This is a genomic window from Kitasatospora sp. NPDC059648 (assembly GCF_042734825.1).
Lineage (GTDB): Bacteria > Actinomycetota > Actinomycetes > Streptomycetales > Streptomycetaceae > Kitasatospora.
Window position 1 is genome coordinate 53986 of record NZ_JBHWDU010000019.1, and the last position, 54759, is coordinate 108744.

The following is a 54759-nucleotide window of genomic DNA, read 5'->3' on the forward strand; positions in this document are numbered from 1 at the left end:
CACCATGCAGTACCCCACCCCGTCCCGCGGCCAGTCCGCCACGAACCCCGCCAACTGCTCCCGCGCCTGCGTGATGTCGCGCTGCGGCCCGTCGGGGTTGTACCGGTTGGTCTCCGGATCCCCGTGGATCGCGAACATCGCCTCGGCATCGCTCTCCTGCGGCCGCGTCAACACCAGCCGCTCGGACACGGCGACGATCGTGCGCCCGGTGACAACGGCCTGCTCAGCGGTGGTCATGCTGCTTCCCCCGACCTCGTACGTAATGGATCGTTTGCACGATAGACCATTACCGCGACGCCCGCCCGCCCAATTCCCCGCCCCTACGGGATCGGCTCACCCCGATCGCCTTCCCCCCTGCGGTGAGGAGCCGCTTCCAGGCTTCGCCGCTGTCGGGGACGAGCTTCTGGATGCCGTCCCAACTCCCCCGGGACCAGGCGAGGTTAGCCGTGGCAGGTCGTCACCGTCTCGCCGGGTGCCACCCAGCGGGCCCGACCGAACCCCGGCTCGTCCTTCGGGGCGCCCGCGGTCGGCAGCCGCGGTTCGGTGCCGACGGTGAAGGTGGCCGAGGACTTCGGGTCCGCGGTCGAGCGGATGCGGCAGGCCCACGAGGAGCCGGGTGGCGGTCGTCGCGGTCTCCTGCCGACGCGCCCTGCGTGGTGCCGGTCGTGCGGGGTGCGGTCGGGTTCGTTGCTGCCTCATGGCGGTGGGGCGTGGTGGGCGAGGTCTTGTTACCAGCGGGTCGCTTCCCTATCATCGCGAGTGTTACAGCTTTACTGTCAAACCCCGAAGGGTTCTGCAGCCAGTGGGTGACACGAGCAGTCCGGCGGGCCGGGCGGGTGGTCCGGGGCCGTTGGCGGGTGTGCGGGTGGTGGAACTCGCGGGGATCGGGCCGGGGCCGTTCGCGGCGATGCTGTTGGGCGATCTCGGAGCGGACGTGGTGCGGGTGGACCGGCCGGAGCCGTCGCCGCTCGGAACGGATCCGGCGTACGACCTCAGCAACCGGAACAAGCGGTCGGTGCTGGTCGACCTCAAGTCGCCCGAGGGGCCGGGGCAGGTGCTGGAGCTGGTCGAGCGGGCCGACCTGCTGATCGAGGGCTACCGGCCGGGAGTGGCGGAGCGGCTCGGGGTCGGGCCCGAGGCGTGTCTGGCGCGCAATCCGGCACTGGTGTACGGGCGGATGACCGGGTGGGGGCAGTACGGGCCGCGGGCGGCCACCGCCGGGCACGACCTCGGCTACGCGGCGGTGGCCGGGGTGCTCGGGATGGTCGCCTCGCCCGGAGGGGTCGACGCGCCGCCCGGGATCCCGGCGAACCTGCTCGGCGACTACGCGGGCGGCTCGCTCTACCTGGTCGTCGGGCTGCTGGCCGGCCTGCACCACGCCCGGTCCACCGGCGTCGGACAGGTGGTCGACGCGGCGATCGTGGACGGTGCGGCGCACCTCGGCAGCATGCTGTGGGGGCTGCTCGCGGCCGGTCACTGGCAGGACCGCCGGGGCGTCAACCTGCTCGACGGCGGCGCCCCGTTCTACGCCGTCTACCGGGCGGCCGACGGCGGGCACCTCGCGGTGGGCGCCCTGGAGCCCCGGTTCTACGCCGAGTTCGCGCGGCTGCTGGAGCTCGGCCCGGACGCGCCCGGCCAGTACGAGCCCGCCCGCTGGCCCGAGCTGCGTGCCCTGATCGCCGCCCGTTTCGCCACCCGGACCAGGGCCGAGTGGGAGGCCGTCTTCGCCGGCTCCGACGCCTGCGTGGAACCCGTGCTGACGATGCGCCAGGCTGCGGGCGAGGAGCACCTGCTGGCGCGCGGGACGTACGTCGAGGCGGACGGCATGACCCAGCCGGCCCCCGCCCCGCGCTTCTCCGTCACCCCGGGCGCGCTGCGCCGCCCGCCGGCCCGGCCGGGCGCGGACACCGCGGAGGTGGCCCGGCACTGGGCCGTCCCGTCCCTGGACTCCGCGGCCGTCGGCACGGAACCATTCGACTCCGCAGCAGAGCAAGGAGAGTAGCGTTGCAGCGCGAGATCTTCACCGAGCAGCACGAGGACTTCCGGGCCACCGTGAAGGCCTTCCTCGCCAAGGAGGTGCTGCCGCACTACGACCGCTGGGAGAAGGCCGGCATCGTCGACCGCTCCGCCTGGCTGGCGGCCGGCCGGCAGGGCCTGCTCGGCATCGCGGTGCCCGAGGAGTACGGCGGTGGCGGCACCCCGGACTTCCGCTACGCCGCCGTGCTGGCCGAGGAGTTCGCCCGGGCCGGTGCCTCCGGGCTGGCGATCGGACTGCACAACGACATCATCGGCCCGTACCTCACCTCGCTCGCCACCGAGGAGCAGAAGCGCCGCTGGCTGCCCGGTTTCTGCAGCGGCGAGCTGATCACCGCGATCGCGATGACCGAGCCCGGCACCGGCTCCGACCTGCAGGGCATCCGCACCCAGGCGGTGGACCGGGGTGACCACTTCCTCCTCAACGGCGCCAAGACCTTCATCTCCAACGGCATCCTGGCCGACCTGGTGATCGTGGTCGCCCGCACCACCCCCGAGGGCGGCGCGCACGGGTTGAGCCTGCTGGCCGTCGAGCGCGGCACCCCCGGTTTCGAGCGGGGCCGCAATCTCGACAAGATCGGCCAGAAGGCCCAGGACACCGCCGAGTTGTTCTTCGAGGACGTCCGGGTGCCGAAGGAGAACCTGCTCGGCGAGCTCAACGGCGGGTTCGTCCACCTGATGCAGAACCTCGCCCAGGAGCGGCTCGCCATCGCCGCCGCCGCGATCGCCGGAGCCGAGTACCTGGTCGAGATCACCACCGACTACGTCAAGCAGCGGGAGGCCTTCGGTCGTCCGCTGGCCAAGCTCCAGCACGTCCGCTTCGAGATCGCCGAGCTCGCCACCGAGTGCGCGATCACCCGGACCTTCGTCGACCGCTGCATCACCGAGCACGACCGCTACGCGCTCACCCCGGCGGACGCCTCGATGGCCAAGTGGTGGGCCACCGAGCTGCAGAAGCGCACGGCCGACCGCTGCCTCCAACTCCACGGCGGCTACGGGTACATGAGCGAGTTCCCGGTCGCCCGGGCGTTCACCGACGGCCGCATCCAGACGATCTACGGCGGGACCACCGAGATCATGAAGGAGATCGTCGGGCGCTCCATCCTCGGCTGAGCGCTCTCCGGCCCGGCCCCGGACACCGGCCCGGTACCGGGCCCGGCCCCGGACACCGGCCCACTCCCGGACGCCGGCCCACTGCCGGGCCCCGGCCCGCTCCGGCACCCCAGGACCTTCAGGAACCCCTCTGCCCCGAAAGGCACTCCCATCGTGACCACCGAAGCGTACGTCTACGACGCGATCCGCACCCCGCGCGGCCGCGGCAAGGCCAACGGCTCGCTGCACGGCACCAAGCCGATCGACCTGGTCGTCGGCCTGATCAACGAAATGCGCAGCCGCTACCCCGGGTTGGACCCGGCCGCGATCGACGACATCGTGCTCGGCGTGGTCTCGCCGATCGGCGACCAGGGCTCCGACATCGCCCGGATCGCCGCCATCGCGGCCGGCCTGCCCGACACCGTGGCCGGCGTCCAGGAGAACCGCTTCTGTGCCTCCGGCCTGGAAGCCGTCAACCTGGCCGCCGCCAAGATCCGTTCGGGCTGGGAGGACCTGATCCTGGCCGGTGGCGTGGAGTCGATGTCCCGGGTCAAGATGGCCTCCGACGGCGGCGCCTGGTTCGCCGACCCGATGACCTCGTACGAGACCAACTTCGTTCCGCAGGGCATCGGCGCCGACCTCATCGCCACCATCGAGGGCCTCTCCCGCACCGACGTGGACGCCTTCGCCGCCGAGTCCCAGGCCCGGGCCGCCAAGGCCCAGGCGGACGGCCTGTTCGACCGCTCGGTGGTTCCGGTGCGCGACCGCAACGGCCTGGTCGTGCTGGAGCGCGACGAGTTCATCCGCCCCGGCACCACCGTCGAGAACCTGGCCGGCCTCAAGCCCTCCTTCGCCGCGATCGGGGAGGCCGGCGGCTTCGACGCCGTCGCCCTGCAGAAGTACCACTGGGTGGAGGCCATCGACCACGTCCACCACGCGGGCAACTCCTCCGGCATCGTGGACGGCGCCGCCCTCGTCGCGATCGGCAACCGTGAGGTCGGCGAGCGGTACGGGCTGCGCCCGCGCGCCCGGATCGTCTCCGCCGCCGTGTCCGGCTCCGAGCCGACCATCATGCTCACCGGTCCCGCCCCGGCCACCCGCAAGGCGCTCGCCAAGGCCGGTCTCACCGCCGCCGACATCGACCTGGTCGAGATCAACGAGGCCTTCGCGGCGGTCGCCCTCCGCTTCATCCGCGAATTCGGCTTCCGGCACGACCAGGTGAACGTCAACGGCGGCGCGATCGCCCTCGGCCATCCGCTGGGCGCCACCGGCGCGATGCTGCTCGGCACCGTGGTCGACGAACTGGAGCGGCGCGACCTGCGCTACGGCCTGATCACCCTGTGCGTCGGCGGCGGCATGGGCGTCGCCACCATCGTCGAGCGCGTCTGAGCCCGTCCGTCGCCCGCCGCCATCCTTCTTGGGACACCCCCCGGACTCCGTCCGGGTGACCCCCATCGCGTGGCACCTCCCTTGGTAGACCTGGAGACCTTGAACTCATGAGCGACACCACCACCATCCGCTGGGAGCAGGACCAGGACGGCGTGGTCACCCTCGTCCTCGACGACCCCACCCAGTCCGTCAACACCATGAACGAGGCGTTCACGGCCGACTTCGAGGCCGTGGTCGAGCGACTGGCCGGCCTCGCCTCCTCCGACGCGCTGCGCGGGGTCGTGATCACCTCCGGCAAGAAGACCTTCTTCGCCGGGGGCGACCTGCGGATGCTCTCCGCCGCCCGCCCCGAGGACGCCGAGGCCGTCTTCGAGAAGTCCATGCGGATCAAGCGTTCGCTGCGCAAGCTGGAGACCCTCGGCAAGCCGGTCGTCGCCGCCGTCAACGGCAGCGCGCTCGGCGGCGGGCTGGAGATCGCCCTCGCCTGCCACCACAGGATCGCGCTGGACACCCCCGCCAGCAGGATCGGCCTGCCCGAGGTCACCCTCGGCCTGCTGCCGGGCGGCGGCGGCGTGGTCCGCACGGTCCGGCTGTTCGGCATCACCGACGCCCTGCTGAAGTACCTGCTGCAAGGCCGCCAGTACCGCCCGGCGCAGGCGCTGGAGCACGGGCTGGTGCACGAACTGGTCGACACTCCCGAGGAGTTGGCCGCCCGGGCGAAGGCCTGGATCGAGGCCAACCCGACCGCCGTCCAGCCCTGGGACGTCAAGGGGTACAAGATCCCCGGCGGCACCCCCGCGACCCCCGCGTTCGCCGCCAACCTGCCCGCGTTCCCGGCCAATCTGCGCAAGCAGCTGAACGGCGCGCCCTACCCGGCACCGCGCAACGTGCTCGCCGCCGCGGTGGAGGGCGCCCAGGTCGACGTCGACACGGCCATGGTGATCGAGGCCCGCTACTTCACCGAGCTGGCCTGCGGGCAGACCAGCAAGAACATGATCCAGGCGCTGTTCTTCGACATGCAGGCGGTCAACTCCGGTGCGGGGCGCCCCAAGGACGTCGAGAAGCGGCTGGTCCGCAAGGTCGCGGTGCTCGGCGCCGGGATGATGGGCGCCGGGATCGCCTACGCCTGCGCCAAGGCCGGCATCGAGGTCGTGCTCAAGGACGTCAGCGTCGAGGCCGCCGAGCGCGGAAAGGCCTACTCCGCGGGGCTGTTGAACAAGGCCATCGCGCGCGGCCGCTCCACCGAGGCCAAGCGCGACGCCCTGCTCTCCCGGATCACCCCCACCTCCGACGCCGCCGACCTGGCCGGCTGCGACGCGGTGATCGAGGCCGTCTTCGAGAACACCGAGCTCAAGCACAAGGTGTTCCAGGAGATCGAGGGCGTGGTCGCCCCCGACGCGCTGCTCTGCTCCAACACCTCCACCCTGCCGATCGGCGTACTCGCCGAGGGCGTCGAGCGCACCGGCGACTTCATCGGCCTGCACTTCTTCTCACCGGTCGACAAGATGCGCCTGGTGGAGATCATCCGCGGCCCGCAGACCGGCGACGAGGCGCTCGCCCGGGCCTTCGACCTGGTCCGGCAGATCGACAGGACGCCGATCGTGGTCAACGACTCGCGCGGCTTCTTCACCTCGCGGGTGATCGGCCAGTTCCTCAACGAGGGCGTCGCCATGATCGGCGAGGGCATCCACCCGTCCTCGATCGAGCAGGCCGCCGCCCAGGCCGGCTACCCCGCCAAGGTGCTCTCCCTGATGGACGAGCTCACCCTCACCCTGCCGCGCAAGATCCGCGACGAGTACCGGCTCGCGGTCGAGGCCGCCGGCGGCACCTGGACGCCGCACCCGGCGGACGCGGTGGTGGACCGGATGGTCGACGAGTTCGGCCGACCGGGGCGCAGCGGCGGTGCGGGCTTCTACGAGTACGGCGAGGACGGCAAGCGCGGCCGACTCTGGCCGGGGCTGCTGGAGCACTTCTCCCGGGACGGCGTCGAGGTGCCGTTCGAGGACCTCAAGGAGCGGATGCTGTTCAGCGAGGCGCTCGACTCTGTGCGCTGCCTGGAGGAGGGCGTGTTGACCTCGGTCGCCGACGCCAACGTGGGCTCGATCCTGGGCATCGGCTTCCCGGCCTGGACGGGCGGCGTCCTCCAGTACGTCAACGGCTACCAGGGCGGCCCGGCCGGCTTCGCGGCGCGCGCCCGCGAACTCGCCGCCGCGTACGGCGAGCGGTTCGCGCCGCCGGCGCTGCTGGAGCGGATCGCGGCGGAGGGGCGGACCTTCACCGACTGACCTCGGTCGGAGGGCGATCAGGGTGAGGCCGTGCCTGGCACGGCCTCACCCGGTTCCTCAACCCGGTTCCTCAACCCGGTTCCTCAACCCGGTTCCTCAACCCGGTTCCTCAACCTCGTGCCTCAACCCAGCTCCTCGCCCAACTCCTCCCGCAGGGACCGCTGGAAGGCGGTGACCAGCGCCTGCGCCACCATCGGCTGGATGTGGTCGGTCAGCTCCTTCATCCGGGCCAGTTCCGCCGGGTCCGGCTCGCTCTCCCGGTACGGCTTCCAGACGGTCTCCCGGAACAGCCGCTGCAACTCCCGGGCCGTGGCCCGGCTGTGCTCCAGGACCACCGCCCGGGCGGCCAGCAGCGTCTCCAACGGGATCGGCACGTCCAGGATCCGTACGCCCAGCGGCAGCAGGCCCGGGTCCGCCCGGAACACCTCGGGGTCGGGCGTCCGCTCCAGCGCGCCCATCGCGACCAGGCGTTCCACCTGCTCCTCCGACAGCCCACGACCGGCCCGCCGCTCCAACTGCGCCCGGCCGACCTCCTCGGCCGCCTCCGGCGTCCAGGACGCCACCAGCGCGCGGTGGATCGCCAGGCCCAGCGGCGTGCTGTCCTCCGGCAGCCGCGCCAGGTACCGCTCGATCGCGGCCAGCGTCAGCCCCTGCCGCTGCAACTCCTCGATCAGCCCGAGCCGGTCCAGGTGCGCCGCCCCGTACAGGCCCACCCGTCGGGGCCCCAACTCGGGCGGCGGCAGCAAGCCCTTCGTTCCGTAGAACCGCACCGTCCGCACCGTCACCCCGGCTCGTGCCGCCAACTCGTCCACCGTCAGCCGCACCTCGCCCACCCCGGCGCCGTGCTCCCCCATCTGCTGCCTCCCGCGCTGGCACACTCGTGCTGTGACAGCAGCAGTGTGACAGTGCTCCGCGATCAGGTCCATCGGAAGTGGGGGCGGCTCTGGTGGGCCCTGGTGGCTCCGGGGGCTCCGGCGGCACGGGCCGTCGGGGTGCTGGAACGAGCGAACCGGCACGCGCCCCGGTGTGCGGGCGCGTGCCGGTTCGATGGCCGAGCCACCGGTGGTCTCTGCCGGGTGGTCGCTGCTCGGTGCCTGGCGGGAGACAGGAGACAGGAGACAGGAGGTGGGAGGCAGGAGGCGGAGACCGGGGCAGGAGGCGGATCAGGCGAGGGCGGCGTGATGGCGGCGGGTGACTTCGGGGTGGGCTCGGGTGTAGCCCTTCCACTCGTTGAAGCCGAAGTCCGCGAAGAGCGGGTTGGCCGGGTCCTCGGTGGCGCCGGGGGCGTGGTGGGCGAGGGGGAAGTCGAGCGGCTCGATGTGGGCGTCGAGGCGGGGGTTGTAGAAGAACGGGACGGAGAAGCGCTCACGGGCTCCGGCGGGGCTGACTACCCGGTGGCTGGTGGCCTTGAGGTAGCCGTCGGTGGCGACCTCAAGCAACTCGCCGAGGTTGACCACGAAGGCGCCGTCGAGCGGGGGGACGTCCAGGAAGGTGCCGTCCGCGCGCTCGACCTGGAGGCCGCCGACGGTGTCCTGGAGGAGCAGGGTGATGAAGCCGTAGTCCTTGTGGGCGCCGACGCCCTGACCCGCGCCGTCCGGGGCGGTGCCGGGGTAGCGGACCAGCTTGAGACGCAGGTGGGGGTGGCCCGCGAAGGCGTCGTCGTAGAAGTCGGGGCGGGCGCCGATCGCGGCGAGGAGTTCGTGCAGCAGACGCCGGGCCACCGTGCCGAGGTGGTCGATCCAGCCGAGCGCGGCGGTGCGCAGCTCGGGGAGCGCGGCCGGCCACTGGTTGGGGCCCTCCAGCCACCAGTACGGGGGCTCGCCGGTGCCGGGAGCGTGCGGGGGCAGCTCGGCGCCGATGTCCAGCTGGTCGCGCCAGTCCTGGCTGCCGCCGGTGCGCTCGTCGCCGGTACGGGTGTAGCCGCGGTAGTGCGGGGAGTTGAGGTTGCTCACGGCGAGCCGGTCGGCCTCGGGGAGGGCGAAGAAGGCGCGCATGGCTCCGGTGAGTGCGGCCGTTTCCTCGGGGGTGACGCCGTGGCCGACGAGTTGGAAGAAGCCGACGCCGGTGGCTGCGGCGCGGAGCTCGTCGTGCAGTCGGCGGCGGTCCTCCGGGGTGCCGTCGGCGAGCGAGAGGTCGATCACCGGGAGGGCCTCGGGGTGTGCCTCCGGGGTGGTGGCGGTTCCGGATATGGGCGTGTACTGCTGCGTCATGTGTGACATCCGCTGGTCTCGTCCCGGCTGGTCCCGGTGGTCGACCAGGGGTGGCCGGAGCCGCGCCTGATGCGGCGGGTGCTCCGGTAGCCGGGAGGTGGTGGCGGCCGCTCGGGGCCGCCGTGAGGGTGGGTAGCGCGAGGTTCAGCCGGAGCGTCGACAGGACATGCTGGTCACGCGGAGCAGGTCCACGTGACGGCGGCGAACAAGGATGAGCACCCCACCAGCCTAGATGACCCGTTCGGTGGCGGGCGAGCCCCCTACCGCGGAGGACCACCCCTCACTTGTCCGTGGCTCGTCAAGAAGTGCGGATGGCCGGCGATCGGCGGCTCCCTTCCAGGGGTGTCGAGACCGTCAGGAGTTGTTGAGGTAGGCCAGGACGGCCAGGACGCGTCGGTTGTCGTCATCGGAGGGCTGGAGGTCGAGCCGGACGAAGATCGACGCGGTGTGCTTGGCGACCGCCCGCTCGGTGATCACCAGTTGCTGGGCGATCGCCGCGTTCGAGCGGCCCTCGGCCATCAGCCCCAGTACCTGCCGCTCCCGCGGGGAGAGGGTGGAGACCGGACCGGCCGAGGAGTTGTGGGTGAGCAGCCGGGTGATCACCTCCGGATCCATCGCGGTACCGCCCTGGGCGACCCGCCGGACGGCGTCGAGGAACTGCGCGCCGTCCAGCACGCGGTCCTTGAGCAGGTAGCCGATACCGCCGGAGCTGCCGGCCAGCAGCTCCCGGGCGTACAGCTGCTCCACGAACTGCGAGAGCACCAGCACCGGCAGGCCGGGGTGGGCCTTCCGGGCCGCCAGCGCCGCCCGCAGTCCCTCGTCCGTGAAGGTCGGCGGCAACCGCACGTCGACCACGGCGATGTCGGGCCGGTCGGCGGCCACGGCGGCGAGCAACTGCTCGCCGTTCTCGACCGCCGCCGTGACCTTCATGCCGTTGGCCTCCAACAACCGGGTCAGCCCGTCCCGGAGGAGGAAGAGGTCTTCGGCGATGACAACGCGCACGGGATCTCCAGGTTCACGATGGTCGGACCACCGGACGGACTGCTGATCGCGAGCACCCCGTCGAAGGCGGCCAATCGGCGTTCGGTACCGCTGAGGCCGGTTCCCCGGGACGGTTCGGCGCCTCCGCGCCCGTCGTCGGTGACCGATATCCGCAGCAGCCCGTCACTGTGCCCTATCTCGATCCATACGTGCGAGGCCTCGGCGTGTTTCACCACGTTGGCCAGGAGTTCGCTCACCGCGAAGTAGGCGGCCGACTCCACCGGAGCCGGGGCCCGGCCGGGCAGGCCGCCGGTGAAGGTGACCGGCAGCGGCAGGTCCAGTGCGGTCGCCTCGATCGCGTCGGCCAGGCCGCGGTCGGCCAGCACCGGTGGGTGGATGCCCCGGACCAGGTCCCGCAGCTCGCCCAGCGCCTTCACTGAGGACGTCCGGGCCTCGGCCAGCAGCGGCCCGAGGGCGTCCGGGTCGTGCTTCACCTGCTCGGCGACGGTCAGCAGCATGCCCAGCGCCACCAGCCGGGCCTGCGCCCCGTCGTGGAGGTCCCGTTCGATCCTGCGCAGTTCGGCGGCCCCGGCGTCGATGGTGTCCGCCCTGGTGCGCGCCAGGTGGCTTACCTGGCGGGTGAGTTCGGCCCGCCGGGAGGGTCCGAGCAGGGACCGGGCGGCCCTCTCGTGGATCCGCAGGACGGGCGGGGCGGCCCACAGGAGGGCGAACGGGGCCGCCCAGACGCCCGCACCGTAGACGAGGAACAGCGGGAAGAGCAGTCCGTTCCGGCCGAAGATCTCCAGGGCGATCGGGGTCAGCAGCACGACCGCGGCGGTGAACAGCACGGCGAGGCCGGTGAGGAGCGCCCAGGCGAGGTCCCGCCAGGTCGCCGGGTCGGCCAGCCAGCCGCCGGACCGCAATCGCTGCCAGGGGCCGGAATCGCCGCCCGGGCGGCGGTACGGCACCGGGACCGGCCGCCCGCTCCAACGGTCGACGACGCGCCGGGTCTCGGTCGCGATCCAGCGTGCGCCGAACAGGCCGAACACCAGCAGCGTGGGCGCCAGCCAGAGTGAGACCGACCGGCTTCCGGGGGCCGCGCCGCCGTACAGGTGGGCCGCCGTCACGGCGAGCGCGCCCGGGGCGAACAGCGCGGCCCCGACCGCCCGGCCGCCGCCCCCGGTGGCCCAGCAGAGCGCCCAGAGGGCGACCGGCGCCATCGGTACGAGCAGGATCAGCGCCCCGCCGGGCGAGTGGAACGGCCGGGACTCGTCGGGGCCGAACAGCGCGGAGGCCAGCAGGATCGGCCCGGCCAGCAGCGAGACCAGCCCCGTCACGGCCAGCGTCGCCACGTACCAGGCGCGCACGCCGTCCACACAGGCCCGGCCCACCCGCCGGGCCACCTTGCCGATCACTCCGGCCCCCATGTCGCACCCCCTTCGTCCTGAGCCCCCTCGGGCTCGAAGCCTTGGCACCGGAGCCCCGCGGGCCTCGGTTCCGATCTTTCGCTGGTCAGTCTGCCCCGCCCCGAGACCCGGTGCTCTAGGCCTGAACACCCAGTTCGAGGTGTATCTGGATACACCCCCAGGACGCCGCTTAGACGGCTGCCCGCACCGAGCCGCGGATTCGTAGCGTGATGTTCCGTCAGCCGGTCCGGGTCCCCCGGTGCCGGACCCCGAACCGTGGAGGGCCCGTGAACGCGCCGATCATCAGGATCCGCGGCGTCAGCAAGACGTACGACCGATCCGACAGCGCCCGTCCCGCCCTGGCCGGGCTCGACCTGGAGGTGCGGGCCGGCGAGGCGCTGGCCGTGCTCGGCCGCTCGGGCAGCGGCAAGTCCACTCTGCTGAACCTGATCGCCGGCCTCGACCGCCCGAGCGAGGGCGGCGTCGAGGTGGACGGCGTGGCCGTCCACGAACTCGGCGAGGCCGCGCTGGCCGAGTACCGGCGGACCAGGATCGGCATGGTGTTCCAGTTCTTCAACCTGCTGGACGACCTGAACGTGGAGGACAACGTGCTGCTCCCGGCCCAACTGGCCGGGATGCGGCGGGAGCAGGCCAGGGCGCGGGCCGGGGAACTGCTCGAACGGCTCGGGGTGGCCCGGCACGCCAAGGCCTTCCCCGGCCGGCTCTCCGGCGGCGAACGGCAGCGGGTCGCGGTGGCCCGGGCGCTGATGAACCGCCCGCCGCTGCTGCTGGCCGACGAGCCGACCGGGGCGCTGGACACCGCCTCCGCCGCCGACGTCCGCGACCTGCTCCGCGGGCTCAACGCGGAGGGCCAGACGATCCTGCTGGTCACCCATGACAACGCGCTCGCCGAAGCCTGCGCCGACCGGACGATCGAACTGCTCGACGGCCGTCTGGTCCGGGACACGGCGTCGGCGTCGGCGCCGGGGGGCCGGAGCGGGGTGGCCCTCTAATGAGCGCGATGAGCAAGGTGGTTCGGGCCGGGGTCGGCCGCAAGCGGGTGCAGACCCTGGTCATGGTGCTCACCACGATGATGTCGGTGACGGCCTGCATCCTCGCCCTCGGGCTGCTGGTCGCCGCCCGGGGCCCGTACGAGCGCTCCTTCGCCGACCAGCACGGTGCGCACCTCAACGTGGTGTACGACCAGGCCAAGGTGGGCCCCGCCCAACTCGCCGCGGCTGCGCACGCGCCCGGTGTGACGGCCTCGGGCGGCCCCCTCCCGGCCGTGACCGTCCAGCCGCGCTCCGGCCCGGGCACCGAGATTCCGCCGGCCGGCAGCCTGCTGCCATCGATGACGCTGGTCGGCCGCGCCCAGAACGGCCCGATGGACGACCTGCAGATCACCAGGGGCCGCTGGATCGCGGGCCCCGGTGAGGTGGTGTTCCTGGACGGGCACTCGCCGCTGGCCGTCGGCGGCAGCATGGAGTTCCCCGAGCTGCCCGGGCATCCGACGCTCAAGGTCGTCGGCCTGGCCGCCTCCGTCTCCTGGAGCGCGGACGGCTGGGTCGCCCCCGAGCAGGTGGCCGGTCTGACCGCGCCGGGCGCGACGCCCGCCGCCCAGTACCTCTACCGCTTCGCCCACGCCGGCAGCGACGCCGAGATGGAGGCCGACCACGCGGCGATCGCCGCCGCCGTGCCGAACGGCGCGATCACCAAGGCGACCACCTACCGGCCCGCCCAGGCGGAGGCCAACCGCACGGCCTCGACCTTCGTCCCGTTCGTCACGGCCTTCGGGGTGCTCGGCCTGGCCATGTCGGTGTTGATCATCGGGGTCGTGGTCAGCGGTGCTGTGAGCGCCGCCACCCGGCGGATCGGCATCCTCAAGTCCCTGGGCTTCACTCCGTCCCAGGTGGCGCGCGCCTACGTCGGCCAGGCGCTGATCCCCGCCGGGATCGGCACCGCGCTGGGCGTGTTCGGGGGCAACCTGCTGTCCGTACCCGTGCTCGGGATTGCCCACAAGGCGCTGCGTGGCGGTCTGCTCGGCATCCCGCCCTGGGTGGACGTGGTGGTCGCGGCGGCGGCCCTGGGCGCGGTGGTCGGCACGGCGCTGGTTCCGGCGTTGCGGGCCGGACGGCTGCGCACGGTGGAGGCCCTCGCGGTCGGCCGGACGGCGCCAGGCGCCAAGCGGGCGGCCGCCGGGGCGGTGGCGAGCCGAGCCGGAGTGGTGGGCGTGCTGTCCCGGGCGCAGAACCTGATCGGCCGACTGCCGGGGCCGCGCGCACTCAGCCTCGGACTGGCGTCCCCGCTGAACCGGCCGGGCCGCTCGGCCACCACCGCCGCCGCGGTGGTGCTCGGAACGGTCGGGGTCACCCTGTGCGTCGGTCTGACGCTCTCCCTGAGCTCCCTCCAGGACGGGCTGACGGCCGACCGCGCGGGCAAGGTGATGGTCCAGGCTCCGTTCGACGGCGCCAAGCCCGTCGACCACGTGGACGAGGCGGCCGTGGTGGGGGCGATCGAGTCCCGCCCGGGCACCAGGGCCTGGTACAGCAGTGTGCCGGCCGAGGCCACCGTGGTCGGGAACACCGGACGCTCCGAGGTGGTCGCATTCGCCGGCGACGCCTCCTGGAGCGGTTTCCAACTGGTCTCGGGCCGCTGGTTCCACGGCCGCGGTGAGGCGACGGTCGGCGCGGCCTTCCTGCGGGCCAATCAGAAGAAGGTCGGTGACAGCGTCACCCTCACCGACCACGGGCGCGACACCCTGGTGAAGATCGTCGGCGAGGTCGTGACCACCGAGGACGTGGTGTTCCTCGATCGGTCCTCGCTGGAGCCGCTCGGCGGCGGGATCCACACCGAGGCGCTCTCCTTCCACATCGACCTGACCCCTGGCACCGATGTGAAGGCCTACGCGGACGGGTTGGACGCGGCCGTCTCGCCGATGGGGCTGAGCGCCGACCCGGGGGAGGAGCACGTCAACATCGTGATGCTGGCGATGAACACCCTGGCGGGCACGCTCACTCTGCTGCTCTCCGCGGTGGCGGGGCTCGGGGTGCTCAACACGGTGCTGCTGGACACCCGGGAACGGGTGCACGACCTCGGGGTGCTCAAGGCGCTCGGGATGTCGCCCCGGCAGACCATCGGCATGGTGCTCACCTCGGTCTGCGGCAGCGGACTGCTGGCCGGACTGGTCGGGGTTCCGATCGGGGTCGCGGTGCACCACCTGGTGATGCCCGCGATGGCCCGCGCCGCCGGGATCGAGGTGCCGGACGTGGACCTCGCCGTGTTCGCCCCATCGGTCGTGGGACCGCTGATACTCGGCGGCCTGGTGCTGGCCCTGGCCGGGGCCCTGCTACCCGCCACCTGGGCCGCCCGCACCCGGACGGTCACCGCGCTGCGGACCGAGTGACGGTACGGGCGCCGGGGACGGTGGCCAGGGCAGCGACGGCACGGACAATCCCGGACGGTGGCGGCGGCGGCGACGGCGGGGGAGCGGCGACGGCGGGGGAACGGTGCCGGTCACCCGGTGGGCTGACCACCGGGTGACCGGACAGAGGCCGGGCCGCTTCCTCCGGGCCCGTGCATCCGGGCCCGTACCGTCCCCGGACCCACTTCCCGGCCCCGGTGCCCGCAAGCCGCCCCCCCGGGCCGCCCGGCTCAGGGGAGCCGGGCCGCCGCGTACGCCTCCATGGCGGCGCGCTGGTAGGCGGCCAGCCCCGGGGTGATGGCCTCGTACGCGGCGCTCCACTGCTCGTTCTCCGTACAGGAGCGCGCGATGGCGAGGTACTCCGCCACCGGGACCGTCCGGAGCCCGCTGAGCAGCTGGTACTCCTCGTCGATCATGCGCTGAGTGGGCTCGGCGTCGGCCGGGTGGCCGGCCGCCAGCAGCTCCGCCAGCTGGACCATCCGCGCGGTCCGCTCGCGCTGGCCGGCCTCGATCTCGGTCGGGGTCATCGCGGCGGTCACGCGCCGTGCCGCCTCGGCGTGCTCGGGGAAGTCGCGCAGGCTGGCATCGACATCGGCGGGCTGGATCCCCTCGAAGAGGTTCTCGGGTCGGTTGATGCTGGTCATGGGCGTGCCATCCTTCCGGGAGAGCTCCAGGTCGGCGATCGTGCGCGAGACGGTGGTGGCCAGGGCGTCGAGCCGGTCGCGCTCGGCGACCAGTCGGCGGTAGTGGCTCCGTAGGGACTCCAGTTCGTCCACCTGGGCGCCGATGATCCGGGCGATCTCGGCCAGCCCCACGCCCAGTGCCCGCAGGACGAGAACCTGCTGCAGCTGCAGCAACTGCCTCTCCTCGTAGTAGCGGTGGCCGTTGGAGCCGATCCAGGCCGGAGGCAGCAGTCCGATCTCGTCGTAGTGCCGCAGGGTCCGGGCGGTCACGCCCGACATCCGGGCGACTGCCGCGATCGGCCAGGCCATTGCCGTCTCCTCGCTCAAGTCGTGCGCTTCCAGGCGCTCGATCCCACGTCCCTCGACGTGCACGTTCGCTCGGACCGGGGCCGGTTCCTCCGGCCCTGGTCACGACCGTAGGGCCTGCCGCTGCGGCAGCTTCAAGCCCACCGCAGCGCCGAGCCGGTCACGGCGCTGTCCCTTGCCGCCCTCGCCTCCGCTGCCGCCCCCATGCTCGCCCCCGGTCCCGCTCCCGCTCCCGCCCCCGGTCCCACTCCCGGCCCCGGCGGCCGAGCGGAGCGCCTCCACCATGGCCCCGAGTACCGGCTGCCCCAGGGCCCCCTCCCGCACGGCGGCGTGCAGCGCACGGACCGGCTCCGGGCCGCGAACCCGGTGCACCGTGACACCGGGGTGTCGCTGGGTCAGGCCCAGTTCGGGGAGCAGCGACACCCCCAGCCCCGCCGCGACGAAGCCCTGCGCGGTCAGGTAGTCCGCGCCGTCCACCGCCACCACTGGACGGAACCCGGCCGCATCGCAGGCGTCGTGCACCAGACTCCGGCAGGGCCCGGGCGGTTCGGCGCCCACCCACGGCTCGTCGGCCAGCTCGGCCAGGTCCAGGATGCGCCGCGCGGCCAGCCGGTGCCCCCGGGGCAGCACGGCGCGGTACGGATCGTCGTGCAGGTGCACCAGCCGCAGGCCGGCCGGGGCCTCGTCGGACCAGAACACCACGGCCAGGTCGGCCCGGCCGTCCCGCACCTCGGTGAGCTGGTCCGTCGGTTCGGTCAGGCCCAGGTCGAGCCGCACGCCCGGGTACTCCCGGCGGAAGGCGGCCACGGCCGGGGCCACCAGGGTGGACCCGGCCGTGGCGAAGTAACGGACGGTCAGGCTGCCGCTGCGCCCGGCTCGCAGGTCGGCCAGCGCCGCACCCGCCTCCGCGACCTGCCGGTCGATGGCCGCGGCGTGCCCGGCGAGCAGCAGCCCGGCTGCGGTCGGCCGTACGCCCCGCCCGGTCCGCTCCAGCAGGGCCGTCCCCGTCTCCCGCTCCAGCGTGGTCACCTGCTGGCTGACGGCGGACGGGGTGTAGCCGAGCGCGGCGGCGGCAGCGCTCACCGAGCCGTGGTCGACCACGGCTCGCAGCACCTGCATCCGGCGGACGTCTAGCGAGACGGCATTCATGTAGCTCAGCTTAAACATTCTGAAGAACTTTTCGCTTGTGCTACTTGATCGCTCCGCGCGATCGTCGTCCGGAACCTCCCACCATCTATCGGAAGGCACCCCGTGCTGCGGATGGCCGTCCTCGCCCTGTTCTGGGGCTCGGGCTTCCTCTGGATCAGGATCGCGCTGCAACACGGGTTCACCCCGGTGCAGATCACCGTGCTGCGCGCCGCCCTCGGCGCCGCCGTCCTGCTGCTGCTCGCCCGCTCCGCCCGGCAACGCCTCCCACGTGGCGCCGCTCTCTGGCGGAGGCTCGCCGTGGCCGCGTTCTTCTGCAACGCCCTGCCGTTCCTGCTCACCGCGTACGGCGAACGCAGCGTCGGCTCCGGCACGGCCGGGGTGCTGCACGCGACCACCCCGCTCTGGTCGTTGCTGATCGGCCTCACCCTCGGCGCCGACCGCGCCGACCGCGCCGCCGGCCCCGACCGCGCCGTCAGCGCCGACCCATCGGTCCGTACCGGCCCCCACGGCCCGCGCACCCCGCGGCGCCTCATCGGACTGCTGCTCGGCTTCGCCGGAGTGCTGCTGATCCTCGCCCCCTGGCGCGAGAGCGGCGGCATCAGCGCCCCCGGGGTGCTCGCCCTGCTGGGTGCGGCCGCGAGCTACGCGGTCGCCTTCGCCTACATGGCCCGGGCGCTCGCCGGGACGGGCACCGCCCCGCTCGCCCTCTCCGCCGCCCAGCTCGCCGCCGCCGCCGGACTGAGCACGGTCGCCCTGCCCGCAGGCGGCCCGCTGAACCCGTTCGGCGGCTCCGGCGGCGCCGACCCGCTCGGCCTGGCCGCCGTCACCGTCCTCGGCGTCGCCTGCACCGGGCTCACCTTCCACCTCAACTACCGCCTGATCGCCACCGAGGGCCCCACCAGTGCCGCCACCGTCGGCTACCTGCTGCCCGTCGTCTCCACCGCGCTCGGCGTGCTGGTCCTCGGCGAGCAGCTGACCGTACGGGCGGTCGCCGGGACGGCCGTCGTCCTCGCCGGAGTGTTCCTGGTGAAGCACAGGCCGCAGCCCCGCACCGCCGTCCCGCTGCTCACGGACTGAAACGGACCATGCGCCCCGACTCCCTCTGGCGGATCCCCGACTTCCGCGTCCTCTTCGCCGCGACCGCCTTCACCCAACTCGGCACCAACGTCGGCTACGTCGCGGTCCCCCTGGTGGCCGTCGCCGCGCTCGACGCCGGCCCGGGACAGGCCGGCCTGCTCGCCGCCCTGAGCACCCTCGCCTTCCTGCTCATCGGTCTGCCCGCCGGTGCCTGGGTCGACCGGATGCGCCACCGCCGCGTCATGGTCGTCGCCGACCTGGTGAAGGCCGCGCTCTACGCTTCCGTCCCGCTCGCCTGGTGGTTCGGCGGGCTCAGCCTCGGGCAGCTGTACGCGGTCGCGTTGCTCTCCGGCGGCGCCACGGTGTTCTTCGACGTCGGCGCGCAGAGCGTGCTGCCCGGGCTGGTCGGCCGGAAGCACCTGGTGGACGCGAACGCCGCGGTGGTCGGCCTGATGGCGGTAGGCAACGTCGCCGGACGCGGCGTGGGCGGGATGCTGGTCCAACTGCTCACCGCACCACTGACGGTCGCCGTGACCGCACTCAGCCACCTCGGCTCGGCCCTACAACTGACCGCGCTGCGCCGTACCCCTGCCCCCGCGACCCCTGCCCCCGCGACCTCCGCGTCCCCCGCCACAGGCCCCGCGTCCCCCGCCACAGGCCCCGCCCCCGGCCTCGGGGCGCAGATCGCCGAGGGCCTGCGGCACGTCCTCGGCGCCCCGGAGCTGCGCGCGCTGGCCGTCACCGCCGCCCTCACCAACCTCGGATCGCAGCTGGTCAACACCCTCCTCCCGGTCCTCTTCATACGGGAACTGCACCTTCCCGCAGGCGCGTTGGGCCTGTTCTGGGCGGTCGGCGGGGTCGGCATCCTGCTCGGCTCCCGCTGCGCCCGCCCGATCGCCGCCCGGCTCGGCCACGGCCGCACCCTCGCGCTGGCGGGCCCGTGCCTGGCGCCCGCCGGACTGCTGGTGCCGCTGATCGGCGGCGGGCCGTGGCTGTTCCTGGCCGGAGCGGGCTGGCTGCTGGTCTCGCTGAAGACCGGCATGGACAACGTGCTCGGGGTGAGCCTGCGCCAGCGGATGACCCCGGATCCGCTGCTCGGCCGGATGAACGCCACGTTCCGGTTCCTGCTCTTCGGCGCGCTCGCGGTCGGCTCCGCGATCTCCGGGCTGCTCGGCGAACTCCTCGGGCCGCACACCACGCTCTGGCTCGGCGGGGCGGTGCTCGCCACCGCCTTCCTGCCGGTCTACCTCTCCCCGCTCCGCACCCGAACCCGCACCCGCACCCGAACCCGCACCCGCACCGACCGCCCGAACCGCCGACGGGGGCGGGCGCGGCTACCAGCCCGGACCGGCGCCGTGCCCCGGTTGCCGGTCCAGTCCCGGGTTCGCGCGTGGACGGAGGGCGCGCACCAGCGAGGTGACCGCCCAGACCACCACGGTCAGCAGCACGTAGAACAGCAGTAGCGCCCAGAACGGCGTGGTGGACAGGCTCCGGTGCTCGAACCGGCACCAGGCGTCCGGCGGCAGCCAGGACGCGCCCGTCTCCAGCAGTCGCCCGCCGCCCGAGACCAGGCCGCGCTCGCAGCGGTCCCCGTAGTCCTGCGACCGTACGTACAGCAGGGCGTACAGCGCGCCCGCCGAGGCGAGGGACAGCGCGGCGCCGATGCCGAGGAGCACCGTCCGCCTTCGCCCGGTCGCCGCCGTACGGATGGTCGTCACCGGGGCAGCGTACCGGCGCAAAGACCCCGGCCGGGCCGCATCCCGCAGCCCGCCGGCTCACCCGAGCAGCCCGCCCAGGTGCCCGTCCTCGGCGAGCAGTCGCCAGGAGCGGCCCGGCGAGGCGAAGGCCTCCGGGTCGACGCCCTCGACCAGCCGGTCCACCACGGTGCTCAGCAACGACTGCGGATCGAACACCGCCCAGGTGTCCCGGCTCGGGCCGTGCTCCCAGCGCTCCCACTCGGCGCGCAGCCGTTCGTACGTCCACAGGGCGTAGAGCAGGGCGGAGAGGTCGCGGTTGAGGTAGGCCTCGGGCTGGCCGTCGTCGTACCAGTCCGGCAGTTCGAGCCGGCCGGTGGCGCCGTCCAGGGCGATCGTGAGGTCGGTCGGCCAGTCTCCCAGGGCGAGGAAGTCCCGTTGGTACGGGCGCTCCTCCTCGCCGTCGAAGTACTCGGGGTACGCCTGCGCCATGGTGACCAGCGGTTCCGCGCACGCCCCGAACATCGCCCCGCCGAGCGGCAGCCCGACTTCGGTGAGCAGCCGCCGGGTCGGCTCGTGCGCCAGGGCGGCGGGCAGTCCCTCCGGCCGGAACCGGTGCACCAGGCCCGCGCCGCCGTCCTCGTCGGTGAGCGCCGCGAGCTCGGCCACCAGCTCCGGGCCGACCTCGTACGCGGGCCCGTCCGGCCCGCCGGGCAGCGCACCCCAGCCCAGCGCCCGCACCAGCAGTGCCGTCCCCCAGTGCGCGGGCGGGGTGTCGTACCCGAACAGCCGGGGGTCGATCTCCCGCAGCCGCCGCTCGGCCCCGGTCATCACCTCGGCCACCACGGTGGGCCCGCGCCGCCCGTCCAGCGCCTCCGGCCGCCGGGCCGCCGCGCCCACCGCCTCGATCTCCCGGACCAGCGCGGACAGCGCGGCCAGGTCGGAGGCCAGCCGGTCCCGCCGGGGGCCGCCGTTGCCCAGGTACACCTCGCCGGTGGTCCCGTCCAGCAGCACCAGGTCGCCGACGGCGGCGAAGGGGGTGCAGTAGTCCGTCTCCCCGAGGATGAACAGCCGGTCCGCCCCGGCGGTCGGGAAGGCCCTCAGCGGTCCGCCGTCGAGCGCCCCGAAGTCCAGGAACGCCCCGGCCACGGGCAGCCCCTCCCGCACCAGGAACTCCCGGCTCCCCTCGTGCACCACCCCGCCCGGCACCCCGGACACCCGCACACACCCCACGCGCCCCACCCTTCCCCGTTCCGCCCCTGACCACCCGACCCTAGCGGGCCGACCCGACACCGCCACGGCGGGTTTCGTCGGCCCCTGCCGACCGCCCCAACGGCAGGCAGCGTCCCTCGTCCACGAGCCGCAGCGCCCCGCCCAGATCGATCACGAAGGTGAACGGCTCGACGAGCTCCGCCGCCGTCCGTTCGGCCGCCCAAGCGATGAACTCGCCTGCCCTGCGCACGGGTTGACCGACCCGACCGCCCCGATCACTCCGAACGGCCCGACCACTCAGACCGCCACGGCTGCCGTCCGCCGCCAACTCCCTTGGCTCCGGCGGCCCCACGTACCGGTAAGCGCGCCCGAAGCCGGTCGCGACCTCCGTCGCGACGCCCCGCTCACCAAGTCGCACCTGCCACCGCGCCATCTCGACGGCCGTCCCGGCCAGCCCGAACTGACGCAGCTCCTCCAGCAGTTCACGCGCGGAAGGCAGCGGAAGCCCGGCTTCGTCCCGCAGTACCCGCAGCCCGCGCACCGGACGGCCGCCCAGGCCCCCGGCTCCACGCCCGTCATGCCCGCCGTCCCGACGTCATCACTGTCAGGCGAGCCCGCCGGCCTGTCGGGCGGCCTGCTCGACGCGGTCGTGGTGGGCCTGCCACCAGGCGGTGTCGCCGGGGGCCGTGTTGGGGCCGTCGGAGCGCTGGCCGGTGGCGCCGTCGATGAGCTCGCGGACCAGGTCGGCGTGGCCGACGTGCCGGTGGGTCTCGGCGATCACGTGGACGAGCACCCGGTGCAGGGTCTGCCTCGGGCGGCTGCCGAAGGGGAGTTGGCCGATCGCGTCCAGCGGAAGCTCCGCGATGGTGGCGTCCGAGTGCGCCCAGACCCGGCGGTAGCGGCCGAGGATCTCCTCGGTGCTCTCGTCCGCCCGGGCCCACAGGTCCGCGTTCGGTTCGGCGGTGCCGATGATCCACAGCGGGGTCGCTTCGGGGAGGGGGAAGGGGCGCCCGAAGGCCTCGCCGAGGTAGAGCGCCTCGGCGCCGGTGACGTGCTTGACCAGCCCCAGCAGGTTGGTCCCGGTGGGGGTGAGCGGCCGCCGGAGGTCGTACTCGGAGAGACCGTCCAGCTTCCACATCAGGGCGTCGCGGGCGTCCTGGACGTAGATCCGCAGGTCGTTCTTGCCGTCGTTCACCGTCATGGGATCAGTCTCTCGACCACCGGGAGCCTGTCCACCGGTTTCTCACCTGATGGGCGGTCACCGAAGGACGGCCCACGCCCACGGCCCGGTGACCGGCAGCGCCCACACCGCGCTCGCCCCGAACTGGTCGGTACGACTCGGCCGACTCACAGGCCTCCGGGTGTCCGCACGCAGCGGCCCGATACGCACCGCCGTGAACGGCGACCGCGTCCACCTCACCGGGAACGCCGGTGGCCGGGATCCAGTGAGAACGCGCAGCCTTCGCCGGGGCGGGGCAACGGAGCGTGACGGGTCGGGGTGCTCTGGCGGACTTGAATCTTTACGAACGGATGTTCGATCCTGGGGCTGTGCCCGTTTTCGAATCTGTTTTCGAATCTGCCGCCGAGCAGCCCGAACGCCCCGCGCTGCGGCCGGTGGCACTGGCGGCTGCCGCGCCGCTGACGGCTGTCGTGCCCGAGGACGGGCAGGCGGCGCCGGGGCGCGGGCTGGTACCGGTGGCGCCCGCGCTGCGGGAGGTGCTGCCGGACGGCGGACTGCGGCGGGGGACGGTGGTGTCGGTGGCGGGCGGGGACGCCGGGCTGCTGCTGGCCCTGGCCGCCGGGGTGCGGGAGACCGAGGGCGGCTGGGCGGCGGCGGTCGGTCTGCCGGACCTTGGGCTCGCCGCCGCCGAGGGGTACGGGCTGGACCTGCGCCGCCTGCTGGTCGCGGACGACCCGGGATCGCACTGGCCCGAGGTGGTGTCGGTGCTGGCCGGGGCGGTCGAACTGATCATGCTGCGCCCGGACGGGCCGGTGCCCCCGAAGCTGGCCACCCGGCTGGCCGCGGTGCTGTGGCGCAGCGGCTGCGTGCTGCTGGTGGCCGGGCCGTGGCCGGGTGCGGTGCTGCGGCTGGGAGTGCGGTCCGGGCGCTGGTTCGGGCTGGGGGACGGCTACGGACAGCTCGCCGGGCGGCAGGTGGAGGTGGTGGCCGAGGGGCGCGGGGCGGCGGTGCGCGGCCGGACGGCCCGGCTCTGGCTGCCGGACGAGCACGGCGCGGTGCGCCCGGTCCGGGAGCAGCCACAGCCCATGGCGGAGCCGGTGGAACCACTCGTGGCGGCGGTGGTCTGACATGTCGACGAGGCCCAGCGGTGAAAGAACCCCCCGGGTGCTGGTGGTCTGGTGCCCGGACTGGCCGGTGGTGGCCGTCACCGGTGACGACCCGGTGGCAGTGACCGAGGGCGGCCGGATCCTCGCCTGCTCGGCGGGCGCCCGGGCGGCCGGGGTGCGGCAGGGGCAGCGGCTCAAGCTGGCCCAGCGGCTCTGCCCGGAGCTGGAACTGCGCGACCGCGACCCGGAGGCGGAGGCCCGCCGCTTCGAGCCGGTGGTCGCGGCGGTGGAGGCGTTCACGCCCCGGGTGGAGGTGATCCGCCCGGGCCTGTGCGCCATTCCGGTGAAGGGCCCGGGCCGCTACTTCGGCGGCGAGGAAGCGCTGGCGGCCCTGGTCGGCGCGGCGGTGACGGAGGCCCTCGAACGGCCGCCCGTCCCGGACGCGGTCCCCGGCGCGGTGACGGTGCCCGGGACCGAAACCGGGAACGACCCGGACTCCGCACCCGCACCCGGGGCCGCACCCGGGGCCGCCCCCGCACCCGGACCCGAATCCGAAGCCGTACCGGCGTCACCCCGAACCACCCCCCACGCCCAGATCGGCGTGGCCGACGGCCTGTTCGCCGCCGTCCTCGCCGCCCGCGCCGGGGTGCTGGTCCCCGCCGGCCGTACGGCGGAGTTCCTCGCCCCGTACCCGGTGGGCGCGCTGGGCGACGAGGCGTTGGCGGAACTGCTCGGGCGGCTCGGCCTGCCCACCGTCGGAGCCTTCGCCGCGCTGCCGCCCGAGTCCGTCGCGGACCGCTTCGGCCCGGCCGGGACGGTCGCGCACCGGCTGGCCCGGGGCCTGCAGCCGCGCCCGCTGGTGCCGCGCGGCGAGGAGCCGGACCTCGCCGTCGAGCAGCGCTTCGACCCGCCGGAGCCGCTGACCGAGCCGCTGGTGTTCGTCGCCCGCACGTTGGCCGAGCAGCTGCACCAGCGGTTGGCCGGGGCCGGGCTGACCTGCCGACGGGTGGCCGTCGAGGTGGCCTGCGCGGACGGTCGGACGGCCTCGCGGCTGTGGCGGCACGAGGGCCGGCTGTCCGCGACGGCGCTGGCCGAACGGGTCCGCTGGCAGCTCCAGGCCTGGCAGGGCATGGGCACCTTCACCGGAGGCCAGGGCGGCCAGGGCGACCGTGACGACCGGGGCGACCGTGGCGACCAAGCGGGCTTCACCCTGCTCCGCCTGGCCCCCGACGGCCTCTCCCCGGACCAGGGCCGCCAGCTCGCCCTGTGGGGCCAGGCCGTCGCGGACGACCGGGTGGAGCGCGCGGTGGCCCGGGTACAGGCGGTGCTCGGGCACGCCGGGCTGCGCCGGATCGAGCCGGCCGGCGGGCGCGGCCCGGGCGAGCAGCAGGTCAGGGTGCCGTGGGGCGAGCCGTACGAGGCGGCGACCCCGGCCGACGCGCCCTGGCCGGGGCGGCTGGCGGAGCGGTCGGCGGATCTCTGGCCGGCCGTGGTGCTGCGCGAGCCGGCGCCCATACGGGTGCTGGACGAGGGTGGGCGCCCGGTCACGGTGGACGGTCGGGCGGGGGTGTCGGGTCGGCCGGCCCTGGTCGTGGTCCGGGGCCGGGAGGAACGGGTGGCGGGCTGGACGGGGCCATGGCCGGCGGTCGAGTACTGGTGGGACCAGTCGCTCGCCCGCCGCCGGGCGCGGTTCCAGATGGTGGTGGACGGCGGCCGGGCACTGCTGCTCACCGTGGAGGGGGGCGCGTGGTACCTGGAGGCCGGCTACGACTAGGGCCTGTCCGGCAGGATCCGCCGGCCAGGCCCTGGCGGCCCGGGAACCCGCGGCAGGGGGGAGCAGGACGAGCACGAGAACGAGAACGACGAAGGCAACCCCCGATGGGCTTCACCAGTCACCCCACCCTCCCGTGGAGCGAGCTGCACCGCCGGATGACCGGCGCCGCGCCGGACCGCACGGTCGTCCCGCTGCGCCGCCCCGTCGAGGAACCGCGTCCCGTCGATGAACTCCCCGCCGACAGGGCCGAGGGCGCCGAACCCAGGGCCGAGGGCGCCGAACCCTGGGCCGAACTGCACGTCCACTCCGCCTTCAGCTTCCTGGACGGCGCCAGCGACCCGGAGGACCTGGTCGCCGAGGCGGCCCGGCTGGGCGTGGAGACCCTGGCGATCACCGACCACGACGGCCTCTACGGCGCCGTCCGCCTCGCCGGGGCGGCCCGGGGGACGGGCGTGGCCACCGCCTTCGGCGCCGAACTGACGATCAGCCGCGAAGGCGACACCGGACGCGGCCCCGGACGCGGCCGCGAACACGGCACCGAACACCTGCTGGTCCTCGCCCGCGACCCGGCCGGCTACCGCCGCCTCTCCGCCGCGATCGCCGCCGCCCAGCTGGCCGGCGGCGCCAAGGGCCGTCCGGCGTACGACCTCGCCACGCTGGCCGGGGCGCACGACGGCCACTGGGCGGTGCTCACCGGCTGCCGGCTCGGCCGGGTCCCGGCCGCGCTGCCCGACCGGGACGAGGCGGAGCGGCGACTGCGCGCCCTCACCGAGGCGTTCGGCCGCGAGAACGTCCACGTCGAGCTGATCGACCAGTGGCTGCCCGGCGACGACCGCCGCAACGACGCCCTCGCCGCGCTCGCCGCCGAACTGCGGCTGCCCGTCGTCGCCTCCACCAACGCCCACCACGCCGGCCCCGCCCAGGGCCGCCTCGCGCAGAGCCTGGCCGCCCTGCACGAGCGCCGCACCCTCCAGGAGGCGGCCGGCTGGACGCGGGCGGCCGGCACCGCGCACCTGCGCTCGGGCCGCGAGATGGCCGCCCGACTGGCCCGCTTCCCCGGCGTGCAGCGGGCCACCGCCGAACTCGGCCGGGCCTGTGCCTTCGACTTCGCCAAGCTGGACCCGGAACTGCCCGGCTACCCCGTTCCCGAGGGCGAGACCGAGATCGGCCACCTGCGCGCCCTGGTCGCGGCCGGCGGCCCGGCCCGCTTCGGCCCCGGCAACGCCGCCGCACGCCGCCAGCTCGGCAAGGAGCTGGACGTGATCGAGGACCTCGACCTGGCCGGCTACTTCCTGATCGTGCACGACATCGTGGACTTCTGCCGGAGCCAGGACATCTGGTGCCAGGGCCGCGGCTCGGCCGCCAACTCGGCGGTCTGCTACGCGCTCGGGATCACCGCCGTCGACCCCATCCACTACAAGCTGCTGTTCGAACGCTTCCTCTCCACCGCCCGGGACGGCCCGCCCGACATCGACCTGGACATCGAGAACCGCCGCCGCGAGGAGGTCATCCAGTACGTCTACCGCCGCTACGGGCGCGAGCACGCCGCCCAGGTCGCCAACGTGATCACCTACCGGCCCCGGCTGGCGATCCGCGACGCCGCCCGGGTGCTCGGCTACCCGCAGGGCCAGGTGGACGCCTTCAGCCGGCAGACCGACTTCCGCTCCGCCCCCGGCGCGGACGCCGTCATCCCCGCCGACGTGCTCTCGCTCGCCACCCAACTCCACGGCCTGCCACGCCATCTGGGCATCCACTCGGGCGGCATGGTGCTCACCAAGGAGCCGATCGGGGAGATCTGCCCGACCGAGTGGGCCCGGATGCCCGGGCGTTCCGTGCTGCAGTGGGACAAGGAGTCGATCGCCGGCGCCGGACTGGTGAAGATCGACCTGCTGGGCCTCGGCATGCTCGCCGCGCTGCACGACGCCTGCGACCTGGTCGCCGAACACCACGGCCTGCGCTACGACCTGGCCACCATCCCGGACGACGACAAGGGCGTGTACGCGATGCTGCGCCGGGCCGACACCGTCGGGGTGTTCCAGGTCGAGTCCCGGGCGCAGATGGCCACCCTGCCCCGGCTCAAGCCCGACCACTTCTACGACCTGGTGGTCGAGGTCGCACTGATCCGGCCCGGCCCGATCCAGGGCGGCTCCGTCCACCCGTACCTGCGCCGCCGCGCCGGGACGGAGCCGCCCGGCTGCCCCCACCCGCTGATGGAGAACGCCCTCGGCAAGACCCTCGGGGTGCCGCTGTTCCAGGAGCAGATGATGCAACTCGCCATCGACTGCGCCGGGTTCACCCCGTCCGAGGCCGACCGGCTGCGCCAGGCGATGGGCGCCAAGCGCTCGCGCGAGCGGGTCGCCAGGCTGCGCGAGCGGCTGCTCGCCGGGATGGCCGAGCGCGGCATCCCGCCCGAGGTGGCCGAGGACGTCTACGGCAAGATCGAGGCCTTCTCCAACTACGGCTTCCCGGAGAGCCACGCGATCAGCTTCGCATACCTGGTGTACGCCAGCGCCTGGCTCAAGTACCACTTCCCGGCGGCCTTCACCTGCGCCCTGCTGGCCAACCAGCCGATGGGCTTCTACTCGCCGCTCAGCCTGGTCGCGGACGCGCGGCGGCACGGCGTCCGGGTGCGCGGGGTGGACGTCAACGCCAGCGGCCCGCGGCCCACCCTGGAGCCGTACCGGGGCCCGACCCCCGAGCCGCCGCTGACCGCCGGCCGCCCGCAACCCGCCATCCGGCTCGGCCTGGAGACGGTGCGCGGCATCGGCACCCCGCAGGCCGAGGCGATCGCGGCCGGACAGCCGTACGCCGATCTGGAGGACTTCGCCCGCCGCACCGGCCTGCCCGCACCCGCCCTGGAGGCGCTGGCGACGGCCGGGGCCTTCGACTGCTTCGGGCTGACGCGGCGACAGGCACTGTGGGCAGCGGGGGCGTTCGCCGGAATCTCGGCCGAGCTGCTCCCCGGCACCACCCCCGGCGCCGAGGCGCCCGAACTGCCCGGCATGAGCCCGGTCGAGGAGACCATCGCCGACCTGTGGGCCACCGGCACCTCCGCCACCAGCCACCCGCTCCAGCACCTGCGCGCCCACCTCGACCGCGGCGGCGCGCTCCGCGCCGACCAACTCCCGGACGTACCACCGGGAACGGCGGTGGTGGTCGGTGGCCTGGTCACCCACCGCCAGCGACCGCCGACGGCCGGCGGGGTGCTCTTCCTCAGCCTGGAGGACGAGACCGGCCTGATCAACGTGATCTGCAACCGCCCGGTCTGGGAGTCCCAGCGGCGCACCGCTCTGGACCGGGCGGGCCTGCTGGTCCACGGCCACGTCGAACGCGACCGCGGCGCCACCAACCTGATCGCCACCCGGCTCACCCCCTTGCGGATCGGTCTGTGAGCCCTCCCGCGACTCAGTCGGGGTAGCGCACGAGCCCGTTCAGATCCAGGTCGAAGTCGAACGGATCCGGAATGCGCATGCCGTCGCCGAACTTCCGGTCGTGCCGCACGTGGTAGCGGTCGCGGTTCGGTTCGGAGAACAGCGTGACCACCCCCTCTCGCGGATCGACGATCAGGTAGAGCGGGATGCCCATCGCCGCGTAGTCGCGGAGCTTGTCCACCCAGTCGTTCCCCGGATTGGACGGCGAGACCACCTCGACCGCGACGAGGGCCTCCTCGGCGAGCGTGGTGTTGCCTTCCCTGGCGAGGGAAGTAATCGGAAGGTAGGTCAGATCGGGGGTCCGCTCCTTCGTCACGTCGGGGGTGGTCAGCGCGCTGTTGCCGCTGAGCATGTAGCCGTCCGGGGCGTGGCGCTCGAACTGCCGCTGGACGAGTCCGAGGTTCAACTGGTGAATGCTGGAAGGGGCCGCCTGCATGATCAGCGTGTCGCCGGACCATTCGATGCGGACGCCGTCGGGGGCCGTGCGCAGCACCTCCTCGACGAATTCGCGGTGCTGCTCGTAGAAGCTCATGGCGCCTCCTCCGGTCTGTGCGTTCGGCCGACTCGAAGTCTATGCACGGGCCCGCCCCGGGCCGCTCAGGCGCCGGAGGCCGCCGCCCGGCCCTTGCCGGGGGGCCCGGCGAAGGCCTGGGCGATCGGCAGCCAGGCGGTGGCGATCGGGCCGGTGGCGGTGAGGGCCAGGTCGTCGCGGTGGCGGCGCTGGGTCACCAGCAGGCAGAAGTCCAGTGCCGGGCCCGTCACCACGTCCGTCGCGCCGGCCGGGCCGAAGGCCCAGGTGCCGCCGTCGGGGGCGGTCAGTTCGAGCCGCACCGGGTGCTCCGGCGCGGGCAGCCCGTGGGCCGCGAAGGCGAAGCCCAGGGTGCGCAGGCCCAGGTGGGCGATGTGCCGCAGCCGGGCGGTGGGCTCCCGGGTGGTGCCGAGCGCGTCCGCGACGTCCTGGCCGTGCGCCCAGGTCTCCATCAGCCGGGCGGTCGCCATCGAGGCGGGCTTCATCGGCGGGCCGAACCAGGGCAGCCGGACGTCGGCGGGGGCGGCGGCCAGCGCGGCCTGCACCTCGGTCCGGCCGGTGCGCCAGCGGGTGAGCAGGACGGCGGGGTCGGCGGCCGCGCCCTCCCGGGCGCCCTCCTCGACCGGGTCGGCCCCGGCGGCCAGCAGGGCGGTGAAGCTGCCGCCGAGCGCCGCGGTGAAGCCCTCCGGGTCGCGGGCGGCCAGCGCCGTCCAGTCGTCGGTCCAGGCCAGGTGGGCGATCTGGTGGGCGACCGTCCAGCCCTCGGCCGGGGTGGACCCGGACCAGCCGTCGGCCGGCAGTCCGGCCACCAGCGCATCGAGGACGGCGCTCTCGGCCCGCAGGTCGGCCAGCAGACCGTGCAGGACGTCGGACGCGGGGTTGGGGTCGGTCATCGGTCTTCCCTCCGGTTGGGAGCGGTCACCACCCGCCGGCAGTCCGCCGCCGCACCCTACGCCGAGCCCGGCACCGGTGCCCGCCACTCCACGAAACACGCACGTCAGGACTCTCGCCACCGGCCCCACCGCGTGTGACAATTCCGCGATGACCAGGGCTGCGGACACCCTCGCCGCTGCGCGATCCGTCGACGCCGCCGCGCGACCGGACACCCTCGCCGCCGCGCGACCGGACACGCTCGCTGGCGCGCGACCGGACACCCTCGCCGCCGCGCGACCGGACACGCTCGCTGGCGCGCGACCGGACACCCTCGCCGCCGGACGGACCGAGGACCCCGAACTCGCCGTGCGCGCCGCCGAGCTGGTCCGGGACGCCGTGCTCGGCGACCTCGCCCGCCGGGTGGTGGCCGAGTGCGGCGCCGACGTCGGCCTGGTCGGCGTGCCCGAGCCGCTGCCCGGCGGAGCGGCCCGCGGCCGGAAGGACGACGGCATGGTGCTGCGCCACTGGGCGGGTACCCGGGCCGACCTGCTGCACGACGTCGCCGTCCCGGCCGGCTTGGGCCTCGGCGGCCGGGCGCTGGTCGAGCGCGCCCCCGCCTGGGTGCCCGACTACCGGGCGGCGACGACCATTTCACACCACTACGACGCCGCCGTCACCGCCGAGGACCTGTACGCCATGCTCACCGTCCCGCTGCTGCACGGCGGCACGGTGCACGGCGTGGTGTACGCCTCGCTGCGGGCCGTCGTGCCGTTCGGCGACGTCCGGATCTCCGCCGTCGGCAAACTGGCGGCGGCGGCCACCCGGGCGCTCGCCGGAGCCGCCGCCTGGAGTGGCGAGAGGACCCAGTCGACCGTCGTCGCAGGGAAGTTGACGCCACGCGAGCACGAGGTGCTGCGCTGGGCGGCGACCGGCCGCACCAACCCGGAGATCGCCGCCCACCTGGGCCTCACCTGCAACACCGTGACCGGCTACCTCAAGTCCGCGATGCACAAGCTCGGCGTCCGCAACCGCACCGAACTCGCCCTCGCGGCAAGGGAATCCGGGCTGGTCAGTTGACCTGCCGCGGCCGCCCGCTCCAGTACGGCTCGCGCAGCCGGAACTTCTGCAGCTTCCCGGTGGCCGTCCGCGGCAGCGCGTCCCGGAACTCCACCGAGGTCGGCGACTTGTAGCCGGCCAGCCGCTGCTTGCAGTGCGCGATCAACTCCGCCTCGGTGACGGCAGCCTGGCCGTCCCGGAGCACCACCAGGGCCTTGACCGTCTCGCCCCACTTCTCGTGCGGCACCCCGATCACCGCCACCTCGGCCACCGCCGGGTGGCCGTACAGGCAGTCCTCCACCTCGATCGAGGAGACGTTCTCCCCGCCGCTGATGATGACGTCCTTCTTCCGGTCCGAGATGGCCAGTTGGCCGTCGGTGAGGGTGCCGCCGTCGCCGGTGTGGAACCACTCGTCCCGCAGCGCCTCGGCGGTGGCCTCCGGCTGCCGCCAGTAGCCGTCCAGCACGGTGTTGGAGCGCACCAGCACCTCGCCGGAGGCGTCGATCCGCAGCTGGGTGCCCAGCGCCGGGGCGCCGGCCTGTACCAGCTTCTCGGCCCGCTCGGCGGCCGGCAGGGCGTCCCACTCGGCCCGTGAGCGGTTGACCGTGACGATCGGGGCGGTCTCGGTCAGGCCGTAGAGCTGCATGAACTCCCAGCCCAGCTGCTCCTCGACCTGCTGCACCACCGAGGTCGGCGGCGGCGCGCCGGCCACGATCATCCGCACCCTGTCCCGGCCGGGCACCGGGCCGTCCCAGTCGGCGGCCGCGTCCAGCACCATCTGCACCACGGCGGGCGCGCCGGACAGGAAGGTCACCCCGTGCCGCTCGACCCGGCGCAGGATCTCCGCGCCGTCCACCTTGCGCAGCACGACGTGCCGGGCGCCGAGCCCGGTGAGCGCGAACGGCAGGCCCCAGCCGTTGGCGTGGAACATCGGCAGGGTGTGCAGGTACACGTCCCGGTCGCTCGCGCCGTAGTGCAGGGCCATCAGCGTCGCGTTCAGCCAGGCGTTGCGGTGGGTGATCTGAACGCCCTTGGGGCGGGCGGTGGTTCCGCTGGTGTAGTTGATGGTGGCGGTGTCGTTCTCGGAGATCGCGTACCGCCGGGGGGCGGTGTCGAAGTCGTACAGCAGGGCGTCGCTGTCCGCGCCGAGCACGAACTTGTGCTTGGCCACCACCCCGTCGAGCGCGTCGGCGAGTTCGGGGTCGACCAGCAGGACGGAGGCGCCGCTCTGCTCGACGATGTACGCGACCTCCTCGGCCCGCAGCCGGAAGTTGACCGGCACCAGCACCCGGCCGTAGCCGCTCACCCCGAAGAAGGAGGTGAGCAGCCGGGCCGAGTTGTGCGAGACGACCGCGACCCGCTCGCCCGGCCCGACGCCGAGCCGGTCCAGCCCGGCCGCCTGGGCCCGGGCGAGTTCGGCGACCCGCCGGTAGCTCAGCTCGCCCCAGGATTCGGCCGGCTGCACCGGCTCGTCGACGATGCCGACCCGGTCGCCGTAGACCAGCTCGGCCCGGTCGAGGAAGTCCATCACGGAGAGTGGAATCTGCATGCGCCCACTGTCCTCCCCGGCCGGCCCCCTGCACACCCCCGATCGGGGGTGTCACCCGTCCGCCCGTTCCCCCGCGCCTTCCCCCGGCCCGCCGCCGGCCGCCGCCAGCGCCGCGACCAGCCGGTCCCTGGCCTCGGTCTGGGCGGCGATCCGGCGCTCCAGCACCGCCAGCCGTTCGCGGACGATCCCCAGCAACCGTTCGGACGGCGGCCGGGACATCACGTCCCCGTCCAGGCAGCCCAGTAGCGGCCGCAGGTCCTCCAGGGTGAGCCCGGCGGCCACCAGGGCGCGGATGTTGCGCACCCGCACGACGGCCGGCTCCCCGTACTCCCGGTAGCCGTTGGCCGCCCGCTCGGAGTCGATCAGCCCGGCCTGCTCGTAGTGCCGCAGCGCCCGGGCCGTACTGCCCGTCCGCCGTGCCAGTTCACCGATCAGCACCCCTACCGCGCCCCCGTTCCTCAGCCCACCAGTGCGCCGCCGTCCACCGCCAACACTACGCCGGTCACGAACGAGGCCTGCGGCGAGGCGAGTTGGGTGATCGCCCAGGCCACCTCGGCGGGCCGGCCGATCCGGCCGAGCGGGGTGTGCCGGAGCTGCCAGTCGCGGATCGCCGCCGACTGCTCGGGGCTGTACCCGGTGTGCTCGCCGATCGGGGTGTCGATCGCCCCGGGCGCCACCGCCACCACCCGGATGCCGCGCGGCGCCAGCTCCACCGCCCAGCTGCGGGTGATCGTCTCCAGCGCCGCCTTGCCCGCCGCGTACACCGCGTTGCCCGGCCAGCCTCGCTGCCCCACGGCCGTGCTGACGTTGACCACCACTCCCCGGCTCTCAGCCAGCGCCGGCACCGCGGCCTGTCCGAGCAGTACGGGGGCGACCAGGTTGGTGGCCAGCAGCGTCCCGATGCCCGCCCGCCGGTAGTCGCCGACGGACTGCCCGCTCTGCACGATGCCCGCGTTGTTGACCAGCACGTCGAGCCGCCCGTACCGCTCCATGGCCGTCCCGACGATCGTCTCCGGGGCATCCGGCCCGGTGACGTCCGCGACCAGCGGCTCGATCAGCCCCGGGTACGCGGCCGCCGTCCGCGCCAGCGGCTCCGCCCGCCGGCCGACCGCCACCACCCGGGCCCCCTCGGCCGCGAAGGCACGCGCGGTCCCCCGCCCGATCCCCGTCCCGGCGCCGGTGACCACCACGACCCGCCGCTCCACCACGTTCTCCTCGCTCATGCGGAGAAGCCTCCGACCCTGCCGCCAGCGTCAGGGTCAAGCCGGGCCCGCAACCGGGCGGGAGCCGCCGACCGTCCATCAGGGAGAGCACCGTGCACCGTTCCAGCACCCAGGGGGAGACCACCGATGACCATCGCCGTGAGCATCCACCCGACGGCCGAGGGCCTGCTGCTGCGCCCCTTCGAGGACGCCGACGCACCGGCCCTGGTCGAGGCGTACCGGGACGAGACGCTGCGCCGCTTCACCCGTGTCCCGCTGACCGACGCCGAGCAGGCCGCGCGCTGGCTGCGCATCCAGTACGAGGGCCGGGCGGCGGGCACCCGCTACTCCTTCGCCGTCCTGGAAGCCGGTGAACTGGTCGCCAACGTGGCGCTCAAGCGCCCGGTCCCGGGCGGGGAGGCGGCCGAGGTGGGCTACTGGACGGCGGCCCCGGCACGCGGCCGCGGCGTGGCCCCGCGCGCGGTGGAGGCGCTCACCGCCTGGGCCTTCGCCGCCTTCGCCGAGGACGGCCTGCTCCGGATCGACCTGCTGCACCAGGTGGACAACCCCGCCTCCTGCCGGGTGGCGGAGAAGAGCGGTTACGTCTTCCGGGAACTGCTGACCGCCCTCCCGCCGGAGTTCCCGCTGGACGGCCACCGGCACTCCCGGAAAGCGCTGGACGTGACCGAACGGCACGGGTCAGAGTGAGCGCATGGCTTCTCTGGTACGGCACGTGACGATCGACTGCGCCGACCCGCACGCCCTCGCGGCGTTCTGGGCGCAGGCGCTGGACGGCACCGTGGGCGAGGACGACGACCCGGGCGACGGGGAGGCGGTGGTGAACTCCGCGGGCGCCTCGCTGCTCTTCATCCGGGTGCCCGAGGGCAAGTCGGTGAAGAACCGGGTCCACCTCGACCTCCAGCCGCAGGACCGCAGCCGGGACGAGGAGGTGGAGCGCCTGGTCGCCCTGGGCGCCACGGTGGTGGCGGACCTCCGCCGCCCGGACGGCACCGGCTGGGTCACCATGGCCGACCCGGAGGGCAACGAGCTGTGCGTCGAGCGCAGCCAGGCCGAGCGGGTCGCCACCGGCGCCGCCTGAGCCCGCAAGGGCCGTCACACGACAGGCCGAACCCCCGGGCCGTCACCGGGGGCCCGGCCGATAATCGACCCTGTCCGACGCCATCGCGTCCACCCCCGGCAACCAGGGCAGGTACCCCATGGCCAGAATCGCCGTGATAGGCGCCCACGGCACCATCGGCAGCGCCGTCGTCGCGGAGGCGGTGGCGCGCGGGCACGAGGTCACCGCGGTGGTCCGCGACCCGGACCGCTACCGGGGCGGGGCCGCCTCGGTGGAGCGCGGCGACGTGCTGGACCCGGCCGACGTGGCCCGGGTGGCGGCCGGACGGGACGTCCTGGTCAGCGCGGTCGGCGGCGGCGACGGCCCGGGCCACCTGGCGCTGATCGGGCCCGCCGCCCGCTCGCTGGTCGAAGGTCTGCGCTCGCTCGTCGACGGCGCGCCCCGGCTGGTCGCGGTCGGCGGCGCGGGCAGCCTGGAGACCGCGCCGGGGGTGCGGGTCTGGGACTCCCCGGGCCTGCCGCAGCCGATCCTGCAGATCATGCACGCCCACGGCGAGGCGCTGGACTACTTCCGGACGGTCTCCGACATCCGCTGGACGGTGCTCAGCCCGGCCGCCGAGATCGGCCCGGGGGAGCGGACCGGCCGCTACCGGACGGGCCTGGAGCAGTTGCTCACCGACGGCGAGAACCGCAGCTGGATCTCGGTGCCGGACTACGCGGTCGCGCTGGTGGACGAGATCGAGCAGCCCGAGCACATCGGCGAGCGCTTCACCTGCTGTTCGCTCTGACTGTTCGCCCCGGCCGTTCGCCCCGACTGTTCACTCTGGCCGTTCACTCTGGCCGTTCGCCGGGACCGTCCGCCGGGACTGTCCGCTGCGACCCGTTCAGCCCAGCTGGACCGACCGCTTGGCCAGCCCCATCCAGAACCCGTCGATCACGCTGCGCTGGCTGCCGAGGTCGGCCTCGCCGGCACCCAGGGTGACGAACAGCGGGGCGAAGTGCTCGGTGCGCGGGTGGGCCAGCCGCCCCGCCGGGGCCTTGTGCTCGAAATCGAGCAGCGCGTCCAGGTCGTGGGCGTCCAGAGCGCGCTTCCCCCAGTCGTCGAACTCGGCCATCACCGAGCTGATCCGGCCGTCGCTGCTGAGCGCCCGCAGGTTGTGGGTGAAGAAGCCGCTGCCGATGATCAGCACGCCCTCGTCCCGCAGCGGCGCGAGCCGGCGGCCGATCTCCAGCAGGCGCTGGGGGTCCAGGGTGGGCATGGAGATCTGCAGCACCGGGATGTCGGCCTCCGGGAACATCTCGACCAGCGGCACGTACGCGCCGTGGTCGAGCCCGCGGTCGGGGATGTCCTGGACGGGCGTGCCGGGGGCGCGCAGCAGCTTGCGCACGCGCTCGGCCAGCTCCGGTGCGCCGGGGGCGGCGTACCGGACCGTGTAGTAGTGCTCGGGGAAGCCCCAGAAGTCGTACACCAGCGGGACGGTGGTGACGGCGCCGACGGCCAGCGGGGCCTCCTCCCAGTGGGCGGAGACCATCAGGACGGCCTTGGGACGCGGCAGCCCGGCGGACCAGGCGGCGAGCTCGCCCGGCCAGATCGGGTCGTCGGCGAGCGGCGGCGCGCCGTGCGACAGGTACAGGGCGGGCATGCGTTCGGGGGCCGCGGCGCTCATGGCGTCCTCCTCGGGGGCGGTCGGGGTCCTGGGGCGGGTAGTTCAAATTTGAACCTCTATGCGGACGGTACACCTTCGTTCGAATTTGAACAACAGGAGTAGGCTTCGTTCCATGTCCGCACTGAACGAACCCCGCTGGCTCGACCGGGACGAGATGGCCGCCTGGCGGGGCTTCGTCGTCGCGAGCAACCTGCTGAACCGGCGGCTGGAGCGCCAGCTGAAGGAGGACTCCGGACTCTCCCACCAGCAGTACGAGATCCTGGTGCACCTGTCCGCCGCCCCGGGCGACTCGCTGCGGATGACCGAACTCGCCGACAAGCTGGTCACCTCCAAGAGCGGACTGACCTACCAGGTCACCCAGCTGGAGCGGATGGGCCTGGTCGCCCGCCGCTCCTGCCCCAGCGACGTGCGCGGCGTCATCGCCGAACTCACCGACCAGGGGCGGGAGATGCTCCGCCAGGCCGCACCCGGGCACGTCGCCCTGGTGCGCGAGCTGCTGATCGACGTGCTCACCCGCGAGCAGCTCGCCGTCCTCGCCGAGGGGCTCGGCGCGGTCAGCGCCCGGCTGCGCCAGGACGACGTTCCCTAGCTAGAGGGACGCCGCCCGCTCCCGCAGCAGCTCCCGCTCCCGCTCGTTGCGGGTCAGCTCCGCCGCCCGCTCGAACTCCGCCCGCGCCTCGGCCGCCCGCCCCAGCCGGGCCAGCAGATCTCCCCGCACGCTCGGCAGCAGGTGGTAGCCGCGCAGGGCCGGCTCCGCCGCCAGGGCGTCCACCAACTCCAGCGCGGCGGCCGGCCCCTGGACCATCGAGACGGCCACCGCCCGGTTCAGCGCCACCACCGGCGAGGGCGACAGGGCGAGCAGCCGCCCGTACAGCGCGGCGATCATCGCCCAGTCGGTGTCCTCGTAGCGCCGTGCCCCGGCGTGACAGGCGGCGATCGCGGCCTGCAGCGAGTACGGCCCGGTGCCCGCCCGCCGGAACGCCTCGAAGCCGCGCCGGATCAGCAGCCCGTCCCAGCGCGCCCGGTTCTGCTCGGCCAGCAGCACCGGCCGCCCGTCCGGCCCGGTGCGGGCGGCCGTCCGCGAGGCCTGGAGCTCCAGCAGTGCGGCCAGCCCGTGCGCCTCCGGCTCGTCGGGCGCCAGCGCGGCCAGCACCCGGGCCAGCCGCAGCGCGTCCTCGCACAGCCGCGGGCGGAGCAGGTCGTCCCCGGCGGTGGCCGAGTACCCCTCGTTGAAGATCAGGTAGATGACCTCCAGCACCGAGGACAGCCGCTGCTCCCGGTCCGCGCCGTACGGCACTTCGAACGGCACCCGCGCCGCGGCCAGGGTGCGCTTCGCCCGGACGATCCGCTGCGCCACCGTCGGCTCCGGCACCAGGAAGGCCCGGGCGATCTCCGCGGTGGTCAGCCCGCCGAGCAGCCGCAGGGTGAGCGCGATCCGGGCCCGCGCCGACAGCACCGGGTGGCAGGCGGTGAAGATCAGCCGCAGCAGGTCGTCGTCGATGGACTCCGGCCCGGACGGCTCCACCGGCTCGGGCGCCGTCGCGTCCTCCAGCGACCGCCCCACCTCGGCGAGTTTGCGGGCGTAGACCTCCCGGCGGCGCACCAGGTCGACGGCCCGCCGCCTGGCGGTGGTGGTCAGCCAGGCGCCCGGTTTGTCCGGGACGCCGTCGCGCGGCCACTGCTCCAGCGCGGCCACCAGCGCGTCCTGCGCCAGCTCCTCGGCGATCCCGACGTCCCGCACGATCCGGGCGGCCGCGGCGATGATCCGCGCGGACTCGATCCGGAACACCGCCTCGACGGCCGCCGCCGCCTCCCTCTCCGTCACGGCCACCCATCAGAGCAGCCGGCGGGGAAGGAGGCGAGCAACGCCACGGTGGTGGTCACCGCGGGGGCTGCGGCATCTCGTCGATCTGCCGGACCTCCGCCTCGACCTGCCAGTTCGCCGGGTGGGTCTGCAGGAAGCGCCGGGTCCACTCCAGTGCCTCCGCCTTGTCCTTGCACTGCAGGATGGCGTAGCCGCCGACGACCTCCTTGGTCTCGGTGAACGGCCCGTCGGTGTAGCCGACCTTCCCGTCGTTCCAGGTCACCCGGGTGCCCTGGGCGGTCGGGGTCAGCCCGGCGGTCTCCAGCATCACCCCGGCCTTGGTGATCTCCTCGAACAGCGCCCCCATCCGCTGCTCGAACCCGGGGTCGGGCTCCCACCCGTCGCGGGCGTTCTCGTCGATACGGACCAGCGTCATGAAGCGCGGCATCGTGGCTCCTCGGTCATGCGGGCGGGGCCTCTCCCCGCCGCTCACCCCTGCGTCGATCGGGCCGGCGCCGGATCGACACCCGCCGCGAAGAATTCTTCCGGCGAATCCCGGACCGGGTGCCGCGGGCTGGTTCGTCCGGGATCGAATGGTTCGAACGCGAAGGCGACGGAGAGGGAGGACGCTCGACGAGGTCATCGGCGCAAGGGCGACCCGGCGGCGATCGAGAAGCACTGGGACGGGGTCGAGCGCCGGGACGGCGAGGACACCGTGCTGATCGGCTTCGAGCTGCTCTGCACCGAGTACGTGCGCCGGGCGCTTCAGCTCGACGCGCTCGAGGCCGCCGTCGTCGGCCAGCGCGTTCACCAGTCGTCCACCCGATTGCCGGGTTGCTCGAACTCGGTGTGCGGGGCGCGCCGAGGCTTCTCCACCGGCGGTCCGCCCGGGGGCCCGGCGCACCCCGCCGGATGGTCCGCCGCGGCGCCCGGGAGGCGCGCCCGGGCCGTCGGCCGCGGCGCGCAAATCGCTCGCCGGGGGCGGCGTTCCGTGTCAACATGCCCCATATGGGGACGATTCTGCACGGCACCCTGGTCACCCTCCGCCCGGCCACTGCCGACGACATCCCGGTACTGGTGGCGATCCGCAGCACGCCCGAGGTCTTCGCCCGCTGGCGCGGCGGTGACGACCTGGTCGACGAGGTCGCCGGGGACTTGGAAGCACCCGACACCGAGACCTTCGCGATCGACGTGGGCGGCCGGGTGGTCGGCGCCGTCCAGTGGTACGCCAACAACGACGACGACTACCGGCACGCCGGGATGGACCTCTACCTGGACCCGTCGGTGCACGGCCTGGGCCTGGGTACCGACGCCGTGCGCACCATGGCCCGGCACCTGGTGCACGACCACCACTACCACCGGCTGGTGATCGACCCGGCCGCGGACAACCTCGCCGCGATCCGCTGCTACACCAAGGTGGGCTTCCGTCCGGTCGGCACCATGCGCCAGTACGAGCGCGGCCCGGACGGCAGTTGGCACGACAACCTGCTGATGGATCTGCTCGCGGACGAACTGTCGGACGGCTGACGGCAGTTCACCGGCCCCCGGCGCCCGGTGCAAGGGTGTACAGACATCTTGTCAGCCAACTGTCCTGACCTGTACAGACACCCCGTCGCCACAGGAGCGATCGAAACTGATCGCCTGCCGTTCTTCCCGAAGTACCGAGCGGTAGCTAACGTTCCCCCGCCAATCACCGGCGGCCGGTCCCCCGGCCCGCCCGGACCCCACCGGTTGACGGATCCCCAGGAGAACGCCCATGCTCTCGCGTCGCACGGCCACCGCCCTCACCTCGGCGGCCGCCGCCGCACTGCTGCTCGGCGGCACCGCCGCCCCGAGCGCCTCCGCCGCCACCACGGCCGGCCCCACCGCGCTGTCCGTCCTCGCGTTCAACGTCGACCTCGGCACCGCGATCGTCGACAGCACCCAGAACGAGCAGGCCTCCCGCCGCACCCCGGTGATCGAGCAGATCGTCCGCCGGCACAACGCCGACGTGGTCGTCCTGGACGAGCAGTTCAACAACAGCTCGACCGCCGCCATCAACGCCGGGCTGGCCGACCTCTACCCGTACCGCACCCCGGTGGTCGGCGGGGTCTGCTCCGGCGGCGGCTGGACGGGGGTCAGCGGCAACTGCTCCAACTCGCTGTTCGTCATCAACGGCGGCACCATGGTCCTCTCCAAGTACCCGATCACCGCCCAGTACGCCCACGTCTTCGGTAACTCCACCTACGGCACCTGGGACTACCACGCCAACAAGGGCGCGGCGCTGGTGCAGGTGAACAAGAACGGCAGCACCGCCTGGGTGGTCGGCACCCACCTGCAGGCCGACGAGTCCGACACCTCCACCGACACCACCCAGTCCACCCGGCTCGGGCAGCTCGCCGAGATCCGCGCCTGGGTCGACGGCATCGTGGGCAGCAGCGCGCCGGTGCTGATCGGCGGCGACCTCAACGTCGAGTACTTCCACGGCCGGAGCCGCGGCGACTACGTCAACGCCCAGAACGCCGTCAACGGCGTGCTCGGCACCCCGGCCACCGACCCGACCCAGACCCGCACCACCATGGACTGCCCGGTCTCCTCCTGGTGTCAGTACATGGCGGGCGTCGAGACCTTCCCGACCGACTACCGGGACGACCTCGACTACATCGGCTACCTCAACGCCCCCGGCCGTCCGGTGCCGACCTCGATGTCCAACGTGAAGATCGACTTCGACCCTCAGGCCGGCTGGGCACCGGGCCAGCCGGACACCGCCGCGCCCAGCGACCACTACCCGGTCGAGGCCGCCTTCCAGCTGAACTGACCGGGCGTACGGGGCCGTTGCTCAGCGCGTAGGCGCGGCCGGGCAGCCGCAGGAGCGCCGCACCACCAGCTTGGCCGGGAAGGTCCGGGCCCCGGTGGCGCGGCGCTCCGGCCCGCCGAGCACGAGGTCCAGCGCGGCCCGGGCCATCTCGTCCTGCGCGGTGGTGACGGTGGTCAGCGCCGGTCCGGCGATCACCGCCTCGGCGATGTCGTCGAAACCGGCGACGGCGAGCTCCTCCGGCACCCGGATGCCCAGGTCGTCGGCGGCCCGCAGCAGCCCGATCGCCTGGTCGTCCGTGGCGCAGAACACGGCGGACGGCCGGTCGGGCCGGCTGAGCAGGGCGAGCGCCTCGGCGTGCGCCCGGACCCGGTCGAAGGGTGCCCGGGTGAGCCGCCCCTCGGGGGACAGCCCGGCCTCGGCCAGCGCCTCGGCCCAGCCGGCCGTCCGACCGGTGACCGGGTCGAGCGGGCTGAGCGCCAGGGTGCCGCCGAAGCAGTGCACCTCGGCGTGGCCGTGGCCGAGCAGGTGGCGGACCACCTCGCGGGCGCCCCCCTCGTCGTCCGCCACCACGGCGACGCCGTCGGTGCTCTCGGCGCGGTGGTGCAGCAGGACGACCGGAGTGCCGTCCGCCGAGTCGAAGCCGGTCAGCCCGGGGGTGGCCGGGTCCTGGGTGACCAGGATCAGGCCGTCCACCTGCATCCCGAGGAAGGCCCGGATGTAGTGCGCCTCGCGCTCGTCGGCGTAGTCGGAGTTGCCGATCAGCAGCAGTCGGCCGTGCTCGGTCGCGGCCTGCTCCACGGCGTGCGCCAGCCCGGCGAAGAAGGGCTGGCGGGCGTCCGGCACGACCATCCCGAGCAGGTTGGTCCGCCGCCGCGCCATCGCCTGGGCGACCCGGTTGGGCCGGTAGCCGAGCTCCTCCACGGCCGCGAGGACCTTGGCCCGGGTGGCCGCCGCCACCGGCCGCGGTCCGTCGTTGATCACATAACTCACGACCGCTGTGGATGTCCCCGCCAACCGCGCCACATCGTCCCGTGTCACCCTCGCCATGACCAGTGAGCCTACACAGCACCTCCGACCAGCGTGTTTCCCGCGTCCGGGGCGAGCCCCCCCGATCGGCCCGCCCCGGTTGCGGGGCGGGCGACACCGTCCCGACGCTGGCGGGACCGGCGGCACCCCGCTGCCGGCGCCGACCCTGGGATGGGGGCGATCGAGGAGACGCCAGCGCGGCGCACGCCGCAGCAGCGCCGGACGGTCCGTCCGCCGCGCCCGACGGCCCGATCCCGGGTCCGGATCCACGCCCGGGCGCGCGCCACCGCGGTGAGCGCCGTCCGGCGGACCGTCCGGCCCTGGCGGGCGTACGCCGTGGTGGTGGCGATCGTGCTGCTGGTGACCGCCGGGCTGCTGCTCTACTTCAACGAGCGCTCCAGCCGCAGCCACGCCCAGGTGGCGGGCGCCACCGCGCCCGGCCCGGACCACCTGGAGATCGACGTGGTGCTCCAGCGGGTGGACACGGCCGCGCAGACGGTCACCGCGAAGGTCGTGGTGCAGCCGCACGGCGCCCTGGAGCAGGCGGACAGCCTGCTGGTGCCGTCCGGGGACGTGGTGGTGGAGACCACCTCGCTGGAGCAGACCACGCTCAAGTACCCGGCCGGCCAGCAGATCGGCTCCAGCACGGTGGTCTTCAGCCTGTTCGACGGACGGGTCTCGGACTACCCCTTCGACCGCTACACCACGGTCATCGGCTTCCAGGCCACCGTCGGCGGGCGGGCCGTCCCGCTGGTGATCGGGCTGGCGGAGGGCGACCCCTTCTTCGCGTTCCGGCAGGCCGGGAAGCTGACCGAGGGCGACGGCATCGCCGTCACCGAGCGGATCAGCCGCTCGCGCAGCACCTTGATCCTGGCCTGGTTCATGATGGCGGCGATGTGGGCGCTGGCCCTGGCGGTGCTGCTGGCCTCCCGGCTCATCGTGCGCCAGCGGCGCGGAATCATCTGGCCCGCGCTGAGCTGGATGGCCGCGACCCTGTTCGCCCTGGTCGGCATGCGCAACGCCGCCCCCGGCAACCCGCCGATCGGCACGCTGATGGACTACGCGGCGTTCTTCTGGGCGGAGCTGTTGGTGGCGGTCGGCCTGACCATGGTCGTGGTCCGCGGCGCCCGCGTCGAGGGCGTGCACGGCGCGCGCCCGTAGGCGTGCCGGGGCCGGACCCCGGAAGGCGCGCCTCTGGCTAGGCCCTGTCCGGCACGATCACCGTCACGGAGGTCTCCTGCCGCACGAAGCCCAGGGCCTCGTAGACCCGGCGGGCCGGGTTCCCCTCGGTCACCACCAGGTGCACGTCGGCCAGCCCGCGGCCGGCGGCGTCGGCGACCGCCCGGCGCAGCAGGTCGGCGCCGAGGCCGCGGTAGCCGCGCCGCGGGTGGCGGAAGACCTCGGCGACCCAGGGCAGGCCGTCGCGGTCGGTCAGCACGGCGGCGGCGACCACCCGTTCCTCGGCGTCCACGGCGAGCAGGCTGGAGGGCAGCACTGGGCCGATGGCCTGCCCGGCCAGCAGCGGGCCGATCCGGTCGGCGAGGGCCCGGGCGTCGTCGCCGGGGAAGTGGTCCACGTGGGCCGGGTCGAAGGCGGCCCGCCAGGACTCCAGCATCTCCTCGGGCGAGCGGTCGCAGGGCACCGCCCGCAGGCCCTTTCGCAGCGGCGTCCCGGCCCAGTCGGCGGGCGGGGGATCGGCGCGCAGGTCGCGCCGGAAGGTGTGGGCGTGCCGCAGCGCGGTCGCGCCCCGTGCCACCAGCCGCTGCCCGAGCTCGGGCGGTCCGGAGACGACCCAGCCGGGCAGTTCGGCGCGGATGTACTCCGCCGCGTCCGTCGAGTCGTCCAGCACCTCCAGCAGGTCGGCCCAGGGCCGCCCCTCCCGCTCGCCCAGCCGGTACCGCAGGACCGGCACGCCGTCGCCGTTGCGCCTGATCACCCGGTCCGCGTCGGCCATGGCCCCACCCCGTTCACGAGATCGTTCGTCGGCGGCCCATGCTCACCGGTGCCGGGAGGCGGGTGCAAGGGGTTTTCGACCGGCGCGTCCCGCGGCGGGCACGGGGCTCAGCCCACCACGGCCGCGCGGACGCATAGCACGTCCGGCAGGTGGGAGACCAGCAGCGACCAGTTCTCGCCCTCGTCGCGGCTGCCGTACACGTCGCCGGTCCGGTTGCCGAAGTAGATTCCGGCCGGGTCGGCGTCGTCGGTGCGCAGGGCGTCGCGCAGCACGATCCCGTAGTGGTCCTCGCCGGGCAGACCGTTGGCCAGCTGCTCCCAGCTGGTGCCGGCGTCCGTGGTGCGGAAGACCCGGCAGCGGCGGCCGGGCGGGATCCGGTCGTCCGAGCCGCCGAGCGGGAACAGGTAGGCGGTGCCGCCCCGGCGCGGGTGGGCGGCGACGGCGAAGCCGAACTCGGCGGGCAGCCCGTCCGCGATGGAGCGCCAGCTCGCGCCCCAGTCGTCGCTGCGGTAGACGCCGCCGTGGTTCTGCAGGTAGAGCCGGTCGGGGTGGACCGGGTCCGGGGCGATCTTGTGGACGCACTGGCCGAACTCGGGGTACTGCCGCTCCGCCGGGAAGAACTCGGCGCGCAGACCGGTGTTGGAGGGGGACCAGCTGTCGCCGCCGTCCTTGCTGCGGTAGACGCCGCCGCTGGAGACGGCGACGAGCAGCCGCTGGGGGTCGCGCGGATCGGTCAGGACGGTGTGCAGGCCCTGGCCGCCGTAGCCGGCGCCCCACTCGGGCCGCTGGGGGTGGTTCCAGAGCGACTCGACCAGCGAGAAGGTCTCGCCGCCGTCGGTGGAGCGGAACAGCGCGGCCGGTTCGGTGCCCGCGTACACCACCCCGGGGGCCTCCGGCCCGGCGGGCTGGAGCTGCCAGACCCGGGTGAGCGAGGCGCCGGTGGACCCGGGGAAGCGGATCGCGGGCCGGGCCGGCTCGTGCCAGGTGGCGCCGAGGTCGTCGGAGCGCCACACCGACGGGCCCCAGTGACTGCTGTCGGCACCGACCAGCAGTCTGGTCCGGCCCTCGCGGCGGTCGATGGAGAGGGAGTAGATCGCGTTCATCGGGAAGTGCGGCCCGCTGAACTCCCAGTCCAGCCGGTCGCGGCTGCGGCCGAGAAAGAGGCCCTTCTCGGTTCCGACGGCCAACAGCACCTCGGTCATGCCTCACACCACCTGATCACGAGCGCGGCCCCCCCGGAACGGCCCCCCGGGGCGGGCACGCCCCATCGCCAGTCTCCCGCCGTCGGCCGACGAGCACATCTCGCCGCGCGGCGGGACGCCGCGTCGTGCGGCACGGCGCGGCGGCGCGCGCCCGGGAGGGCCAGGGCGCGCCCCCTACCCCCGGCAGCCCTCCAGCAGCCTCAGCCACACCTCGCTGATGGTCGGATAGGCGGGGACGGCGTGCCACAGCCGGTCGATCGGCACCTCGCCGACCACCGCGACGGTCGCCGAGTGCAGCAGCTCGGCGACGGCCGGGCCGACCAGGCAGGCGCCGACGATCACCTCCCGGTCCAGGTCGAAGACCACCCGGGCCCGGCCGCGGTAGCCCTCGGCGTAGAGCGAGGCCCCGGCGACGTCGCCGATCTCCTGGTCGACGGCCTTGACCCGCAGTCCGAGCCGCTCGGCCGCCGTCAGGGTCAGGCCGACGGCCGCGACCTCCGGCTGGGTGAACACCACCTGCGGCGCACCGGCGAGGTCGGCCGACGCGGAGTGCGCGCCCCAGCGCGAGGTGTCCAGTGCGCGCCCCTGGGCGCGGGCGGCGATCGCCGCGCCGGTGATCCGGGCCTGGTACTTGCCCTGGTGGGTGAGCAGCGCCCGGTGGTTGACGTCCCCGGCCGCGTAGAGCCACTCGCCGTCCACGCCCAGCACCGTGCAGCTGTCGTCCACGTCCAGCCAGCTGCCCGGCCGCAGCCCGACCTGCTCCAGCCCGATGTCGGCGGTGCGCGGGGCCCGTCCGGTCGCGTACAGCACCTCGTCGACGGTCAGGCGCTCGCCCTCGGTCAGCCGCTCGCCGTCGTTCAGGGAGAGCACCACCGGTCCGGTGGCCCCGGCCCGCTCCAGCGAGGTCACCTCCGTACCGAAGCGCAGGTCGACGCCCGCCTCCCGCAGGCCGTCGGCAACCAGCTCGCCCGCGAAGGGCTCCATCCGCGGCAGCAGCGCGTCGCCGCGCACCAGCAGCACCACCTCGGAGCCCAGCGCGCGCCAGGCACGGGCCATCTCCACCCCGACGACCCCGCCGCCGACCACCGCCAGGCGCCCGGGGACGGTCGGCGAGCCGGTCGCCTCGCGGTTGGTCCACGGGTGGGCCTCGGCCAGTCCGGGCACGTCGGAGGGCAGCACCGGGCGGCTGCCGGTGCACACCGCGACGGCGTGCCGGGCGGTGAGCACCCGCTCGCTGCCGTCCTCCCCCTCCACCGTGACGGTCCGCACGCCCGCCAGCCGCCCGTGGCCGCGGACCAGCTCGATGCCGGTGTCCCGCAGCCACTTCACCTGGCCGTCGTCCTTCCAGTGCGAGGCGAAGGAGTCCCGCCGGGCGAGCACCGCCGCCGCGTCCAGCCGCCCCCCGCCGACCGCCTCCCGGGCGCCGCCCACCGCGCGGGCGTCGTCCAGTGCGGCCGCCGGGCGCAGCAGCGCCTTGCTCGGCATGCACGCCCAGTACGAGCACTCGCCGCCGACCAGTTCGGCCTCCACGATCGCCGTGCGCAGGCCCGCGGCGACCGTCCGGTCGGCCACGTTCTCCCCGGTCGGTCCGGCGCCCAGGACGATGACGTCGTACTCCTCGGCGGTGCTGCTGGTCATGTCGCGTCCTCCGTGATCTCGCGGGCCTCGCGTCGACCCGCCTGCTCCGGGCCGTTGTCGACGGCCCCCGGCGTGGGCCCCATCCTGCGACGCGGAGGGGCCCGCGCGCGGGCGAACACGCGGACGGGCTCAGATTGCCGCGAGCTCCGCCAGCAGGGCGGCCGTGTCGGCGGGGCGGGAGAACATCGGCCAGTGCCCGGTGGGCAGTTCGCGCAGTTCCCAGCCGGGCCGGCCCATCCCGGCGAACCACGGGTGCCCGGCGGCGATTCCCGCCCGCACCTGTTCGAGCGGGAAGGAGCAGGCGACCAGCGCCTGCGGCAGTGCGGCCCCGGCTCCGGTCAGCCGCAGCGCGTCCCGGTAGGCCCCGACCGGGTGCGGGGTGAGCCGGGTGCGGACCCGGGCCAGGGTGGCGTCGTCCAGGCCCTCGGTGCTGGAGCCGTGGGCGGCCATGTACTCCCAGGAGGGCATCGGGAACCGGCCGTCGACCGCCGTGGCGTCGGCCTCGGCCCGGAAGTCCGGCTGCCAGAGGTCGTACAGCGAGGCGCCGTCGACCATCGGGCCGCTGTCCAGGTAGACCACCCGCCGGACCCGTTCCGGCATCCGGTCGGCGACGCCGCCGACCGGTGCGCAGGCGCCGCTGTGCGCGACCAGTACCACTTCCCACAGGTCCTCGCGAACCAGCAGCTCGGCCAGGTCCGCGATGTGCTCCTCCAGTCCGAAGTCGCCCGGCTCGCCCGCCCGTTCCGCCAGCCCCGGCAGGCTCACCGGGTGGACCCGGTGCCCGGCCGCGCGCAGCGGCGCGGCCACCGCGTCCCAGGCCCAGGCGCCGAGCCAGAACCCGGGGACCAGTACGAAGGTGCTCACGGCGGGTCTCAGGCCTGGCCTTCGGCCGCCTGCTCCTCCGCCACCTTGCGCTTGACCTCGGTCATGTCCAGGTTGCGGGCCTGTCCGATCAGGTCCTCGAAGACCGGCTCCGGCAGCGCGCCGGCCTGGGAGAAGACGAGCACGCCCTCGCGGATGATCGCCAGCGTCGGGATCGACTGGATGCCGAACGCGGCGGCCAGCTCCTGCTGGGCCTCGGTGTCGACCTTGGCGAAGACCAGGTCCGGATGGCGCTCCGCGGCCTTCTCGTACACCGGGGCGAACTGGCGGCACGGCCCGCACCACCCGGCCCAGAAGTCGATGAAGACGAAGTCCTTGCCCGCCGGGCCCGGGACGATGTCGTCGAAGTTCTCCTTGGTCAGCTCGACCGTGTTGCTCATCTCGCGGATCCTTCCCTTCCGAAGGGTGGCGGTGCAGATCATGCGCCCCGGACAACGGCGATGCCCACAGGGGTATTCCGGGCGCCGCCCTGATTGAGCACGCGGGGGCCACCGCCCGTACAGAAGGTTGTCCAGTCCGTTCGCCGAGGCGGGAGGCGTTCCATGCGCTGCAGACCCCGCATCCGCCGGGCCGCCGTCCTAGCCGCGGCCGCCCTGGTGGCCGGCCGCGGGCCGTCCGGCTCGGGCAGGCCGGGGACCCCGGGCGCGTCGGGCGGTTCCGGCGCTCCGGCCGGCACCACCCCGCGGACCGCGCACGACCCCGGGCTCGGCACGATCGTGACCGACAGCGCGGGCTTCACGCTCTACCGCTTCGACCAGGACGGGAACCCGCCGGAGTCCTACTGCAACGGTAACTGTGCGACGCTCCGGGCGCCCGAGCAGGCCCACGGCAACGTCACCGCCGAGGGCGTCGACGGCAGGCTGTTCGGCACCGTCACCCGCTCCGACGGCACCGAGCAGGCCACCGTCAACGGCTCGCCGGCCTACCGCTTCTCGAAGGACCCCGGGCCCGGCGCACCCGCGCCGATGCCCGGCGCCCGGGCCACCGAACGACGGGCTGAACCGATGGCCGCTCACCGCCCCCGACCACCACCGCCGATGACGACCGACGGCGGCTGAGGCTGTCGATCACCGCCCTCGCCGGGGAGGCAGGGGTGCGCAAGGATGAAGTTGTGACCGATGAGCACCCCGCCTGCGGTTCCGCCGCGCACGGTCAAGGGGCCGCCGACGAGGAACTGATGCGGGCCCTGTACCGCGAGCACGCCGGTCCGCTGTTCACCTTCGTCCTCCACCTGGTCGCGGGCGACCGGCAGCGTGCCGAGGACGTCGTCCAGGAGACGCTGGTCCGGGCCTGGCGCAACATCCACCGGCTCGACCCGCAGACCGGCTCGGTACGGCCCTGGCTGGTCACCGTCGCCCGCCGGATCGTGATCGACGACCACCGCAGCGCCCGCGCCCGGCCGCGCGAGGTCGACACCGAGGGCTTGGAGCACCTGCCCGCCGAGGACGAGATCGACCGCGCCCTGCGGATGATGATCATCGCGGACGCACTCGCCGACCTCTCGCCCGCCCACCGGGAGATCATCGCCGAGACCTACCTGAAGGGCCGTACCGCGAAGGAGGCGGCCGCCGAACTGGGCATCCCGGCCGGAACCGTCCGGTCGCGGGTGTTCTACGCACTGCGCTCGCTCAGGCTCGCGCTGGAGGAACGGGGAGTGACATCGTGACCAAGCGGCCCGTCCCCGGCCCCGGCCTGCCGGTCGGCCCCCGGCACGAGGACGTCGGAGCGTACGTCCTCGGTGTGCTGGAGCCCGCCGAACGCGCCGAGTTCGAAGGGCATCTGGCGGGCTGCCCGCAGTGCATCGACCAGGCTGATCAACTCGCCATGGTGGAAAGCCTGGTGTCCCAGTACCGCGCCTCGGTCAGGGCCCTCGGAGGGGACCCGGCAGGGCCGGCGCCGGTGCCGGACGGCGGGCTCCTCGACCGGCTGGTCGCCGAGGTCAGGGCGGGCCGGCGGCGGAGCCGGATGCGGCGGCTGGCCCTCGCCCTGGCCGCGACCGCGATGGTCGCGGCGGGCCCGGCCGTCACCGCCGCGGTGCTCACCACCGAGACCACGCCCGCCGTGGTGGCCGTCGCCGGACAGTTCAGCGCCACCGATCCGACCACCGGGGCCAAGGCCACCGTCGGCATCGACGGCAAGGCCTGGGGCAGCCAGGTGGACCTTCGATTCTCGGGCGTGCACGGTCCGTTGACGTGCAGCCTGATCGCCGTCTCGCACAGCGGCGAGCGCCAGACCGTCGCCACCTGGAGGGTCCCGGCCGGCGGCTACAGCGGGGACGACGACCAGGGGGCGCTGCGCACCATCGGCGGCGCGGCCCTCCAGCCGGGCGAGATCGACCACTTCGAGGTGCGGACCCAGGGCACCGACGCCCTGCTGGTCGCCGTCCCGGCCCACATGGCCTGAACGGCGCTCAGGCCGATGTCCCGCGGCGTCAACCGCCCGTCCAGGGCGGGTTGTGGCCGATCCGGGCCCGGTGGCGCAGGCGGCGGTAGCCGGCGGGCAGGTCGCCGGTGCGGCTGGCGCCCTGCTCGGAGTAGCTGTAGTCGTCGGCGGGGTGGCCGGGGTGGTTCATCGGGGGGTCTCCGAGACGTTGATCCGGCGCCAGGCGAGGAGCGCGCAGAGGGCGAAGCCGAGCGCGTTGCCCAGGCCGTGGGTGGCGGCCATCCAGCCGAGGGTGGGGTGGGGGAGCCCGGCGGCCCGGCCGAGCGCCCACCACAGGGCGAGCAGCATGGTGAGGGCCAGGACGGCGGAGGAGGCGGCGAGCAGGCGGGCGGTGGCCCGGTCGGCCGCCCGGGGCCGCAGTTCGCGCCAGCTGACCAGGCCGACCAGCCACATCCCGGTGCTCAGCACGACGGCTCCGGCGAACTGCCACCAGTTGCCCAGGAAGTACCCGGCCAGCACCAGCAGGGTGCCCGCCGGGACGCTGAGCGCCGCGCAGCGGGCCGGGCGTGAGCCGCGGTCGGCGCGGCAGACCAGCCCGGCGACCAGCGCGGCGGTGAAGCCGGCGTAGTGGAAGTGCGGGACGGTCAGCGCCAGGACGTGCGGTTCGAAGCCGAACAACGGGTAGCCGGAGCGCTCGGCGACCAGGGCGACGCCGGCCACCGAGGGCGCGGCGAGCGCGGTGAGCACGGCGGTCTCCACGGGGACGAGCGAGCGGCTCCGGGCCAGCCGCAGCGGCGCGTGCAGGGCCACCAGCAGGGTGCCCAGCGCGTAGAGGGTGGCGCTGCCGGTGGCGAGGGCGCCGCGCGGCAGCCAGAGCGAGAGCGCCCCGGGGACGGCCGCGAGCGGCCAGAGCCGCCGGATCCGGGCGAGCCCGGGTTCGCCGACCAGGGCCAGCCCGAGCGGCAGGACGGCGCCCATGCCGAGCAGGACCAGCAGGTCCACCAGTTCCGTCGTGCCCTCGCCCATGGCGGAGCCTTCCTCTTGAACGCGTTCAAACTGCCTCGCCGGTGACTCTACGCCGTGGAATTGAACGCGTTCGACTCCACTCCGGTCCGGTTGGCCTGGTGTTCGCGCTGGGCGCGGCGCACCCTGGAGGAGTAACCGATGGAGGTGATCCGCCATGCAGACTCTGGTCGGTTGGCACATCGAGATGGAGTTCCGCGAGGACGGCCCGCGGACGACGGCGGCCGCCCTGCTCCGGCTCGGCGACGGGAGCGAACTGCGCGCCCACGGCTACAGCAGCCGCCACCCCTCCGACCCGGAACAGCTGAGGGTCGGTGAGGAGATCGCGGGAGCCCGCGCGCTCAACGACCTCGCCTCGCAGCTGCTCACCAAGGCGCACGGGGAGATCCAGGAGGTCAGCCCGGTCCCGACCCATCCGCTCTCGTGACCGCCCCGCACCGCGCGGGTGACCAGGCCGGACGGGATCCGGGGCGCCCGCGCATCCCGCTGATCTGCCCGCGCTGCGGGCGCGAGCAGCAGGTCGTCCCCGGTGGGCCCGAGCGGACGGTCAAGGTGGTGCACGTGGGGACCGGTCGCGAGGCCTGCGAGCCGGAGGACCTGGCCCGGGCGCCGGACGAGGGGACCTGACGCCCGGGGGCAACGCCGAGTGCCGGGGCCCGCGTCCCCGCGGATCCCGGCACTCGGCGGGCCGGCCGGAACGAACGGAAGGTCAGTCGACCGCAGCGGAAGGTCAGTTGACGCAGTACGTGGCCGGCGGCCGCCACTCCGGGCCGACCAGCCGCTGTTCCAGCTCGTTCAGTGTGATCCGGATCCCGACCGTCCCGGCCAGCCCCACCCGGAGCCGGCTGCGGGCGAGTGCGATCAGCGCGGTCAGGCCGTACTTGTTGATCAGCGAGGTGCGGTAGCGCGCGGTCGCGTCGGGGTCGCAGAGCCGGGCGCGGGCAGGGAGCCGGCGGCCGGTCGGGCGTCCGTGGGTGTCGCAGGGGCCTATCAGCACCCGCGGGTGGCGCCGGATCCGTTCGGCCTCGCCGGAGTGGGCGGGGGTCCAGACGCCGAGCGCCGTGCCGTCGGGCACGACCCACAGCTGGGAGTCCTGCCGGCTGCCGTCGTCGCCGAAGGTGGTCAGCAGCAGGTACCTGCTGTCGGCGAGCCGGTCGGTTCGGTCGTGCATGATCTCCTGCCTCTCGCGGGGGGCGGGGTCAGTGGTGGCCGTGGCCCTCGGTGATCTCGCGGTACTCCTCGGCGGTGGGCCTGGGGATCCGGGCGTGATCGCCGTGGAATCCGCGGGACAGCCGTACCCGGGTGCGGGTGAGCACGCCCGCCGGCCGGGCCACTCCATTCTCGTCCGCCGAGGGCGGCAGTTCGAGGGGTCGGGGCTGTTCGTGGGCGGTGAGCCGGTGAAGTTCGGCGGGCGCGAGCGCGGCGTGCACCTCGGTGAACTCGCCGTGCGGCAGCCGGTGGATGATGCCGGTCTCCCGCCCGTGCAGCACCTTGTCGCGGTCCCGTCGCTGCAGGCCCAGGCACCAGCGCTTGGTGACCACGAAGACCGCCACCGGGACGACGAAGAAGCCGATCCGCACCGCGTAGGTGATCGCGTTGAGCGACAGGTGGAGGTGGGTGGCGATGAGGTCGTTGCCGCCGCCCGCGAGCATCACCAGGTAGACGCTGATCCAGGCCGCGCCGAGGGCGGTGCGCACGGGCGCGTTGCGCGGCCGGTCGAGCAGGTGGTGCTCGCGCCCGTCGTTCGTCACCCAGCTCTCGACGAACGGGTAGACCGCGATCGCGCCGAGGATCACCGGGAACATCGTGAACGGGATCAGCACCCCCAGGTTGAGGGTGTGCCCCCACAGGCTGATCTCCCAGCCGGGCATGACCCGGATCAGGCCCTCGGCGAAGCCCATGTACCAGTCCGGCTGGGCGTCGGTGGAGACCTGGTCCGGACGGTACGGGCCGTACGCCCAGATCGGGTTGACGGTGGCGACCGCGGACATCAGCGCGACGATCCCGAAGACCAGGAAGAAGAAGCCGCCGGCCTTGGCCGCGTAGACCGGCATCAGCGGCATGCCGACCACGTTCTTCTCGGTCCTGCCGGGGCCGGCCCACTGGGTGTGCTTGTGGTAGAAGACCAGGATCAGGTGGGCCACCAGCAGGCCGAGCATGATGCCGGGCACCAGCAGCACGTGGATGGTGAAGAACCTCGGGATGATGTCGTGCCCGGGGAACTCCCCGCCGAACAGGAACATCTGGATGTACGTGCCGACCAGCGGCACGGCCAGCACCACGCCCTCGATGAACCGGATGCCGGTGCCGGAGAGCAGGTCGTCCGGGAGCGAGTAGCCGAAGAAGCCGTCCAGCATGCCGAGGAACAGCAGCAGGAAGCCGAAGACCCAGTTGATCTCGCGCGGCTTGCGGAACGCGCCGGTGAAGAACACCCGCATCATGTGGACGAACATGGCCGCGACGAAGACGATCGCCGCCCAGTGGTGGATCTGCCGGATGAGCAGCCCGCCGCGGACCTCGAAGCTGATGTCCACGGTGGAGGCGTAGGCCTCGGACATCGAGATGCCCTTGAGCGGGACGTACGAGCCGCTGTAGACCACCTCGCCCATGCTGGGCTTGAAGAACAGGGTCAGCCAGACGCCGGTCAGGATGATGATCAGGAAGGTGTAGAGGCAGATCTCGCCCAGCATGAAGGACCAGTGGTCCGGGAAGATCTTCCGCAGGTTGGCCCTGGCCAGGGTGTGGATCCCCAGCCGGCCGTCCGCCCAGTCGGCGGCCCGCCGCCCCCGCCCTGGATTCTGATTCCGGGTCATGTGCACGCACCTCAGTCCGAAGGAAACGGGGATAGTTCCCCGATTCGCGCTGGGGCCACCATAATCGGGGGGTGTTCCCCACTTCTACCCGGGGGTACCGTTCACGGCCGGGCCGGAAACGCCGAGCGGCCCGCCCGGTGTCGGAAGGACACCGGACGGGCCGCGAACGCACCCACGTGACCGGGACGGGCAGTGCCCCGAGGGGCGGCGGGGTCAGTGCACCAGCACCGGCACCTCGTCGACCTTCGCCGCGCCCGAGCCGGCGCCCGCACCCGTGGCGCCGGGGCGGCCGGCGTTGATGAAGGTGAAGGCGACCGCGGCGGCCGACACCAGGATCCCGAAGGAGATCCAGATCGCGGTGGTGAAGCCGTGCACCATGCCCTGGAACTGCAGGGCCTTGGCGGCCTCGGGCGAGGCGGCGGTGGCCATGGCGTGCTTGTGCGCGGCCGCCCAGGTGGTGGTGGCGCTGGCCGCGATGGTGTTCAGCAGCGCGGTGCCGATGGCGCCGCCGACCTGCTGCGAGGTGTTGACCATGGCCGAGGCCACGCCCGCGTCCCGCGGCTGGACGCCGTGGGTCGCCAGGCTCATGGCCGGCATGAAGGCGGTGCCCATGCCGAGGCCCATCAGGATCAGGCCGGGCAGGATCAGCGCCGGGTACGAGGTGTCCAGGCCGATGTGGGTCAGCAGGAACATGCCGGCCGAGGCGGTCAGGAAGCCGGGCGCCATCAGGAAGCGCGCGGGGACGCGGGTCATCAGCCGGGCGCCGATCTGGGTCGAGCCGGTGATCATGCCCGCCACCATCGGCAGGAAGGCGACGCCGGTCAGCACCGGGCTGTAGTCGCGCACGACCTGCAG

At 74.0% G+C, this 54759-nt stretch carries 53 protein-coding genes and 1 pseudogene (2 of these 54 cut by a window edge); 25 read left to right on the forward strand and 29 right to left on the reverse strand.

Features of this window, described 5'->3' with window-relative positions; genetic code table 11:
* Window positions 1–237, reverse strand: the 5' end (the start) of a protein-coding gene (locus ACFV1W_RS14665; RefSeq protein ID WP_380416399.1) for a GNAT family N-acetyltransferase. Its footprint begins 306 nt before the window's first position; 237 of the gene's 543 nt are visible here — the first part of the coding sequence; its start codon is at window positions 235–237; its stop codon lies off the left edge, out of view.
* A 622-nt stretch (window positions 238–859) separates the two neighbouring features.
* Here ACFV1W_RS14665 and ACFV1W_RS14670 point away from each other — a divergent pair.
* The 4 genes from ACFV1W_RS14670 (at window position 860) to ACFV1W_RS14685 (ending at window position 6800) form a co-directional block, all read left to right on the forward strand.
* Window positions 860–2002, forward strand: coding sequence for a CaiB/BaiF CoA transferase family protein (locus tag ACFV1W_RS14670; RefSeq protein WP_380416519.1), 1143 nt, complete (start codon window positions 860–862; stop codon window positions 2000–2002).
* Window positions 2003–2004: 2 nt separating this feature from the next.
* A complete protein-coding gene (locus ACFV1W_RS14675) occupies window positions 2005–3147 on the forward strand; it encodes an acyl-CoA dehydrogenase family protein (RefSeq protein ID WP_380416402.1) in 1143 nt (380 codons plus the stop codon).
* 153 nt (window positions 3148–3300) lie between these two features.
* Window positions 3301–4515 (forward strand): acetyl-CoA C-acetyltransferase, encoded by a 1215-nt coding sequence (locus tag ACFV1W_RS14680; protein WP_380416404.1) that lies wholly within the window; start codon window positions 3301–3303, stop codon window positions 4513–4515.
* Window positions 4516–4622: 107 nt separating this feature from the next.
* Complete coding sequence (locus ACFV1W_RS14685; RefSeq protein WP_380416406.1) at window positions 4623–6800, forward strand: 3-hydroxyacyl-CoA dehydrogenase NAD-binding domain-containing protein; 2178 nt, start codon at window positions 4623–4625, stop codon at window positions 6798–6800.
* 122 nt (window positions 6801–6922) lie between these two features.
* Here ACFV1W_RS14685 and ACFV1W_RS14690 read toward each other — a convergent pair whose 3' ends face one another.
* The 4 genes from ACFV1W_RS14690 to ACFV1W_RS14705 form a co-directional block, all read right to left on the reverse strand.
* The gene (locus ACFV1W_RS14690; protein ID WP_380416408.1) at window positions 6923–7654 is read right to left on the reverse strand and encodes a MerR family transcriptional regulator; all 732 of its coding nucleotides are present in this window, start codon (window positions 7652–7654) and stop codon (window positions 6923–6925) included.
* Window positions 7655–7963: 309 nt separating this feature from the next.
* On the reverse strand, window positions 7964–9010 hold the full coding sequence (locus tag ACFV1W_RS14695; RefSeq protein WP_380416410.1) for an isopenicillin N synthase family dioxygenase: 1047 nt from the start codon (window positions 9008–9010) through the stop codon (window positions 7964–7966).
* A 354-nt stretch (window positions 9011–9364) separates the two neighbouring features.
* Window positions 9365–10012 (reverse strand): response regulator, encoded by a 648-nt coding sequence (locus tag ACFV1W_RS14700; protein WP_380416412.1) that lies wholly within the window; start codon window positions 10010–10012, stop codon window positions 9365–9367.
* A complete protein-coding gene (locus ACFV1W_RS14705; protein ID WP_380416414.1) occupies window positions 9964–11418 on the reverse strand; it encodes a histidine kinase in 1455 nt (484 codons plus the stop codon). The genes ACFV1W_RS14700 and ACFV1W_RS14705 overlap by 49 nt, the downstream gene beginning before the upstream one ends.
* 266 nt (window positions 11419–11684) lie before the next feature.
* Here ACFV1W_RS14705 and ACFV1W_RS14710 point away from each other — a divergent pair, with 266 nt between their 5' ends.
* Window positions 11685–12410, forward strand: coding sequence for an ABC transporter ATP-binding protein (locus ACFV1W_RS14710; RefSeq protein WP_380416417.1), 726 nt, complete (start codon window positions 11685–11687; stop codon window positions 12408–12410).
* A gap of 8 nt (window positions 12411–12418) precedes the next feature.
* Window positions 12419–14800, forward strand: a complete 2382-nt coding sequence (locus ACFV1W_RS14715) for an FtsX-like permease family protein (RefSeq protein ID WP_380416419.1) — start codon at window positions 12419–12421, stop codon at window positions 14798–14800.
* A gap of 248 nt (window positions 14801–15048) precedes the next feature.
* Here the strand turns inward: ACFV1W_RS14715 and ACFV1W_RS14720 are convergent, their stop codons facing one another.
* Together ACFV1W_RS14720 and ACFV1W_RS14725 are read right to left on the reverse strand one after the other, a co-directional pair.
* Complete coding sequence (locus tag ACFV1W_RS14720) at window positions 15049–15810, reverse strand: MerR family transcriptional regulator (protein ID WP_380416421.1); 762 nt, start codon at window positions 15808–15810, stop codon at window positions 15049–15051.
* 99 nt (window positions 15811–15909) lie between these two features.
* Window positions 15910–16926 (reverse strand): LysR family transcriptional regulator, encoded by a 1017-nt coding sequence (locus ACFV1W_RS14725; RefSeq protein ID WP_380416522.1) that lies wholly within the window; start codon window positions 16924–16926, stop codon window positions 15910–15912.
* Between the two features lie 141 nt (window positions 16927–17067).
* Between ACFV1W_RS14725 and ACFV1W_RS14730 the strand changes: the two genes are divergently transcribed.
* Both ACFV1W_RS14730 and ACFV1W_RS14735 read left to right on the forward strand, forming a co-directional pair.
* A complete protein-coding gene (locus ACFV1W_RS14730) occupies window positions 17068–18033 on the forward strand; it encodes a DMT family transporter (RefSeq protein ID WP_380416423.1) in 966 nt (321 codons plus the stop codon).
* 8 nt (window positions 18034–18041) lie between these two features.
* Window positions 18042–19496, forward strand: a complete 1455-nt coding sequence (locus ACFV1W_RS14735) for an MFS transporter (RefSeq protein ID WP_380416424.1) — start codon at window positions 18042–18044, stop codon at window positions 19494–19496.
* Window positions 19497–19808: 312 nt separating this feature from the next.
* On the opposite strand, the gene ACFV1W_RS14740 is transcribed toward ACFV1W_RS14735, so the two are convergent.
* The 3 genes from ACFV1W_RS14740 to ACFV1W_RS14750 form a co-directional block, all read right to left on the reverse strand.
* A complete protein-coding gene (locus ACFV1W_RS14740; protein WP_380416426.1) occupies window positions 19809–20945 on the reverse strand; it encodes an SUKH-4 family immunity protein in 1137 nt (378 codons plus the stop codon).
* 55 nt (window positions 20946–21000) lie between these two features.
* Complete coding sequence (locus ACFV1W_RS14745; protein WP_380416428.1) at window positions 21001–21480, reverse strand: hypothetical protein; 480 nt, start codon at window positions 21478–21480, stop codon at window positions 21001–21003.
* Window positions 21481–21543: 63 nt separating this feature from the next.
* Window positions 21544–22140 carry a DinB family protein gene (locus ACFV1W_RS14750; RefSeq protein ID WP_380416430.1) on the reverse strand — a complete coding sequence of 199 codons (597 nt, stop codon included), beginning with the start codon at window positions 22138–22140 and terminating at the stop codon, window positions 21544–21546.
* Window positions 22141–22225: 85 nt separating this feature from the next.
* On the opposite strand from ACFV1W_RS14750, the pseudogene ACFV1W_RS14755 reads away from it, so the two are divergent.
* From ACFV1W_RS14755 to ACFV1W_RS14770, 4 genes and pseudogenes are all read left to right on the forward strand, one after another.
* Window positions 22226–22369, forward strand: a pseudogene (locus ACFV1W_RS14755) (oxidoreductase); the annotation flags it as partial.
* A gap of 118 nt (window positions 22370–22487) precedes the next feature.
* Window positions 22488–23246 (forward strand): hypothetical protein, encoded by a 759-nt coding sequence (locus ACFV1W_RS14760; RefSeq protein WP_380416431.1) that lies wholly within the window; start codon window positions 22488–22490, stop codon window positions 23244–23246.
* 1 nt (window position 23247) lies between these two features.
* Window positions 23248–24999: a DNA polymerase Y family protein gene (locus tag ACFV1W_RS14765; RefSeq protein WP_380416433.1), complete on the forward strand. Its 1752-nt coding sequence runs from the start codon at window positions 23248–23250 to the stop codon at window positions 24997–24999.
* 104 nt (window positions 25000–25103) lie between these two features.
* Window positions 25104–28391, forward strand: coding sequence for an error-prone DNA polymerase (locus ACFV1W_RS14770; RefSeq protein WP_380416436.1), 3288 nt, complete (start codon window positions 25104–25106; stop codon window positions 28389–28391).
* A 13-nt stretch (window positions 28392–28404) separates the two neighbouring features.
* Here ACFV1W_RS14770 and ACFV1W_RS14775 read toward each other — a convergent pair whose 3' ends face one another.
* Both ACFV1W_RS14775 and ACFV1W_RS14780 read right to left on the reverse strand, forming a co-directional pair.
* Complete coding sequence (locus ACFV1W_RS14775) at window positions 28405–28962, reverse strand: Uma2 family endonuclease (protein WP_380416437.1); 558 nt, start codon at window positions 28960–28962, stop codon at window positions 28405–28407.
* A gap of 65 nt (window positions 28963–29027) precedes the next feature.
* Window positions 29028–29852: a TIGR03084 family metal-binding protein gene (locus tag ACFV1W_RS14780; RefSeq protein ID WP_380416439.1), complete on the reverse strand. Its 825-nt coding sequence runs from the start codon at window positions 29850–29852 to the stop codon at window positions 29028–29030.
* 148 nt (window positions 29853–30000) lie between these two features.
* On the opposite strand from ACFV1W_RS14780, the gene ACFV1W_RS14785 reads away from it, so the two are divergent.
* Complete coding sequence (locus ACFV1W_RS14785) at window positions 30001–30909, forward strand: LuxR C-terminal-related transcriptional regulator (protein WP_380416441.1); 909 nt, start codon at window positions 30001–30003, stop codon at window positions 30907–30909.
* Here the strand turns inward: ACFV1W_RS14785 and ACFV1W_RS14790 are convergent.
* The 3 genes from ACFV1W_RS14790 to ACFV1W_RS14800 are packed head-to-tail and all read right to left on the reverse strand — an operon-like array spanning window position 30902 to window position 33660.
* The gene (locus ACFV1W_RS14790; RefSeq protein WP_380416444.1) at window positions 30902–32437 is read right to left on the reverse strand and encodes an AMP-binding protein; all 1536 of its coding nucleotides are present in this window, start codon (window positions 32435–32437) and stop codon (window positions 30902–30904) included. The two genes, ACFV1W_RS14785 and ACFV1W_RS14790, sit on opposite strands and share 8 nt — an antisense overlap.
* A 51-nt stretch (window positions 32438–32488) precedes the next feature.
* On the reverse strand, window positions 32489–32875 hold the full coding sequence (locus ACFV1W_RS14795; RefSeq protein ID WP_380416446.1) for a MerR family transcriptional regulator: 387 nt from the start codon (window positions 32873–32875) through the stop codon (window positions 32489–32491).
* A 20-nt stretch (window positions 32876–32895) separates the two neighbouring features.
* Complete coding sequence (locus ACFV1W_RS14800; protein ID WP_380416448.1) at window positions 32896–33660, reverse strand: SDR family NAD(P)-dependent oxidoreductase; 765 nt, start codon at window positions 33658–33660, stop codon at window positions 32896–32898.
* A 126-nt stretch (window positions 33661–33786) separates the two neighbouring features.
* On the opposite strand from ACFV1W_RS14800, the gene ACFV1W_RS14805 reads away from it, so the two are divergent.
* The 3 genes from ACFV1W_RS14805 to ACFV1W_RS14815 all read left to right on the forward strand — a co-directional run bounded on the left by ACFV1W_RS14805 (window position 33787) and on the right by ACFV1W_RS14815 (window position 35504).
* Window positions 33787–34347: a GNAT family N-acetyltransferase gene (locus ACFV1W_RS14805; protein ID WP_380416451.1), complete on the forward strand. Its 561-nt coding sequence runs from the start codon at window positions 33787–33789 to the stop codon at window positions 34345–34347.
* 4 nt (window positions 34348–34351) lie between these two features.
* The gene (locus ACFV1W_RS14810; RefSeq protein WP_380416453.1) at window positions 34352–34738 is read left to right on the forward strand and encodes a VOC family protein; all 387 of its coding nucleotides are present in this window, start codon (window positions 34352–34354) and stop codon (window positions 34736–34738) included.
* Window positions 34739–34856: 118 nt separating this feature from the next.
* Entirely contained in the window at window positions 34857–35504 is a 648-nt protein-coding gene (locus tag ACFV1W_RS14815) for an NAD(P)-dependent oxidoreductase (protein ID WP_380416456.1), read from the forward strand.
* 96 nt (window positions 35505–35600) lie between these two features.
* Here the strand turns inward: ACFV1W_RS14815 and ACFV1W_RS14820 are convergent, their stop codons facing one another.
* Complete coding sequence (locus ACFV1W_RS14820) at window positions 35601–36383, reverse strand: dioxygenase (RefSeq protein ID WP_380416458.1); 783 nt, start codon at window positions 36381–36383, stop codon at window positions 35601–35603.
* 121 nt (window positions 36384–36504) lie between these two features.
* Between ACFV1W_RS14820 and ACFV1W_RS14825 the strand changes: the two genes are divergently transcribed.
* The gene (locus ACFV1W_RS14825) at window positions 36505–36972 is read left to right on the forward strand and encodes a MarR family winged helix-turn-helix transcriptional regulator (RefSeq protein WP_380416524.1); all 468 of its coding nucleotides are present in this window, start codon (window positions 36505–36507) and stop codon (window positions 36970–36972) included.
* Here the strand turns inward: ACFV1W_RS14825 and ACFV1W_RS14830 are convergent, their stop codons facing one another.
* Both ACFV1W_RS14830 and ACFV1W_RS14835 read right to left on the reverse strand, forming a co-directional pair.
* Complete coding sequence (locus tag ACFV1W_RS14830) at window positions 36973–38208, reverse strand: RNA polymerase sigma factor (protein WP_380416460.1); 1236 nt, start codon at window positions 38206–38208, stop codon at window positions 36973–36975. It lies immediately after the preceding gene.
* Window positions 38209–38263: 55 nt separating this feature from the next.
* Entirely contained in the window at window positions 38264–38635 is a 372-nt protein-coding gene (locus ACFV1W_RS14835) for a YciI family protein (protein WP_380416463.1), read from the reverse strand.
* Between the two features lie 560 nt (window positions 38636–39195).
* Between ACFV1W_RS14835 and ACFV1W_RS14840 the strand changes: the two genes are divergently transcribed.
* Together ACFV1W_RS14840 and ACFV1W_RS14845 are read left to right on the forward strand one after the other, a co-directional pair.
* On the forward strand, window positions 39196–39714 hold the full coding sequence (locus ACFV1W_RS14840) for a GNAT family N-acetyltransferase (RefSeq protein ID WP_380416465.1): 519 nt from the start codon (window positions 39196–39198) through the stop codon (window positions 39712–39714).
* A gap of 229 nt (window positions 39715–39943) precedes the next feature.
* Complete coding sequence (locus ACFV1W_RS14845) at window positions 39944–40984, forward strand: endonuclease/exonuclease/phosphatase family protein (RefSeq protein ID WP_380416467.1); 1041 nt, start codon at window positions 39944–39946, stop codon at window positions 40982–40984.
* 21 nt (window positions 40985–41005) lie between these two features.
* On the opposite strand, the gene ACFV1W_RS14850 is transcribed toward ACFV1W_RS14845, so the two are convergent.
* Entirely contained in the window at window positions 41006–42031 is a 1026-nt protein-coding gene (locus tag ACFV1W_RS14850; protein WP_380416469.1) for a LacI family DNA-binding transcriptional regulator, read from the reverse strand.
* 150 nt (window positions 42032–42181) lie between these two features.
* Here ACFV1W_RS14850 and ACFV1W_RS14855 point away from each other — a divergent pair, with 150 nt between their 5' ends.
* The gene (locus ACFV1W_RS14855; protein WP_380416471.1) at window positions 42182–43171 is read left to right on the forward strand and encodes a DUF4436 family protein; all 990 of its coding nucleotides are present in this window, start codon (window positions 42182–42184) and stop codon (window positions 43169–43171) included.
* Between the two features lie 37 nt (window positions 43172–43208).
* Here the strand turns inward: ACFV1W_RS14855 and ACFV1W_RS14860 are convergent, their stop codons facing one another.
* The 5 genes from ACFV1W_RS14860 to ACFV1W_RS14880 form a co-directional block, all read right to left on the reverse strand.
* Window positions 43209–43964, reverse strand: a complete 756-nt coding sequence (locus tag ACFV1W_RS14860) for a GNAT family N-acetyltransferase (RefSeq protein WP_380416473.1) — start codon at window positions 43962–43964, stop codon at window positions 43209–43211.
* Between the two features lie 107 nt (window positions 43965–44071).
* A complete protein-coding gene (locus ACFV1W_RS14865; RefSeq protein ID WP_380416475.1) occupies window positions 44072–45166 on the reverse strand; it encodes a WD40/YVTN/BNR-like repeat-containing protein in 1095 nt (364 codons plus the stop codon).
* A 174-nt stretch (window positions 45167–45340) separates the two neighbouring features.
* Window positions 45341–46804: a dihydrolipoyl dehydrogenase family protein gene (locus ACFV1W_RS14870; RefSeq protein WP_380416477.1), complete on the reverse strand. Its 1464-nt coding sequence runs from the start codon at window positions 46802–46804 to the stop codon at window positions 45341–45343.
* Window positions 46805–46933: 129 nt separating this feature from the next.
* Window positions 46934–47668, reverse strand: coding sequence for an alpha/beta fold hydrolase (locus ACFV1W_RS14875; protein WP_380416479.1), 735 nt, complete (start codon window positions 47666–47668; stop codon window positions 46934–46936).
* 8 nt (window positions 47669–47676) lie between these two features.
* Window positions 47677–48108: a thioredoxin family protein gene (locus tag ACFV1W_RS14880; RefSeq protein WP_380416481.1), complete on the reverse strand. Its 432-nt coding sequence runs from the start codon at window positions 48106–48108 to the stop codon at window positions 47677–47679.
* Window positions 48109–48228: 120 nt separating this feature from the next.
* Here ACFV1W_RS14880 and ACFV1W_RS14885 point away from each other — a divergent pair, with 120 nt between their 5' ends.
* Genes ACFV1W_RS14885 through ACFV1W_RS14895 form a run of 3 tightly spaced genes read left to right on the forward strand, consistent with a single transcriptional unit; the run spans window position 48229 to window position 50089 of the window.
* Entirely contained in the window at window positions 48229–48744 is a 516-nt protein-coding gene (locus tag ACFV1W_RS14885; protein WP_380416483.1) for a hypothetical protein, read from the forward strand.
* 53 nt (window positions 48745–48797) lie between these two features.
* Window positions 48798–49352, forward strand: a complete 555-nt coding sequence (locus tag ACFV1W_RS14890) for a sigma-70 family RNA polymerase sigma factor (RefSeq protein ID WP_380416485.1) — start codon at window positions 48798–48800, stop codon at window positions 49350–49352.
* Window positions 49349–50089: an anti-sigma factor family protein gene (locus ACFV1W_RS14895; RefSeq protein WP_380416486.1), complete on the forward strand. Its 741-nt coding sequence runs from the start codon at window positions 49349–49351 to the stop codon at window positions 50087–50089. The genes ACFV1W_RS14890 and ACFV1W_RS14895 overlap by 4 nt, the downstream gene beginning before the upstream one ends.
* A 28-nt stretch (window positions 50090–50117) precedes the next feature.
* Here the strand turns inward: ACFV1W_RS14895 and ACFV1W_RS14900 are convergent, their stop codons facing one another.
* On the reverse strand, window positions 50118–50258 hold the full coding sequence (locus tag ACFV1W_RS14900; RefSeq protein WP_380416488.1) for a hypothetical protein: 141 nt from the start codon (window positions 50256–50258) through the stop codon (window positions 50118–50120).
* Window positions 50255–51094 carry a YndJ family protein gene (locus ACFV1W_RS14905; protein WP_380416489.1) on the reverse strand — a complete coding sequence of 280 codons (840 nt, stop codon included), beginning with the start codon at window positions 51092–51094 and terminating at the stop codon, window positions 50255–50257. Before ACFV1W_RS14905 ends, ACFV1W_RS14900 begins: the two co-directional genes overlap by 4 nt.
* Before the next feature lie 154 nt (window positions 51095–51248).
* Between ACFV1W_RS14905 and ACFV1W_RS14910 the strand changes: the two genes are divergently transcribed.
* Together ACFV1W_RS14910 and ACFV1W_RS14915 are read left to right on the forward strand one after the other, a co-directional pair.
* Window positions 51249–51518, forward strand: coding sequence for a DUF1876 domain-containing protein (locus ACFV1W_RS14910; RefSeq protein WP_380416491.1), 270 nt, complete (start codon window positions 51249–51251; stop codon window positions 51516–51518).
* Window positions 51515–51718: a hypothetical protein gene (locus tag ACFV1W_RS14915; RefSeq protein WP_380416492.1), complete on the forward strand. Its 204-nt coding sequence runs from the start codon at window positions 51515–51517 to the stop codon at window positions 51716–51718. Before ACFV1W_RS14910 ends, ACFV1W_RS14915 begins: the two co-directional genes overlap by 4 nt.
* A gap of 103 nt (window positions 51719–51821) precedes the next feature.
* Here ACFV1W_RS14915 and ACFV1W_RS14920 read toward each other — a convergent pair whose 3' ends face one another.
* From ACFV1W_RS14920 to ACFV1W_RS14930, 3 genes are all read right to left on the reverse strand, one after another.
* On the reverse strand, window positions 51822–52262 hold the full coding sequence (locus ACFV1W_RS14920) for a PPOX class F420-dependent oxidoreductase (protein ID WP_380416493.1): 441 nt from the start codon (window positions 52260–52262) through the stop codon (window positions 51822–51824).
* Window positions 52263–52290: 28 nt separating this feature from the next.
* Window positions 52291–53904 (reverse strand): cytochrome bc complex cytochrome b subunit, encoded by a 1614-nt coding sequence (locus ACFV1W_RS14925; protein ID WP_380416495.1) that lies wholly within the window; start codon window positions 53902–53904, stop codon window positions 52291–52293.
* A gap of 213 nt (window positions 53905–54117) precedes the next feature.
* Window positions 54118–54759, reverse strand: the end of a protein-coding gene (locus tag ACFV1W_RS14930) for an MFS transporter (protein WP_380416497.1). 894 nt of this gene lie beyond the right edge of the window; 642 of the gene's 1536 nt are visible here — the last part of the coding sequence; its start codon lies beyond the right edge, outside the window — the gene reads right to left on this strand; the stop codon is at window positions 54118–54120.

What these genes read in the sequence shown, in the direction of transcription:
- ACFV1W_RS14725 (WP_380416522.1), bottom strand. Translation starts at nt 16,926, where the DNA reads ATGCAGGTGCTGCGAGCCGTGGTCGACCACGGCTCGGTGAGCGCTGCC.
- ACFV1W_RS14885 (WP_380416483.1), top strand. Translation starts at nt 48,229, where the DNA reads ATGCGCTGCAGACCCCGCATCCGCCGGGCCGCCGTCCTAGCCGCGGCC.
- ACFV1W_RS14810 (WP_380416453.1), top strand. Translation starts at nt 34,352, where the DNA reads ATGGCTTCTCTGGTACGGCACGTGACGATCGACTGCGCCGACCCGCAC.
- ACFV1W_RS14815 (WP_380416456.1), top strand. Translation starts at nt 34,857, where the DNA reads ATGGCCAGAATCGCCGTGATAGGCGCCCACGGCACCATCGGCAGCGCC.
- ACFV1W_RS14925 (WP_380416495.1), bottom strand. Translation starts at nt 53,904, where the DNA reads ATGACCCGGAATCAGAATCCAGGGCGGGGGCGGCGGGCCGCCGACTGG.
- ACFV1W_RS14720 (WP_380416421.1), bottom strand. Translation starts at nt 15,810, where the DNA reads ATGGCCTGGCCGATCGCGGCAGTCGCCCGGATGTCGGGCGTGACCGCC.
- ACFV1W_RS14770 (WP_380416436.1), top strand. Translation starts at nt 25,104, where the DNA reads ATGGGCTTCACCAGTCACCCCACCCTCCCGTGGAGCGAGCTGCACCGC.
- ACFV1W_RS14845 (WP_380416467.1), top strand. Translation starts at nt 39,944, where the DNA reads ATGCTCTCGCGTCGCACGGCCACCGCCCTCACCTCGGCGGCCGCCGCC.
- ACFV1W_RS14820 (WP_380416458.1), bottom strand. Translation starts at nt 36,383, where the DNA reads ATGAGCGCCGCGGCCCCCGAACGCATGCCCGCCCTGTACCTGTCGCAC.
- ACFV1W_RS14905 (WP_380416489.1), bottom strand. Translation starts at nt 51,094, where the DNA reads ATGGGCGAGGGCACGACGGAACTGGTGGACCTGCTGGTCCTGCTCGGC.
- ACFV1W_RS14690 (WP_380416408.1), bottom strand. Translation starts at nt 7,654, where the DNA reads ATGGGGGAGCACGGCGCCGGGGTGGGCGAGGTGCGGCTGACGGTGGAC.
- ACFV1W_RS14835 (WP_380416463.1), bottom strand. Translation starts at nt 38,635, where the DNA reads ATGCCGCGCTTCATGACGCTGGTCCGTATCGACGAGAACGCCCGCGAC.
- ACFV1W_RS14800 (WP_380416448.1), bottom strand. Translation starts at nt 33,660, where the DNA reads ATGAGCGAGGAGAACGTGGTGGAGCGGCGGGTCGTGGTGGTCACCGGC.
- ACFV1W_RS14775 (WP_380416437.1), bottom strand. Translation starts at nt 28,962, where the DNA reads ATGAGCTTCTACGAGCAGCACCGCGAATTCGTCGAGGAGGTGCTGCGC.
- ACFV1W_RS14715 (WP_380416419.1), top strand. Translation starts at nt 12,419, where the DNA reads ATGAGCAAGGTGGTTCGGGCCGGGGTCGGCCGCAAGCGGGTGCAGACC.
- ACFV1W_RS14730 (WP_380416423.1), top strand. Translation starts at nt 17,068, where the DNA reads ATGGCCGTCCTCGCCCTGTTCTGGGGCTCGGGCTTCCTCTGGATCAGG.
- ACFV1W_RS14900 (WP_380416488.1), bottom strand. Translation starts at nt 50,258, where the DNA reads ATGAACCACCCCGGCCACCCCGCCGACGACTACAGCTACTCCGAGCAG.
- ACFV1W_RS14805 (WP_380416451.1), top strand. Translation starts at nt 33,787, where the DNA reads ATGACCATCGCCGTGAGCATCCACCCGACGGCCGAGGGCCTGCTGCTG.
- ACFV1W_RS14695 (WP_380416410.1), bottom strand. Translation starts at nt 9,010, where the DNA reads ATGACGCAGCAGTACACGCCCATATCCGGAACCGCCACCACCCCGGAG.
- ACFV1W_RS14860 (WP_380416473.1), bottom strand. Translation starts at nt 43,964, where the DNA reads ATGGCCGACGCGGACCGGGTGATCAGGCGCAACGGCGACGGCGTGCCG.
- ACFV1W_RS14750 (WP_380416430.1), bottom strand. Translation starts at nt 22,140, where the DNA reads ATGACGGTGAACGACGGCAAGAACGACCTGCGGATCTACGTCCAGGAC.
- ACFV1W_RS14870 (WP_380416477.1), bottom strand. Translation starts at nt 46,804, where the DNA reads ATGACCAGCAGCACCGCCGAGGAGTACGACGTCATCGTCCTGGGCGCC.
- ACFV1W_RS14910 (WP_380416491.1), top strand. Translation starts at nt 51,249, where the DNA reads ATGCAGACTCTGGTCGGTTGGCACATCGAGATGGAGTTCCGCGAGGAC.
- ACFV1W_RS14705 (WP_380416414.1), bottom strand. Translation starts at nt 11,418, where the DNA reads ATGGGGGCCGGAGTGATCGGCAAGGTGGCCCGGCGGGTGGGCCGGGCC.
- ACFV1W_RS14765 (WP_380416433.1), top strand. Translation starts at nt 23,248, where the DNA reads ATGTCGACGAGGCCCAGCGGTGAAAGAACCCCCCGGGTGCTGGTGGTC.
- ACFV1W_RS14865 (WP_380416475.1), bottom strand. Translation starts at nt 45,166, where the DNA reads ATGACCGAGGTGCTGTTGGCCGTCGGAACCGAGAAGGGCCTCTTTCTC.
- ACFV1W_RS14785 (WP_380416441.1), top strand. Translation starts at nt 30,001, where the DNA reads ATGACCAGGGCTGCGGACACCCTCGCCGCTGCGCGATCCGTCGACGCC.
- ACFV1W_RS14855 (WP_380416471.1), top strand. Translation starts at nt 42,182, where the DNA reads ATGGGGGCGATCGAGGAGACGCCAGCGCGGCGCACGCCGCAGCAGCGC.
- ACFV1W_RS14685 (WP_380416406.1), top strand. Translation starts at nt 4,623, where the DNA reads ATGAGCGACACCACCACCATCCGCTGGGAGCAGGACCAGGACGGCGTG.
- ACFV1W_RS14880 (WP_380416481.1), bottom strand. Translation starts at nt 48,108, where the DNA reads ATGATCTGCACCGCCACCCTTCGGAAGGGAAGGATCCGCGAGATGAGC.
- ACFV1W_RS14840 (WP_380416465.1), top strand. Translation starts at nt 39,196, where the DNA reads ATGGGGACGATTCTGCACGGCACCCTGGTCACCCTCCGCCCGGCCACT.
- ACFV1W_RS14920 (WP_380416493.1), bottom strand. Translation starts at nt 52,262, where the DNA reads ATGCACGACCGAACCGACCGGCTCGCCGACAGCAGGTACCTGCTGCTG.
- ACFV1W_RS14790 (WP_380416444.1), bottom strand. Translation starts at nt 32,437, where the DNA reads ATGCAGATTCCACTCTCCGTGATGGACTTCCTCGACCGGGCCGAGCTG.
- ACFV1W_RS14780 (WP_380416439.1), bottom strand. Translation starts at nt 29,852, where the DNA reads ATGACCGACCCCAACCCCGCGTCCGACGTCCTGCACGGTCTGCTGGCC.
- ACFV1W_RS14735 (WP_380416424.1), top strand. Translation starts at nt 18,042, where the DNA reads ATGCGCCCCGACTCCCTCTGGCGGATCCCCGACTTCCGCGTCCTCTTC.
- ACFV1W_RS14850 (WP_380416469.1), bottom strand. Translation starts at nt 42,031, where the DNA reads ATGGCGAGGGTGACACGGGACGATGTGGCGCGGTTGGCGGGGACATCC.